At 66.1% G+C, this 56,082-nt stretch carries 53 protein-coding genes (2 of these 53 running past the window's edge); 24 read left to right on the top strand and 29 right to left on the bottom strand.

Going from position 1 to position 56,082, the window contains the following annotated elements:
* The 3 genes from LG047_RS14990 to LG047_RS14980 all read left to right on the top strand — a co-directional run.
* Positions 1 to 16, top strand: partial view of a metal ABC transporter permease gene (locus tag LG047_RS14990; protein ID WP_036287817.1) — the 3' end only. 854 nt of this gene lie to the left of the window's left edge; 16 of the gene's 870 nt are visible here — the last part of the coding sequence; its start codon lies beyond the left edge, outside the window; its stop codon occupies positions 14 to 16.
* A gap of 5 nt (positions 17 to 21) precedes the next feature.
* Positions 22 to 897 (top strand): metal ABC transporter substrate-binding protein, encoded by an 876-nt coding sequence (locus tag LG047_RS14985; RefSeq protein ID WP_227967551.1) that lies wholly within the window; start codon positions 22 to 24, stop codon positions 895 to 897.
* Positions 898 to 1,003: 106 nt separating this feature from the next.
* Complete coding sequence (locus LG047_RS14980; RefSeq protein WP_227967550.1) at positions 1,004 to 2,131, top strand: GTP-binding protein; 1,128 nt, start codon at positions 1,004 to 1,006, stop codon at positions 2,129 to 2,131.
* Positions 2,132 to 2,137: 6 nt separating this feature from the next.
* Here the strand turns inward: LG047_RS14980 and LG047_RS14975 are convergent, their stop codons facing one another.
* Positions 2,138 to 2,662, bottom strand: a complete 525-nt coding sequence (locus tag LG047_RS14975; protein ID WP_227967549.1) for a DUF6101 family protein — start codon at positions 2,660 to 2,662, stop codon at positions 2,138 to 2,140.
* A 221-nt stretch (positions 2,663 to 2,883) separates the two neighbouring features.
* Between LG047_RS14975 and LG047_RS14970 the strand changes: the two genes are divergently transcribed.
* The 4 genes from LG047_RS14970 (at position 2,884) to lpxK (ending at position 6,374) form a co-directional block, all read left to right on the top strand.
* Positions 2,884 to 3,702 (top strand): 3'(2'),5'-bisphosphate nucleotidase CysQ, encoded by an 819-nt coding sequence (locus tag LG047_RS14970; RefSeq protein ID WP_036283056.1) that lies wholly within the window; start codon positions 2,884 to 2,886, stop codon positions 3,700 to 3,702.
* A gap of 2 nt (positions 3,703 to 3,704) precedes the next feature.
* The gene (locus tag LG047_RS14965; protein WP_036283058.1) at positions 3,705 to 3,959 is read left to right on the top strand and encodes a DUF4170 domain-containing protein; all 255 of its coding nucleotides are present in this window, start codon (positions 3,705 to 3,707) and stop codon (positions 3,957 to 3,959) included.
* 133 nt (positions 3,960 to 4,092) lie between these two features.
* Positions 4,093 to 5,370 (top strand): 3-deoxy-D-manno-octulosonic acid transferase, encoded by a 1,278-nt coding sequence (locus LG047_RS14960; protein WP_227967548.1) that lies wholly within the window; start codon positions 4,093 to 4,095, stop codon positions 5,368 to 5,370.
* Positions 5,371 to 5,375: 5 nt separating this feature from the next.
* Positions 5,376 to 6,374, top strand: coding sequence for a tetraacyldisaccharide 4'-kinase (lpxK, locus tag LG047_RS14955; RefSeq protein ID WP_227967547.1), 999 nt, complete (start codon positions 5,376 to 5,378; stop codon positions 6,372 to 6,374).
* On the opposite strand, the gene LG047_RS14950 is transcribed toward lpxK, so the two are convergent.
* The gene (locus LG047_RS14950) at positions 6,358 to 6,579 is read right to left on the bottom strand and encodes a DUF2093 domain-containing protein (protein WP_036287823.1); all 222 of its coding nucleotides are present in this window, start codon (positions 6,577 to 6,579) and stop codon (positions 6,358 to 6,360) included. The genes lpxK and LG047_RS14950 overlap by 17 nt on opposite strands.
* 295 nt (positions 6,580 to 6,874) lie before the next feature.
* Here LG047_RS14950 and LG047_RS14945 point away from each other — a divergent pair, with 295 nt between their 5' ends.
* Positions 6,875 to 7,951, top strand: coding sequence for a DGQHR domain-containing protein (locus LG047_RS14945; protein ID WP_036283064.1), 1,077 nt, complete (start codon positions 6,875 to 6,877; stop codon positions 7,949 to 7,951).
* Here the strand turns inward: LG047_RS14945 and LG047_RS14940 are convergent.
* Positions 7,910 to 9,913: a glycosyltransferase gene (locus LG047_RS14940; RefSeq protein WP_227967546.1), complete on the bottom strand. Its 2,004-nt coding sequence runs from the start codon at positions 9,911 to 9,913 to the stop codon at positions 7,910 to 7,912. The two genes, LG047_RS14945 and LG047_RS14940, sit on opposite strands and share 42 nt — an antisense overlap.
* 114 nt (positions 9,914 to 10,027) lie before the next feature.
* Here LG047_RS14940 and LG047_RS14935 point away from each other — a divergent pair, with 114 nt between their 5' ends.
* The 4 genes from LG047_RS14935 (at position 10,028) to LG047_RS14920 (ending at position 13,990) form a co-directional block, all read left to right on the top strand.
* Complete coding sequence (locus tag LG047_RS14935) at positions 10,028 to 10,909, top strand: transporter substrate-binding domain-containing protein (RefSeq protein ID WP_227967545.1); 882 nt, start codon at positions 10,028 to 10,030, stop codon at positions 10,907 to 10,909.
* A gap of 145 nt (positions 10,910 to 11,054) precedes the next feature.
* Entirely contained in the window at positions 11,055 to 12,002 is a 948-nt protein-coding gene (locus LG047_RS14930) for a right-handed parallel beta-helix repeat-containing protein (RefSeq protein ID WP_227967544.1), read from the top strand.
* Positions 12,003 to 12,051: 49 nt separating this feature from the next.
* The gene (locus LG047_RS14925) at positions 12,052 to 12,987 is read left to right on the top strand and encodes a hypothetical protein (protein ID WP_227967543.1); all 936 of its coding nucleotides are present in this window, start codon (positions 12,052 to 12,054) and stop codon (positions 12,985 to 12,987) included.
* Between the two features lie 82 nt (positions 12,988 to 13,069).
* Positions 13,070 to 13,990, top strand: a complete 921-nt coding sequence (locus LG047_RS14920; RefSeq protein WP_227967542.1) for a hypothetical protein — start codon at positions 13,070 to 13,072, stop codon at positions 13,988 to 13,990.
* Positions 13,991 to 14,005: 15 nt separating this feature from the next.
* Here the strand turns inward: LG047_RS14920 and LG047_RS14915 are convergent, their stop codons facing one another.
* The gene (locus LG047_RS14915; RefSeq protein ID WP_227967541.1) at positions 14,006 to 14,425 is read right to left on the bottom strand and encodes an Hpt domain-containing protein; all 420 of its coding nucleotides are present in this window, start codon (positions 14,423 to 14,425) and stop codon (positions 14,006 to 14,008) included.
* A 282-nt stretch (positions 14,426 to 14,707) separates the two neighbouring features.
* Here LG047_RS14915 and LG047_RS14910 point away from each other — a divergent pair, with 282 nt between their 5' ends.
* Positions 14,708 to 22,240, top strand: coding sequence for an apolipoprotein acyltransferase (locus LG047_RS14910; protein ID WP_227967540.1), 7,533 nt, complete (start codon positions 14,708 to 14,710; stop codon positions 22,238 to 22,240).
* 84 nt (positions 22,241 to 22,324) lie between these two features.
* Here the strand turns inward: LG047_RS14910 and LG047_RS14905 are convergent, their stop codons facing one another.
* Entirely contained in the window at positions 22,325 to 23,854 is a 1,530-nt protein-coding gene (locus LG047_RS14905) for an FAD-dependent oxidoreductase (RefSeq protein ID WP_227967539.1), read from the bottom strand.
* Between the two features lie 346 nt (positions 23,855 to 24,200).
* On the opposite strand from LG047_RS14905, the gene LG047_RS14900 reads away from it, so the two are divergent.
* On the top strand, positions 24,201 to 25,727 hold the full coding sequence (locus LG047_RS14900) for an outer membrane beta-barrel protein (RefSeq protein ID WP_227967538.1): 1,527 nt from the start codon (positions 24,201 to 24,203) through the stop codon (positions 25,725 to 25,727).
* A 97-nt stretch (positions 25,728 to 25,824) separates the two neighbouring features.
* On the opposite strand, the gene LG047_RS14895 is transcribed toward LG047_RS14900, so the two are convergent.
* The 3 genes from LG047_RS14895 to LG047_RS14885 all read right to left on the bottom strand — a co-directional run bounded on the left by LG047_RS14895 (position 25,825) and on the right by LG047_RS14885 (position 28,085).
* Positions 25,825 to 26,094, bottom strand: a complete 270-nt coding sequence (locus LG047_RS14895; protein WP_227967537.1) for a hypothetical protein — start codon at positions 26,092 to 26,094, stop codon at positions 25,825 to 25,827.
* Positions 26,095 to 26,353: 259 nt separating this feature from the next.
* Positions 26,354 to 27,337 carry a hypothetical protein gene (locus tag LG047_RS14890; RefSeq protein ID WP_227967536.1) on the bottom strand — a complete coding sequence of 328 codons (984 nt, stop codon included), beginning with the start codon at positions 27,335 to 27,337 and terminating at the stop codon, positions 26,354 to 26,356.
* 43 nt (positions 27,338 to 27,380) lie between these two features.
* Entirely contained in the window at positions 27,381 to 28,085 is a 705-nt protein-coding gene (locus LG047_RS14885; protein ID WP_227967535.1) for an aldolase/citrate lyase family protein, read from the bottom strand.
* 98 nt (positions 28,086 to 28,183) lie between these two features.
* On the opposite strand from LG047_RS14885, the gene LG047_RS14880 reads away from it, so the two are divergent.
* Positions 28,184 to 29,476: a DUF2336 domain-containing protein gene (locus LG047_RS14880; RefSeq protein WP_227967534.1), complete on the top strand. Its 1,293-nt coding sequence runs from the start codon at positions 28,184 to 28,186 to the stop codon at positions 29,474 to 29,476.
* Between the two features lie 39 nt (positions 29,477 to 29,515).
* Here the strand turns inward: LG047_RS14880 and LG047_RS14875 are convergent, their stop codons facing one another.
* Together LG047_RS14875 and LG047_RS14870 are read right to left on the bottom strand one after the other, a co-directional pair.
* The gene (locus tag LG047_RS14875; protein ID WP_227967533.1) at positions 29,516 to 29,803 is read right to left on the bottom strand and encodes a ferredoxin; all 288 of its coding nucleotides are present in this window, start codon (positions 29,801 to 29,803) and stop codon (positions 29,516 to 29,518) included.
* A 20-nt stretch (positions 29,804 to 29,823) separates the two neighbouring features.
* Positions 29,824 to 30,615 (bottom strand): NAD kinase, encoded by a 792-nt coding sequence (locus LG047_RS14870; RefSeq protein WP_036283087.1) that lies wholly within the window; start codon positions 30,613 to 30,615, stop codon positions 29,824 to 29,826.
* Between the two features lie 212 nt (positions 30,616 to 30,827).
* Between LG047_RS14870 and LG047_RS14865 the strand changes: the two genes are divergently transcribed.
* Complete coding sequence (locus LG047_RS14865; protein ID WP_158497293.1) at positions 30,828 to 30,995, top strand: hypothetical protein; 168 nt, start codon at positions 30,828 to 30,830, stop codon at positions 30,993 to 30,995.
* On the opposite strand, the gene LG047_RS14860 is transcribed toward LG047_RS14865, so the two are convergent.
* From LG047_RS14860 to LG047_RS14825, 8 genes are all read right to left on the bottom strand, one after another.
* Entirely contained in the window at positions 30,989 to 31,909 is a 921-nt protein-coding gene (locus LG047_RS14860; protein ID WP_227967532.1) for an ROK family protein, read from the bottom strand. The two genes, LG047_RS14865 and LG047_RS14860, sit on opposite strands and share 7 nt — an antisense overlap.
* Positions 31,906 to 32,619, bottom strand: coding sequence for a pentapeptide repeat-containing protein (locus tag LG047_RS14855; RefSeq protein ID WP_227968508.1), 714 nt, complete (start codon positions 32,617 to 32,619; stop codon positions 31,906 to 31,908). The genes LG047_RS14860 and LG047_RS14855 overlap by 4 nt, the downstream gene beginning before the upstream one ends.
* Before the next feature lie 93 nt (positions 32,620 to 32,712).
* Positions 32,713 to 33,438, bottom strand: coding sequence for a hypothetical protein (locus LG047_RS14850; RefSeq protein ID WP_227967531.1), 726 nt, complete (start codon positions 33,436 to 33,438; stop codon positions 32,713 to 32,715).
* 22 nt (positions 33,439 to 33,460) lie between these two features.
* Positions 33,461 to 34,108: an OmpA family protein gene (locus LG047_RS14845; RefSeq protein WP_227967530.1), complete on the bottom strand. Its 648-nt coding sequence runs from the start codon at positions 34,106 to 34,108 to the stop codon at positions 33,461 to 33,463.
* Between the two features lie 984 nt (positions 34,109 to 35,092).
* Positions 35,093 to 35,551, bottom strand: coding sequence for a ribonuclease HI (gene rnhA, locus LG047_RS14840; protein WP_036283096.1), 459 nt, complete (start codon positions 35,549 to 35,551; stop codon positions 35,093 to 35,095).
* Positions 35,548 to 36,513, bottom strand: a complete 966-nt coding sequence (thrB, locus tag LG047_RS14835; protein ID WP_227967529.1) for a homoserine kinase — start codon at positions 36,511 to 36,513, stop codon at positions 35,548 to 35,550. The genes rnhA and thrB overlap by 4 nt, the downstream gene beginning before the upstream one ends.
* A gap of 25 nt (positions 36,514 to 36,538) precedes the next feature.
* Positions 36,539 to 37,507 carry a 4-hydroxy-3-methylbut-2-enyl diphosphate reductase gene (gene ispH / locus LG047_RS14830; RefSeq protein ID WP_036283099.1) on the bottom strand — a complete coding sequence of 323 codons (969 nt, stop codon included), beginning with the start codon at positions 37,505 to 37,507 and terminating at the stop codon, positions 36,539 to 36,541.
* A gap of 155 nt (positions 37,508 to 37,662) precedes the next feature.
* Entirely contained in the window at positions 37,663 to 39,627 is a 1,965-nt protein-coding gene (locus LG047_RS14825; protein ID WP_227967528.1) for a bifunctional diguanylate cyclase/phosphodiesterase, read from the bottom strand.
* Positions 39,628 to 39,855: 228 nt separating this feature from the next.
* Here LG047_RS14825 and LG047_RS14820 point away from each other — a divergent pair, with 228 nt between their 5' ends.
* Positions 39,856 to 40,809, top strand: a complete 954-nt coding sequence (locus tag LG047_RS14820) for a DUF937 domain-containing protein (RefSeq protein WP_227967527.1) — start codon at positions 39,856 to 39,858, stop codon at positions 40,807 to 40,809.
* A gap of 9 nt (positions 40,810 to 40,818) precedes the next feature.
* Here LG047_RS14820 and LG047_RS14815 read toward each other — a convergent pair whose 3' ends face one another.
* Complete coding sequence (locus LG047_RS14815) at positions 40,819 to 40,983, bottom strand: Flp family type IVb pilin (protein ID WP_084679029.1); 165 nt, start codon at positions 40,981 to 40,983, stop codon at positions 40,819 to 40,821.
* A 304-nt stretch (positions 40,984 to 41,287) separates the two neighbouring features.
* Here LG047_RS14815 and LG047_RS14810 point away from each other — a divergent pair, with 304 nt between their 5' ends.
* Positions 41,288 to 42,676 (top strand): glutamate--cysteine ligase, encoded by a 1,389-nt coding sequence (locus LG047_RS14810; protein ID WP_227967526.1) that lies wholly within the window; start codon positions 41,288 to 41,290, stop codon positions 42,674 to 42,676.
* Positions 42,677 to 42,769: 93 nt separating this feature from the next.
* Here LG047_RS14810 and LG047_RS14805 read toward each other — a convergent pair whose 3' ends face one another.
* Together LG047_RS14805 and LG047_RS14800 are read right to left on the bottom strand one after the other, a co-directional pair.
* The gene (locus LG047_RS14805; RefSeq protein WP_227967525.1) at positions 42,770 to 43,096 is read right to left on the bottom strand and encodes a porin; all 327 of its coding nucleotides are present in this window, start codon (positions 43,094 to 43,096) and stop codon (positions 42,770 to 42,772) included.
* Positions 43,097 to 43,367: 271 nt separating this feature from the next.
* Positions 43,368 to 44,108, bottom strand: a complete 741-nt coding sequence (locus tag LG047_RS14800) for a 16S rRNA (uracil(1498)-N(3))-methyltransferase (RefSeq protein WP_227967524.1) — start codon at positions 44,106 to 44,108, stop codon at positions 43,368 to 43,370.
* A gap of 142 nt (positions 44,109 to 44,250) precedes the next feature.
* On the opposite strand from LG047_RS14800, the gene LG047_RS14795 reads away from it, so the two are divergent.
* Both LG047_RS14795 and ubiA read left to right on the top strand, forming a co-directional pair.
* Positions 44,251 to 44,703 carry a hypothetical protein gene (locus LG047_RS14795; RefSeq protein WP_036283111.1) on the top strand — a complete coding sequence of 151 codons (453 nt, stop codon included), beginning with the start codon at positions 44,251 to 44,253 and terminating at the stop codon, positions 44,701 to 44,703.
* Positions 44,700 to 45,650 (top strand): 4-hydroxybenzoate octaprenyltransferase, encoded by a 951-nt coding sequence (gene ubiA, locus LG047_RS14790; RefSeq protein ID WP_227967523.1) that lies wholly within the window; start codon positions 44,700 to 44,702, stop codon positions 45,648 to 45,650. Before LG047_RS14795 ends, ubiA begins: the two co-directional genes overlap by 4 nt.
* A 4-nt stretch (positions 45,651 to 45,654) precedes the next feature.
* Here the strand turns inward: ubiA and LG047_RS14785 are convergent, their stop codons facing one another.
* From LG047_RS14785 to LG047_RS14765, 5 genes are read right to left on the bottom strand one after another with little or no spacing between them, the layout of a single operon-like run.
* Positions 45,655 to 46,089 (bottom strand): hypothetical protein, encoded by a 435-nt coding sequence (locus LG047_RS14785; protein WP_227967522.1) that lies wholly within the window; start codon positions 46,087 to 46,089, stop codon positions 45,655 to 45,657.
* A 28-nt stretch (positions 46,090 to 46,117) separates the two neighbouring features.
* Positions 46,118 to 46,321, bottom strand: coding sequence for a hypothetical protein (locus LG047_RS14780; protein WP_036283115.1), 204 nt, complete (start codon positions 46,319 to 46,321; stop codon positions 46,118 to 46,120).
* A gap of 51 nt (positions 46,322 to 46,372) precedes the next feature.
* Positions 46,373 to 47,557 (bottom strand): ABC transporter permease, encoded by a 1,185-nt coding sequence (locus tag LG047_RS14775; RefSeq protein WP_227967521.1) that lies wholly within the window; start codon positions 47,555 to 47,557, stop codon positions 46,373 to 46,375.
* Positions 47,554 to 48,489, bottom strand: a complete 936-nt coding sequence (locus tag LG047_RS14770) for an ABC transporter ATP-binding protein (protein ID WP_227967520.1) — start codon at positions 48,487 to 48,489, stop codon at positions 47,554 to 47,556. The genes LG047_RS14775 and LG047_RS14770 overlap by 4 nt, the downstream gene beginning before the upstream one ends.
* A complete protein-coding gene (locus LG047_RS14765; protein ID WP_036283120.1) occupies positions 48,486 to 49,481 on the bottom strand; it encodes an HlyD family secretion protein in 996 nt (331 codons plus the stop codon). Before LG047_RS14765 ends, LG047_RS14770 begins: the two co-directional genes overlap by 4 nt.
* A gap of 132 nt (positions 49,482 to 49,613) precedes the next feature.
* On the opposite strand from LG047_RS14765, the gene LG047_RS14760 reads away from it, so the two are divergent.
* Together LG047_RS14760 and LG047_RS14755 are read left to right on the top strand one after the other, a co-directional pair.
* Positions 49,614 to 51,293: an electron transfer flavoprotein-ubiquinone oxidoreductase gene (locus tag LG047_RS14760; RefSeq protein WP_227967519.1), complete on the top strand. Its 1,680-nt coding sequence runs from the start codon at positions 49,614 to 49,616 to the stop codon at positions 51,291 to 51,293.
* Between the two features lie 136 nt (positions 51,294 to 51,429).
* A complete protein-coding gene (locus tag LG047_RS14755; RefSeq protein ID WP_227967518.1) occupies positions 51,430 to 52,221 on the top strand; it encodes a YdcF family protein in 792 nt (263 codons plus the stop codon).
* Positions 52,222 to 52,253: 32 nt separating this feature from the next.
* Here LG047_RS14755 and LG047_RS14750 read toward each other — a convergent pair whose 3' ends face one another.
* Positions 52,254 to 52,991 carry a response regulator transcription factor gene (locus LG047_RS14750; protein ID WP_227967517.1) on the bottom strand — a complete coding sequence of 246 codons (738 nt, stop codon included), beginning with the start codon at positions 52,989 to 52,991 and terminating at the stop codon, positions 52,254 to 52,256.
* A 900-nt stretch (positions 52,992 to 53,891) separates the two neighbouring features.
* Between LG047_RS14750 and LG047_RS14745 the strand changes: the two genes are divergently transcribed.
* Positions 53,892 to 54,293, top strand: coding sequence for a DUF1190 domain-containing protein (locus LG047_RS14745; RefSeq protein ID WP_227967516.1), 402 nt, complete (start codon positions 53,892 to 53,894; stop codon positions 54,291 to 54,293).
* Between the two features lie 9 nt (positions 54,294 to 54,302).
* Here LG047_RS14745 and LG047_RS14740 read toward each other — a convergent pair whose 3' ends face one another.
* Together LG047_RS14740 and LG047_RS14735 are read right to left on the bottom strand one after the other, a co-directional pair.
* Complete coding sequence (locus tag LG047_RS14740; RefSeq protein WP_227968507.1) at positions 54,303 to 55,112, bottom strand: DUF3108 domain-containing protein; 810 nt, start codon at positions 55,110 to 55,112, stop codon at positions 54,303 to 54,305.
* An 83-nt stretch (positions 55,113 to 55,195) separates the two neighbouring features.
* Complete coding sequence (locus LG047_RS14735) at positions 55,196 to 55,612, bottom strand: hypothetical protein (protein WP_227967515.1); 417 nt, start codon at positions 55,610 to 55,612, stop codon at positions 55,196 to 55,198.
* 98 nt (positions 55,613 to 55,710) lie between these two features.
* Between LG047_RS14735 and sseA the strand changes: the two genes are divergently transcribed.
* Positions 55,711 to 56,082: the beginning of a 3-mercaptopyruvate sulfurtransferase gene (gene sseA / locus LG047_RS14730; RefSeq protein WP_227967514.1), read on the top strand. Its footprint extends 483 nt past the window's final position; the window shows 372 of its 855 coding nt (coding positions 1-372); its start codon is at positions 55,711 to 55,713; the stop codon falls past the right edge of the window.

Raw genomic sequence — 56,082 nt, 5'->3', positions numbered from 1 at the left:
GCATCTCGAAGGGTGACGCTCATGCTGACACGCCGTGCCGCTCTCGCGCTTTCCCTCGCCGCGCTCGCCGCGCCGGCCCTCGCCGAGTCGCCGAAAATCCCGGTCGTCGCAAGCTTTTCGATCATCGGCGATTTCCTCCGCGAGGTCGGCGGCGATCGCGTTTCAGTGACGACGATCGTCGGGCCGGACGGCGACGCCCATGTCTACCAGCCGAGCCCCGCCGACGGCCGCCGCATCGCGCAGGCGAAGGTGATTTTCGTCAATGGACTCGGGTTCGAGGGCTGGCTGGAGCGGCTGATTTCCGTCGCGAAAACCAAGGGAACCGTCGTCACTCTGGGCAAGGGCGTCGCCGCCCGCAAGGACGAGGAAGGGGCCGATCCCCACGCCTGGCAGGATGTGGCGAATGCGAAGATTTACGTAAACGAAATCCGCGACGCGCTCGTCGCCGCCGATCCGGAAGGCGCCGAAAGCTACAGGGCCAATGCGGCCGCCTATCTCGCGAAGCTCGACGCGCTCGACGCGGAGATCGTGAAAACGCTCGACGCGATCCCCACGGACCGCCGCCGCGTCGTCTCCACCCACGACGCTTTCGGCTATTTTTCTGCCCGCTACGGGGTCGAATTCATCGCGCCGCAGGGCGTCTCGACCGAATCCGAGGCCAGCGCCCGCGACATCGCCCGCATCATCGACGCGGTGAAGCAGCACAAGGTCGGCGCGGTGTTTCTCGAAAATGTCGCAGACCCGCGCCTCGCCAAGCGCATCGCGGCGGAGACGGGCGCTCGTGTCGGCGGCATGCTTTATTCGGACGCCTTGTCCGATGCAAAAGGCGACGGGGCGAATTATATCGACATGATGCGCCACAATGTTAGAGAATTGGCGAAAGCCTTGACGCCTTGAGGGCGATTGTCTCGGCACGCCCGACCGCCCGATCCCTGGAGCCGCGCCACCAGCGCGCCGTCTCTCGGGATACGGGCGTGAGGGCTCGTGAAACCAAGGAATGATCGTGACCGATAAAATTCCCGTCACCGTCATCACCGGCTATCTTGGCGCCGGCAAGACGACGCTTCTCAACCGCATCCTCACCGAGCAGCACGGACGCCGCTACGCCGTGATCGTCAACGAGTTCGGCGAGATCGGCATCGACAACGATCTCGTCGTCGGCGCGGACGAGGAAGTCTTCGAGATGAACAACGGCTGCATCTGCTGCACCGTGCGCGGCGATCTCATTCGCATCATCGAGGGGCTCATGCGCCGGCGCGGCAAGTTCGACGCCATCATCGTCGAGACGACCGGCCTCGCCGACCCCGCGCCCGTCGCGCAGACCTTCTTCGTCGACGCCGACGTGAAGGACGCCGCGCGCCTCGACGCGGTGGTGACGATGGCCGACGCCAAATGGCTGAGCGAGCGGCTGAAGGACGCGCCGGAAGCGAAAACGCAGATCGCTTTCGCGGACGTCGTCATCCTCAACAAGACCGACCTCGTTACGCCGGAAGAACTGGAAGAAGTCGAGGCGCGCATTCGCGGCATCAATCCATACGCGGCGCTGCATCGCGCGGTGAAGGCGGATGTTCCGCTGAAGGCGGTGCTGGAGCGCAACGCCTTCGATCTCGATCGCATCCTGAAAATCGAGCCGAATTTCCTGTCGGCCGAGGAACACGACCACGACCATCATGATCATGATCATGATCATCATCATCATGATCATCACCACGGGCATGATCACGAGCACGGTCATGAGTGCGGCCCGGACTGCGGCCACCATCATCATCATGAAAAGCACGAACATCACCACCACGACGACCACGGTCATCTGAAGGCGATTCACGACTCGGAGATGCAATCTATCTCCATTCGCCACGACGGCGAGGTCGATCCCGAGCGCTTCGTGCCCTGGCTGAACGAACTCGTTCAGCGCGACGGGCCGGACATTCTGCGCTGCAAGGGCATCATCGCCTTCAAGAACGAGCCGCGCCGCTTCGTCTTTCAGGGCGTGCACATGATCCTGGACGGCGATCTGCAACGCGAATGGAAGGACAATGAGAAGCGCGAGTCGCGCCTCGTCTTCATCGGCCGCAAGCTTAAGGAGGATGAAATCCGCTCCGGCTTCGCGCAGGTTGTCGGCTCGGCCTGAGCCGGCTCATTCGTAGCAGATGATTTCGCGCTCGTCGGCGAAGACCGCCTCCATGCGGGCGGCGTCGCCGGCCTTGCGGCGCGACAGGAAGCGCGGACGGCGCTTGAGCACGTTCACGTCGCGGCGGCGCTGCACGCTCGCCTGAGCAGGCGTCGCGGCGTCGACCGGGGCGAATTCGCCATCCTCCAGCGCCAGACGCGGCAGGCCCAGAAAGGCCGCCCAATATTTCCACTCCGCCGCAGCCTCGCCGCCGTCCTGCGTCTCCGCCAGCACGATGTCCAGATCGGCGTCGCGATGGGCGAGCGACAGACGGTAGCAAGGCGCCCCGTCGCGGCCCTCGCGCACGTCGAGGGCGACGCCGTGATAGGCGGGGACCGGCACCGCGATCATCATGTCGACGCCGCCGAAGCGACGGGCGATGAGAATGTCGCTGCGCGTGACGCGGACGCGGCGGGCGCCGCCGTCGGCCCGGCGGTCCCGCTGAACGAGAAACGCTTCCTCGACCTTGCGCGCATTGCCGGCTTCGAACATGGGCCCCTCCTCAAGGCGTGATCTCTTTGTCCCGGTCATCTTGCCGCGCCATGCCCGCCGGAGTCCCTAAAAACACTGGTGAACGGCGCGTAAATCACTGCTTTTACACTGCAATTGAGCGATGAGGGTGAAGCCGCGGGAAACGGAATAGATCAAATTGTCGATATTTCGCCCATGCGGGCGTCTTGCGGCCCGGCGGCGCGTCGCCTACTGATTTTGCAATGCACATTTCCCGAAACGACCTCGCTGCTTTCCTCCCGCGCCTCGAAGCCGTGACGCGGAAAGCCGGCGACATCGCCATGTCCTATTTCCGGCCCGGACAGCGCACCGCCGCCGCGGTCACCTACAAGGGCGGCGGCTCGCCGGTGACGGAAGCGGATTTCGCCGTCGACCGGTTCCTCTTCGAGGAAATGCGCCGCCTCGCGCCGGAGGCGGGCTGGCTCTCCGAGGAAACCGCCGACAGCGAAGCGCGGCTCTCGCGCGAGCAGCTCGTCGTGGTCGACCCGATCGACGGCACCAAAGCTTTTTCCAACGGCGACGCGCGCTGGGCGGTCTCGATCGCGCTCGTCGAGAAAGGACGCCCGACCGTCGGCGTCATCCATGCGCCCGCGCTGGGCGAGACCTTCACCGGAGCGGCGGGGCTGGGGGCCTTTCTCAACGGCGCGCCGCTCCTGACGCCGCCGCGGGCCGGAATGACCGGCGCGGCGATCATCGCGCCGCGGTTCCTGCATCCCGAACTCGCCAAGCTGCCGCAAAAGCTCGTCATCGCGCCGCGCACGCCGTCGCTGGCCTTGCGGCTCGTCGACATCGCAACCGGCCGCCATGACATCGTCATCGCCGCGCCCGACGCGCGCGACTGGGACATCGCCGCCGCCGACATCATCCTCCATGAAGCCGGCGCCGCGCTCAGCGAAGCGGAAGGCGCGCCGTTGATCTATAATCGCCGCTCTCTGGCGCGCGGCATGCTGGTCGCGGCGCCGAAGCCGCTACTCGACGAAACCCTCACGATCGCACGGACCGTTGCGGAAGGAGCCTATTAGAAATGACGAAGCAGGCGACGAAGGCAAAGAAGGACAAGCAGCTTCTGCATCTCGTGTTCGGCGGCGAACTCGAGTCGCTTGACGGCGTCACATTCCGCGACCCCTCGAAACTCGACATCGTCGGCATTTATCCCGACAATGACAGCGCTCTCGCGGCCTGGAAGGCGAAAGCCCATTCAACGGTCGACAATGCGCACATGCGCTATTTTGTCGTGCATCTTTATCGTCTGCTCGACCCCGATCACGAGGAACTGTAAACGGCAGGCTTTCCAAAATTCGCCGGTTTTGCGAAGAATATAGATGTTTCTCGCCGCGAGGCGGAGCGGTTGCGATGACCACGCGCCGCGCCTGTTCGCGACACGCGCGTGCGTTTCATAAGACCAAGGAAACATGCCGCTATTAACGCTCTATCGGGCAGCGACCATTCTCGCGACGCCTTTCGCCGGCGTCGTTCTCAGGCGGCGCGCGGGTCAGGGCAAGGAAGACCTTGCCCGCCTCGACGAACGCTTGGGCCTCGCCAGCCGCCCGCGGCCCGAGGGACGACTCGTCTGGCTCCATGGCGCCAGTCTCGGCGAAAGCCTGTCGCTGCTGCCATTGATCGAGCGCTTCATCCAGCGCGGCGCGGAAGTGCTGGTGACGAGCGGGACAGTCTCCTCCGCGCGCGTTCTCGCAGCGCGCCTGCCGGCCGGCGCCTTTCATCAATACGCCCCGCTCGACGCGCCGAAATTCGTCGAACGTTTTCTCGATCACTGGCGCCCCGACATCGCGGTCTTCGCCGAGTCGGAACTCTGGCCCAACATGGTCGCCGCCGTACGCGCCCGCAACGTCCCGCTGGTGCTCGCCAACGCCCGCATCTCGCGCAAGTCGGCGGAACGCTGGCGCAATTTGCCCGGCGCGGCGCGCATCGTCTTCGGCGCCGTCGATCTCTGCCTCGCGCAGGATTCCGACAACGCAGCCCGTTTCCTCGCGTTGGGCGCGCCCTGCGTGCGCATCACCGGCAATCTGAAATTCGACGTGCCGCCGCCGCCGGTCGACGCGGCGAGGCTCGCGGAATTCAACGGCGCCGTCGGCGCACGCCCCGTCTGGGCGGCGGTCTCCACCCATCCGGGCGAGGAGTCGATCATCCTTGAAGCCCATGCGGAACTGGCGCAACAGATCCCCTCGCTGCTGACGGTGATTGTGCCGCGCCATCGCGAGCGCGGACCCGAGATCGCGCAGATGGCGCGCGACAGGGGCTATATGACGGCGCTCCGCTCGCAGGACGGCGAGCCGCGGCGCGACGTCGACGTCTATGTCGCCGACACGACGGGCGAACTCGGGCTTATCTTCCGCAGCGTCGGCGTCGTGTTCATGGGCAAGTCGCTCGTTCCCGGCGGCGGGCAGAACCCGATCGAGCCCGCGAAGCTCGGTTGCGCGGTGCTATACGGCCCGAATGTCGAGAATTTCAGCGAGGTGTATAGCGAACTCGCCGCCGCCAAGGCCGCCGCCCGCGTCACCGACGCGGCCGCTCTGGCTCGCGCGGCGCATTATCTGCTCTCGGAGCCCGCTCGCATGCGGCGCATGGGCCGCGCGGGCGCCGAGACCGTCGAGAAACTCGGCGGCGCCTCGCGCGGGATCATGACGGCGGTCGAACCGTTCCTGGCGCAACTCGCCGTCGCGGAAAGGTGATCCCGATGCGCGCGCCGAACTTCTGGCGCGCGGATGGCTTGTCCGCCCGTCTCCTGGCTCCCGCCGGAGCCGTTTATGGCGCCGTCGCAAAGACGCGGCTCGTCCGCAGGGCGCCGCGCGCCGCCCTGCCAACCATCGTCGTCGGCGGACTGACGACCGGCGGCGACGGCAAGACGCCGCTCGCGCTGGCGCTGGCGGAGAGCCTGTTGGCGCTCGGGGAGCAGCCCGCGATCCTGACGCGCGGCTATGGGCGAAAGCTCGGGCGCCGCGAGCCCTTCGTCGTCGACTCCAGCCATGTGGCCGAGGATGCCGGCGACGAAGCGATTCTGCTCGCGCGCGTGGCGCCGACGATCGTCGGCGCCGACCGCGTCGCGGGCGCGGCCATGGCGCGGGAGCTCGGCGCCAGCGTCATTCTGCTCGACGACGGCTTCCACAGCCGTCGGCTCGCGAGTGACCTCGCCCTGCTCGCCGTCGATTCGGAATATGGCGCCGGCAACGCCCGCTGCCTGCCGGCCGGGCCCCTGCGCGCGCCGCTCGACGCGCAGCTTTCAGCAGCGGATGCGCTGGTCGTGATCGGCGATGGCGCGCAAGGCGCGAAGCTTGCGCGGCGATCGGGGAAATCCGTTTTCACGGCCCGCATCGTTCCCGATCCGAAGTCGGCGGGCGCTCTGGCGGGCGCGCGGGTCGTCGCATTCGCAGGGATTGCGCGGCCCGACAAATTCCTGCGCACGCTCTCGGAAACCGGAGCGGAAATCGTCGCGACGAAATTCTTCGGCGACCATCATCGCTTCTCGCGGAGCGATTACGCCGCGCTTTCGAGCTTGCGGCGCCAATTCGACGCACGCCTCGTGACGACGGAAAAGGACGCGCCGCGCATCGACGCGTCAGCCGCGGGACTTCGCATTGAAACCCTGCCCGTCACGCTCGCTTTCGACGATCCCGCCGCAATCGAGGCGAGGCTTTCCGCCGCGCTCGCACGGGCGCGGATCAGTCGGGCTTCTTGACCCCGAGCCGCATCAGCTTGGCGTGCGGGCCGCTGTAGGGCTCCTGCAGATCGACGTTCCAGTAGCGCAAATCCTCGAGCGGGATCGGCTCGCCCGTCACGGCGCAGCGCACATAGGCGCCCGGCTTGCGAACGCGATATTCGCCGTCGAGAAATTCAACAACGGCCTCGTCGGCCGGCTGAGGGGTGCGTTCGTAGCGGTTCATGCGGAATCTTCTGTTAAAGCGCCGCGAGAGCGGTTGCCCCGTCAGACGCTGCAGCGCCGAGATGATCGACCTCATGGGCGACATTCGAATTAGATCGGCCACCACGGCCGCGGGGCAACCCTACATCCGCGCGCGCGCCAACGGAAGAAAATTCGCGCCCTTTCCGACCCATTGCGGGGCTTTGCGTCTTGTTCTCGTCGTTATTCGAGCCTACCCTTTCGGGGAGTACCGGTTTTGATTCGTCGAGTCAGCTTTTGCGAACGCTGTCAAGTTCGCGCTTTCGAGGGATCACCAGATGGATCGGGACACGATAGGCGACCTTGCCGATTCCGCCCCGCTTTCGGGCGACGATTCAAACTTCTCCAGCGCAGAGACTTCGCATTCCTTCGACGGCAAGTTCGTCACCGACAAGGCGCTCGTCGTCGAACAGGGAAAGCATCGCTTCTATTCGCTGGTGCTGCCGAGCGATCTCCTCGGAGAGACCTGCATGGTCGAGCCGCGCAACGAAAATCCGATCGACGGCTTCCAGAGATTGCTCGACGAACGCCGCGCGAAATCCATCGCCCGCTATATCGACGCCGGCTTCGGCACGGTGCCGGGAGCCGTCGTGCTTTCGGCCCAGAGCCGCGCGCATCTGCGCTACGACCGCGCGACGGGGGCGCTGACTTTCCGCAAGGACCCACGCTCTTTCCTCATCATCGACGGCCAGCATCGCGTCTATGGCTTCAAGCTCGCGAAAAACGCCGTCAGCGTTCCCGTGGTGATCTACAACAGGCTCACCCGCGCGCAGGAATGCCGGCTGTTCATGGACATCAACACCAAGCAGCGCCCGGTGCCCAATGAATTGCTGCTCGACATCCGTCGCCTCTCGGAGGTGGAGACGGAAGCCGAAGCGCTGATGCACAATGTCTTCGACCTCTTTCACACGCGCGAGGACAGCGCGCTCGCCGGCTATCTGAGCCCCGCGGAACGCAGGAAGGGCCGGATTTCCCGCGTGACGTTCAACGCCGCGCTGCGCTCGATCAGGAGCGCCTTCGTCGGCGCGCCGGCCGAGGAAGTCTACGCGGTTCTCAACGCCTATATGCGCGCCTGCCGCCACGGGCTCGGACTGCATGGCGTCGATGAGAACATCGCCAATCCGGTGCTGTTCAAGACGCTGATGCTGCTCTTCGTCAATGTCGCGGAGCGCGTCGCGGACCGCCATGGCGGCAATTACACGGTGCGCAATTTCGAGGATGTGCTGATCCCCTTTTTCCGCCGCCTCAAGAAGAGCGACCTTCCGCGCGCCGGCATGGGCCATCTCGCGCTGCACGAGCATTTCAGCAAGGCGCTAAGCGCGGGGTTCCTGCTCAAGCAATGGCTCTTCGCCTGAGCCGAAGGGCGCGGGGTGGAGAGCGCCGCGCATGGTGAGCCCATGCTCGGTCTTCTCCCAGTGAAACGGGCGGCTCCAGAGTTCGAAAAGCGCGCGCCAGGCCGCGATGCTGAGCATCGCCAGCCATAGGGGCAGGCAAAGCAGCGCGCGCCACTGCGCGGTGAGCTTGCGCCGATACATGCCCAAAATCAGCGGCCACAGCATCGCGACGGCGCCTGAAATCGCCAGAAAGCACCATAGCGTGCTGCAAATGATCTCGAACCCCGTTTGCGGCTCGAAAAGCGCTCCGAAGGCCGCGTCGTAAAACAGCCGCGCCGCAAGCAGCGGACCGAGGAGCGGCCCGAGGAATCCGCCGACGAACATGGCGCAAACCGCGCCGGCGCGGCGCGGGCCGAGGTCGGCGAGAAGCCGCAGCGGATGGCGGCAATGGACGATCGCCGTCTGCATCCAGCCCTTGAACCAGCGCGTGCGCTGCTTCACCAGCGCGCGGAAAACCGCCGGCGCTTCCTCATAGGTGTCGGAGGAAAAGGTGCGCACCCCGTAGCCCGCGCGCGTGAGCCGCAGGCCGAGATCGGCGTCCTCGGTGACGTTGAACGCGTCCCAGTAGCCGATCTCGCGTAACGCCTCCATACGGAAATGATTGGACGTGCCGCCGAGAAAAAGCGGCAGCCCGAGCGCGGCGAGGCCCTTGTTGAAGACGTCGAACAGCGCGGCGTATTCCATCGCGAAAAGCGACGTCATCCAGTTCAGCGCGCCATTGTCGATGACGAGGCTCGCCTGCAGGCAGGCGACATCGCTCGGCAGATGCGCGAACAGCGCCGCCGCGCGACGAAGCTGGCGCGCGTCGGGGAGATCCTCCGCGTCGAAAACACAAACAAGCGAACCGCGCGCGAGCGGCATGGCGATATTGAGCGCGCGCGGCTTGGTGCGCGGCTCGCCCTCGGGGCAGACAACAATCTCATGCGGCGCGCGCGGCGCATGAGCGCGCAAGGCGGCGGCGGTCGCCTCGTCATCCTGCTCGATGACGAATTTGACGTCGAGCTTGGCGCGCGGATAGTCGAAACGGTCGATGGCGCGCGCAAGCTGCCGCGCCACGGACGCCTCCTTGTAGAGCGCGATCACGACCGTATAGACCGGCAGCTGCGCGTCGCGGATCGAGCTCACGCGATCGTGGATGTCGCCTCGCGCCGCGCAGGCGGCGAGGCGCAGGAAGACGCTGGAGAGAAAGGCGACCGCAAGCAGCAGCGCGGCGGCGAGCGCGACCGCCTTCACCGGCGCGAAAAGGCTCGCAATCAGCGCCGCCAGGGCGCCTGTGGCGAGCGCGAGCGGCGCGCGACGCAGCGAGCCGCGCACGCAGAGCGCCCGGTCGACGAACTCGGCGGAATGGGCCGCGACATGCGCAACGTCTTTCGGCGCGGCGCGGCGCACCGCCTCGATGAAGCGCGTGCGCGTCGTGACGGCGAAAAGCGGACGCCCCCCGGCGTTGCGCGCCGCGCTCATCAGCCGGAAGATTTCGGCGCCCACCGGCGCGAAGAGCCACTGCACGCCGCATGCGGCGTCGCGAAGTCGGGCGTAGCCGAGACGGGCCGTCACGACGCTCGCCGGCGCAACCTCCACCGGCTCGTCGACGAAGGCGACGTTGAGATGATCGGCGAGCGAACGGTAGTAGACGTCCTCGCGAACGAGCCCCTCGGCGAGCAGCGCCGCGTCGGCGGACACGCCCTGACGGCGCGCCGTTTCGGCGGCGTATCGCAACACTTCCTCCGGCACGCCATCGGCGATGAGAAAGCTGATTTCGACCGGAAGCGCGCGCGGCGCAGGGACTTTCGCGCTCGCCGGCCGCCTCTGGACGGAAGCCGGAAGCTCCGTGGAGAGCGCGCGCCGGCGGTCGACAGGGCGCGTATCTTCTCTGTTGAGAGAAGGAGAGGCGGACGAAAAACTGTCGACCGACGCCATGCTCATGAACTACAAACTCAAATAAGACGCTGCGGTAGCAGTCTGTAGACGACTATCCTCCGCGAGCTTTGCCTTGGCAATGAATTTATACGGATTATCAACAGGGGGCCGGGAGCGGGCGTGAAAGGACTTCCCATGAGCGTCGTCGCCGCGTGGCGAGGGCTTCGCCGCCCTGCATTATTCGGAGGGCTGGCGCTTCTTCCCTTTCTGGCGGGCGCGACGGCCGGGGAGACGCCGGCCACCGCGCCCCCGTCCTTCTGGGACTCCAATCGCACCCTCGAAAAGCCGGATCTCTCCGGCGTTCGCCAGATCCGGTTTCTGACGGAAGACGACTTCCCGCCCTTCAACTTCCTGTCGGCCGACGGCCAGGTGGCGGGCTTCAACGTGGACCTTGCGCGCGCGATCTGCGCGGAGCTCGACGTCCCCTGCACCATCCAGCGGCGCAGCTGGGAGCTGTTGATCCCGTCGCTCGATGACAACAGCGGCGATGCGATCATCGCCTCGCTCGCCATCAATTATGAGACGCGCAAGCAGGTCGACTTCACCGCCCCCTATTTTCTCACGCCCGGGCGCTTCGCCATGCGCACGGACACGACGCTGAAATCGGCCTCCCCCGACGCGATCGGCGACCGGCCGGTGGCGGTCGTCGGCGGCTCGCGTCATGAAGCTTTCCTCAAGGCCTTCTACCCGAAAGCGACGCTCGTTCCCTTCGAGACGCCCGCGCTGGCGCGCAACGCGCTGAAGGCCGGACGCGTGCAGGCGCATTTCGGCGACGCCGTCACCCTCTCCTACTGGCTCAATGGCGCGGAGGCTGGCGGCTGCTGCGAATTCCGGGACGGGCCCTTCACAGATCCCCGCTTTTTCGGGGAGGGCGTCGGCATCGCGGTGAAGAAGGGAAACAATCAGTTGCGCCGCGCGCTGGACTATGCGCTGGCGAAGCTCGCCCGGCGCGGCGTTTTCGGCGAAATTTATCTAAAGTATTTCCCGGTCGGGCCTTTCTGACGCCGCGCGGGACGGCGGCGTCGCCCGGCGTTAAGCAAATGTAAAAACTCCGCCATCGAATGTGTTTCAAATTGTAGCGCTCAAGCCTGATGCGGCGTAAATTCGTCGCATCAGGCTTATGCAAACGCATTTTCAGGAGCGCGCTATGATATTCCGCCCCGCTTTCGTCGCCCTCGCCGCCATCTCCAGCCTGGGCGTCGCCGCCACGCCGGCCCTTGCGCTGTCGCCGCGCGTTTTCGTCTCAGGCAAGGGCGCCAACGCAGCCGGATGCGGGACGACGGCGCCCTGCCGCACTTTCCAATACGCCCTTGCGATGGTGTCGGCCGGCGGCGAGATCGTCGTGATGGACTCCGGCGATTACGGCCCCGTGCGGATCACCAAATCGGTGAGCATCGTCAATGACAGCGGCGGCGTCGCTGGGATCACGCAGACGGGCGCGGGCGCGGCGATCGACGTCGCGGCGGGCGTCGCCGACAAGATCGTCCTGCGCGGCCTCACAGTCGACGGCGCCGGCGCCGCCGCCTATGGCCTACGTGTGACGAGCGCGGCGAGCGTCGATGTGACGGACTGCGCTTTCAGAAACTTCCGCGCCGATGGAATCCACGTCAACGTCACCGGCGGGCCCTTGTCCTTCTCGCTGTCGAAGGTCGACGCCTCCGACAACCGCGCGAGCGGCATGTTCGTCACCGGCGCCTACAAGATCACCGGCAGGATTGCCGACAGCAACTTCGATCGCAACGGGATCAACGGCTTTTACGCGCTGAACTATCAGGCCGCCGCCGTCGCCGGGCTGATGACGCAGGTGGCGATCTCGGGCGGCGAAGCCCATGGCAACGCCTTCGGCTACCGCGCGGAAAGCACGGTTTCGACGAGCCCCGTGCATCTCACGCTCGACGACGTCACCGCCTCGAAAAATTCCACCGCCGGCGTCTCCAGCGTCGGCAATATTCTCGAAACGCGAATTATGAAATCGGTCATCGCCTACAACCGGGTCGGCGCGAGGGGCGTAAAGCTTACCTCCGCGAAAAACAACGTCTTCTCGGGAAATACGACCGATCTGGCCGGCGCCCTCGGCGCCGCGCCGGCGTTCTGACTCGCCCCGCGCCGCGATAACGATCGAACCGATTTTCACGAGGTCTCACATGCGTTTCCAACGCCTGGCCGCGCTCGCGGCCGTCTCGACGCTCGCCGCATCTCCCGCCTTCGCTCTCTCGCCACAGGTCTTCGTGTCCGGAAAGGGCGCCGACGGCGCCGGCTGTGGAACGACCGCCGCGCCCTGCCGCACCTTTCAATACGCCCACGACTCGGCGGTGACGCCGGGCGGCATGATTGCGGTGATGGATTCCGGCGACTATGGGCCGGTGCGGATCACCAAATCGGTGAGCATCGTCAACAACGGCGCCGGCGTCGCGGCGATCGGCCCCAACGCGCAACTTTCGTCGATCGAAGTCGCCGCCGGCGCGGACGGCAAGGTTGTTTTGCGCGGCCTGACCGTGGACGGCGGAAAGACCGGATTTCTGGGATTGCGTATCGTCAGCGCCCGGGCGCTGGACGTGTCGAAATGCGGTTTCCGGAATTTTCTCGGATCGGGCATGGCGTATGAGGGAGGGTCGGACATGTCCTTCCGCATCGCGGACTCGGAGTTTTCCGATAACGTCAACAGCGGGATACAGTTCGCCTCGATGAACGAGCCGAACATCGACGGCGTGATCCGGAACAGCCGCTTCAACCGCAATGGCGCCGGCTTCCTGGGCGCCGTCTTTTATTCGCCCTTCGGCAGCAACCGGACTTTCCGCGTCGTGGTGAAAGACGTCGAAGTCAATGGCGGACGAGCGGGTTTCGAACTGACCAACCCGTCGCCAAACACATCGCTCACTCTCACGGGCGCAACCATCGGCGGGGCCTCGCGCGCGGCGCTCATGGCCAGTTTCTCCGCGCCCCAGATACGTCTTTCGCGCTCTGTCCTGATCAATAATCTCAACCCTTGGGAAGGCGGCGAAGGCGTCACATCGTCCGGCGACAATCAGGTGATGCTGAGCGCGACGACGCTCCCCGCGCCGATCATTCCGATGAAATAGGGCGGCCCCGCCCGCTCCTGCTTCGAGGCGGCGCGCGGCCCCCTCCACAATCGATATTCATGAATTTTCTGGAGGTCACGACATGAAGTTCCGCTCGTTTCTGACCACTGTGGCGACTTTCTCCGCCCTCGCGGCGAATCCTGCCTTCGCATTGTCGCCGCAGGTCTTCGTCTCCGGAAAGGGCGCCGATCGCGCCGGCTGCGGAACAACAACGGCGCCCTGTCGCAGCTTTCAATACGCGCACGACGCGGCGGTGACGGCCGGCGGCATGATCGCAGTCATGGATTCGGGCGACTACGGCCCGGTGAAAATCACCAAATCCGTCAGCATCATCAACAACGGCGCCGGCGTCGCGGCGATCAGCGCCGCTTCCGCGAGGACCGCGATCGAGATCGACATTCCCTCATCGGGCCGGGTCGTGCTGCGCGGCCTGACGGTCGACGGCGGCAAGACACAGGACTGGGGCCTGCGGGTTCCAAACGCCGCCACGCTCGAAATATCGAAATGCGTTTTCCGGAACTTCAATCAGTCCGGCATCGCCCTCGCCGGATTCACGCCGCTGTCTTTTACCATCGCCGACACGGAGTCCTCCGACAATCTCCGGTACGGGCTCGAAGCCACCGGTCCGGTCTCCATCGACGGCGTGATCAGGAACAGCCGCTTCAACCGAAACGGTACGGGAATTTCCGCGGGGCCGAGCTACCGCTCCATCGATCCGGGCGTGCGGCTTGTCGTCAAAGGCGTCGAAGTTAACGGCGCCAATACGGGTTTCGCCATGTGGGGTTATGACCCGACCCGTGATGTCTCGACGCTCGCGGGCGTCAGCATCTCCAATACCTCGACCGCGCTTTTAGCCTCCCTGTCCGGCGCGCTCAGCGTCTCACGGTCGACCTTCGTAAACAACAATGAGGTCGGCGGCTTCGGGCTGGTAACGTCTTCGGGCGACAATCAGGCGTCCTTGTACAGTGTCGGGCCGACCATGACTGTGGTTCCGATGAAATAGCGCCGGGAGCGGCGCTCACGCCTTCTCGAAAAGCGCCGCAATCTCGGCACGCACGGTCCCTATCGCCGCCGCGAGCCGCTCCTGCAACGCGTCCGCGCAGGGGTCTCCGCTGCGCAGCGACGACTCATAGGCCTCGGCCGCCGCGCCCAGGCCGAAGGCGCCGACGGCCCGGGCCGAGCCCTTCAGCGTATGGGCGAGATCGGCGCGCCAGCCGCTTTCCCCGGCGCCGCAAGGCGCGGCGAGACGGGCGGCGAACTGCTCCGCCTGACGGTCGAAAAGCGTCAGCAACTCGGTCTCCAGCGCATGGTCGCCGAAGGTCTGACGGGAGAGATGGACGAGGTCGAGAACCGGCTCCTCCGCCGCGGGAGCGCTCCCGGACAGGCGCTCGGGCGCCGGTCCACAGGAAAAAGACTCGGCCAAAGCGGAATTAACCATAATGCGGCTCCCTTTGTTGTCGCGCCAAGCCTGCTGTCTGGAAAATCGTTGCGCTTACAAGGCTATAGATAGACAGAGCCTTATTCGCGGGCAAGGCTGGCGAGGCGCCATTGCGAAGCCTCGCGCGCATTTCTGAAGGCCGCGTTAACGAAGTTTCGGATTACGCCAGAGCCACATGTTTCAATTACATGTGATGGGCTGTAAACTTTGGTTAATCTTTTGTGTGCGCGCCCCCGCGGCGCGATGCGGAGCGGCGCATGTTTTCCGCTCGGAGTATTGAAGATGGCGAAATCGGGCAAGATCCAGGATGCGGCGTCGGCCGCTCTGTCGGCGATCGAGGAGGCGCTCGATCTCGGCGCTCCTCCCGCCGCGGAGGGCCAGAGCGCCGAGCCCGAAACGAAACCGGCCGACCCGCCGCCAGCCGCCGGCGCAGCGAAGCCAGCGCCCGAAAATCCAGGTCCGAAGCCACAGCAGCCGCTCGTCGCTCCGTCGGTCGCGCCGGCGAACGACGACCGTCGCACCGTCGGCGAATTGCGGGCGGCGCTCCAGATTCCGCCCAACCGCACGATCATGGCGATGACCTTCGCCTCGATCGCGCTCTGGGCCGTCTGCTGGACGCTTTACGTCTATTTCCATCAGGGCGAGATTCTCGACGCCGACGGCTCGCTCCTCGCGCCGAAGCCCGTTCTGACGCTCGCGGCGCTCGTCGCGCCGATCGTCTTCCTTTTCATCACCGGCCTCATGGCGCGCCGCGCGCATGAGATGCGGCTCATCGCCAATTCGATGACCGAGGTGGCGATCCGGCTCATCGAGCCGGAGACAATCGCGACCGAGCAGGTCGTGTCGCTCTCGCAGGCCATCCGGCGCGAGGCGGCGTCGATGGGCGACGGCATCGAGCGCGCGCTGGCGCGCGCCGGCGAACTCGAAGTGATCGTCCGCACGGAGGTGACGAATCTCGAGCGCTCCTACACCGAAAACGAGCGCCGCATCCGTCTTCTCATCGACGAACTCACGCGCGAGCGCGAGGCGATCGTGGTCAACGCCGACAACGCCCGCACCGCGCTTTTCGGCGCGCGCGACGCGCTGTCCCAGGAGCTCGCCGCGACCTCGGTCCATCTCGCCGAGACAGTGAGCGAGGCCGGCGCGCGCGTCACCTCGTCGCTGGGCTCGAAGGGCGAAGAGATCAAGCTCGCCCTCGAAAAGGCGGGCGACACATTCGAGGCGACGCTCTCCTCCCATGGCGAAAAAGTCATCGGCGTCCTGTCGCAGACCGGCGACGCAGTCGCGCAGAAGATCGCCGGCGCCAGCGACGACGTGACCCGCCGCTTCACCGAGGGCGTGCAGGAGGTCGGCAGCAAGCTGCAAACCGCCGGCGAGGCGCTGTCGGTGGATTTCGGCGTGCGCGGCGCGGGCATTCTCGAGCGTTTCGAGGAGCTCGGTTCGAGCTTCGCCCAGTCCATCGGCGACCAGGGCGATCGTCTCGTCGTTCGGCTCGCCGAGACGGGCGGCGTCATCCACGAAACCATCGCGACGCATGGCGGCGCTCTGGACAGATCTCTCGCGGAAACGACGGAGCGACTCGCAGCCCGTGTCGGCGAGCAGATCGAGAACGCCAAAGCGACATTCGAGAGCGCCGAGACGCGCATCACGGGTCTCATGGAGACCACGCATCGCAAGGCGCACGACGAATTCGAGCTGCGCGGGCAAGCGCTGCAGGACGCGCTGACGCGCAGCCTGAACCAGACATCCGCCGCGCTGGTCGAGCAGGTCGACGCGATGCAGGACCGTTTCGTCTCCGTGGCGAGCGAAGCCGTGTCGGCGATCGGCACGCACAGCGACCGCGTCAACGAGACGCTCGCCGACCGTCTGCAAAATTTCGAACGGCTGGTGCTCAATCGCGGCGAGGAAATCGCCGAGCGCGTCACCGAACGCGGCGGCCAGATCGAGGCGACGCTGTCCGAGCGCCTCGCCGCTTTCGAGGACGCCGTCGTGCGCAACAGCGCCGACGCCGCCATGCGCGTCGCCGAACATGGCGACCGCATTACCACCGCCCTGACCGAAGGCCTCGCCGCCTTCGAGGAGACCTTCGTCCGTCAGGGGGAGGAAGTCGCCGCCCGCGTCGTCGAGCATGGCGACCGCGCCGCGACCACCCTGTCCGAGCGCCTCGCCGCTTTCGAGGACGTCTTCACGCGCAAGAGCGAAGCCGTCGCATCGAGCGTCGCCGAACATGGCGACCGCGCAGCGGCGACAGTTTCGGCCCGTCTGGCGGACTTCGAGGAAACCATGGCGCGCCGCGGCGAGGAAGTCGCCGCCCGCGTCGTCGAGCATGGGGATCGCGCAGCGACGAAGGTGACTGAGCAGCTCGCCGCCTTCGAAAACACGGTGGCTGCGCATGGCGACGAACTCGCCGCGCGCGTCGTCGAGCATGGCGACCGCGCCGCCGCCTTCCTGACCGAGCATCTCGTCGCCTTCGAAGACTCCGTCACGCGCCAGACCGAGGAGGTCGCGACCCGCGTCGCGCAGCACGGCGAGCGGGCGACATCCGAATTGTCACGCCAGATTGCGGCCTTCGAGACGACCGTCGCGCGTCATGGCGACGACATCGCCGCCAAGGTCGCCGAACAGGGCGAGCGCGTGACGACCGTCCTGACGGATCGGCTCTCGGTTTTCGAGGACATTTTCACGCAGCGCGGACACGAAGTCGCCTCACGCGTTTCCGAACACGGCGATCGCGCCGCGACGAAGGTGGCGGAGCAGCTCGCCGCCTTTGAACAGACCGTCGCCGAACATGGCGACGAACTCGCCGCGCGGGTCTCCGAGCACAGCGAGCGCGCGACGACGGCCCTGAGCGAACAACTCGCCGCCTTCGAGCAGACCGTCGCGGCGCACAGCGACGAACTCGCCGCCCGCGTCTCCGAACATGGCGAACGCGCAACGACGACCCTGACCGAGCAACTCGCGGCCTTCGGGCAGTCCGTCGCCTCGCACGGCGACGAACTCGCCACGCGCCTCTCCGAACAGGGGGATCGCGCGGCGGCGGCGGTGACGGAAAAGCTCGCGGCGTTCGAACAGACGGTCGCGCAACGCAGCGACGAACTTGCCGCGCGCGTCAGCGAGCAGAGTGAACGCGCAACGACGACGCTGACGGAAAAGCTCGCCGCATTCGAACAGACGGTCACGCAGCGAAGCAATCAGGTCGCGGCCCGCGTCGCGCAGCAGGGCGAACGCGCGGCGACGACGCTGGGCGAAAAGCTCGCCGCGTTCGAGCAGACGGTCGTCGAGCGCAGCGACGCGATCGTGGCGCGCAGCGACGAGATTGCGACGCGCGTGAACGAGCATGGCGAGCGCGCGGCCACGACCATCACGGAGCAGCTCGCGGCCTTCGAGCAGCGGGTCGCAGCGCACAGCGACGAACTCGCCGCCCGCGTCGTCGAACATGGCGAGCGCGCAACGGCGACGCTTTCCGAGGGACTCGCCCTTTTCGAGGACTCGATTCTCGGCAAGAGCGAGGAAGTCGCAACGCGCGTCGCGCAGCAGGGCGAACAGGCCGCGACGACGCTTTCGCAGCGCATCGCGGCCTTCACGCAGGCGGTCGCGCGCCACAGCGGCGACGCCGCCAAACTGATTTCGACCAAGGGCGAGGAGGTCAACGCCGCCTTCGCACAGGGCCTCGCCGCCTTCGAGGACACTTTCGTCCGGCAGGGTGACGAAATCAGCAAGCGCGTCGTTGACCAAACGACCGTCACGGGCGAGGAGCTCACCGCGCGGCTCGCCGCCTTCGAGAGCGCCGTGCAGCGCGCCAATGAGGAAACGGCGGCCCGCGTGTCGGAGGAAGGCCGTCGCATGGCCGAGGCGCTGTCCAGCGGCGTCGGCTCCTTCGAGGACGCCGTGAAACGCCACAGCGAGAGCGTTTCCGCCGTCGTCTCCGAACATGCGAAGCGCGTCGACGATCTGCTCGACGAGCGCATGACCGCGCTGGAGACGGCCGGCATGCAAGTAGCCAAGACGATGGAGACGACGCGCGAGCGCGCGCTCCAGGAGTTCGAGGCGCATGGCGAGGCGCTGCGCGCCAATCTGCAGGAGAGCGTCGCGGCCGCAGCGGCGGCGCTCGCGGAAAATTCCGAGACGATGCACGATCGCTTCACGACGACGGCGACCGACGCCGTGCTCGCGATCGCCACTCAGGGCGAACGCCTCACGGAATTCCTCGGCGAGCGGCTCGCCGCCTTCGAGAACTCCATGCTCGAACAGGGCAAGGACGTCGTCGTGTCGCTGGCGGATCACGGCGAGCGCATCGCCACGACGCTCGGCCAGCAGCTGGGGCAGTTCGAGCGCGCGCTGCTGCGCGACGGCGGCGCCATCGCCGACCGCGTCGCGCAGCACGCGGCGCGACTGAGCGAGGATGTGGCCGAACGCCTCACGGTCGTCGAGGACGTGATCGGCGGCCACGGCGAGGAGCTCGTCCAGCGCATCGCCGCGCAGACACAGGACGCCGACGCGCGCATCAGCGCTCAGGCGCAGAAATTCGTGGCCTCGGTCGACGATCGCCTGAACGCGATCGACCAGACGCTGACGACGCAGGGCGGCGAGCTCGTCGGAAAACTTTCGGCGCAGGTCGATTATTTCTCGTCGCGCATCGGCGACAATTCCAAGCATTTCGCCGAGGAAATCGACGCCCGTCTCAGCGCGCTCGACGAGACGATGACGACGAAGGGCGGCGCGCTCGTCGACCGGATCTCCGCGCAGGCCGATCTCTACGCCTCGCGCATCGGCGACAACTCCAAACATTTCGCCGACGAAATCGATGCGCGCCTCAACGCGCTCGACGAGGTCATGACGAAACATGGCGGCGCGATCGTCGAACGGCTCGCGGCGCAAGCCAGCGACTACGCCGCTCGCGTCGGCCAGAGCTCGAAGCAGCTCGCGGCCGAAATCGAGGAGAAGGTCGGCGCGCTCGATCAGGCGATGACGACCCAGAGCGGCGCCCTCGTCGAAAAGCTCACGGCGCAGGCCGACGACTACGCCGCGCGCATTGGCGAAACGTCGAAACAGCTCGCGGAGCAAATCGACTCGAAGATGGGCGCCATCGATCAGGCCGTGACCACGCAGGGCGGCGCTCTCGTCAACCGGCTCGCCCAGCAGGTCAATCAGTTCGCGGCGCGCATCGGCGCGACCTCCAAGCAGCTCACCGAAGAGATCGACACGCGCCTCGGCGCCATCGATCAGGCGATGAGCACGCAGGGCGGCGCCCTCGTCGACCGGATCGCGACGCAGGTCGATCAGGTCGTCGGCCGCATCGGCGACAACTCCAAGCATTTCGCCAGCGAGATCGACGCGAAGCTCGAAACGATCGACCAGGCGATCTCGGTGCGCGGCGGCAAGCTCGTCAGCGAACTCGACGCGACCACCGTCGCGGCCTTCTCGCGACTGGGCGAGCAGGCTGAGAAGCTCTCGAGCGACGTCAGCGCCAAGCTCGACGCGATCGACCGGACGATTGGCGCGAAGGGCGGCGAGCTCGTCGAAAAACTCGGCGCCCGCGCGGCGGACATCGCCGCAACCATGTCGAGCAAGATCGAGACCTTCGAGAGCGTCAGCGAGACGCGCACGAAGGAGGCGGCCGATCGCATCGAGGCGCTCGTGAAGCACATGGACGCGGGGCTCGGCGCCGGCGGCCAGAAGCTGCAGGAGTCGCTCGCGAAGCATGCGCTGGACGTCGCCCGCGTGATGGGCGACGGCGGCCGCGAGATCGTCGGCTCGCTCGACGCGAAACTGAAGGACGTCGACTCCGTTCTTCTCTCGCGCTCCAGTGAACTGGCGCAGACGCTCGCCGCCAAGGCGACCGAAATCAACGACACGCTCGGCGGCCGCGCGAAGGAGCTGGAGAACACGCTCGACGGCCGCATCGAACTCTTCGAGAAGAACGTCGTCGACCGTCTCGGCGCGGTCTCGACGGAGATCGACCAGCGCGGCCGTCAGGTCATCGAGACGATCGGCGCGCGGCTCGAGGACATCAACCAGACGCTTGCCGGCGCCCGCCGCGAACTCGATGCGACGCTCCATGCGCGCACCGGCGATCTGGGCAAGACCCTCACCGAACGCGTCATGGAAATCAGCGGCGCGCTCGACGAGCGCCTCACGCAGATCCAGGGCGCGCTCGACGAGAGGCTGGAAAACATCAAGAGCACCCTCGGCGAACGCGGCGGCGACGTGACGCGCGAACTGACGAGCGTCGGCGAACTCGTCGCCAAGGCGATCGAAAGCCGCGGCGCGGCGATCGTCCGCCACCTTGGCGACAAGCGCGAAGAGCTGACGCAGGCGCTCGACCAGTCGCGCGAGGCGCTCTCGCAAACGCTCGACGCCGGCGCCCAGTCGTCGATCAGCGCGCTCATCGCGATGAACGACAAGATCCGTTCGGAGCTGCCGCCGGTGCTCGACAAGCTCGGCCAGACGAACACCTCGCTGCAGGCCATCATCGACAAGACCGGCGGCAATCTCGTCAATCTGGAGCGCGAACTCGGCAAGCGTCTGTCGGAGTTCAACGAGGCGATCAACGACGTCTCGGGACAGGTGCAGCAGCTCAGCGCCGTATCCGGCGGCACGATGCGCGACGCCCATGTCATCGTCGACGCGCTGGAGGAGCGCCAGCAGGCGCTGACCCAGAGCGCGCAGAAGCTCGCCGAGAGCCAGAAGGCGCTCGACGCAGCCTTCGACGAGCGCCAGCGTTCGCTGGGGGAGCTGGTCTCCATGCTCGACGGCAAGCGCGCGGAATTCGAGCGCGGCATGTCGGGTTTCTCGGAGATGATGGAGGAAGCCTTCCACGCCATCGAGGCGCGCTCGCGCGACATTGGCGGCGTGCTGACCGAGACGACGCAGCAAACCGCCCATATCGTCGAGGAGCGCTTCGCGCAGGTCCGCGAGGCGGCGGAGGGCGAGCGCCAGCAGACCGCCGAAGCGATGCAGGCCGCTTTCGCGCAGGCCAATTCGGAGATGTCGCGCCTCTTCAGCGAGGCGACGGCGAAATTCCAGGCCGCGGCCTCGGAAATCCGTGGCCTGTCGCGTGAAATCCATCGCGAGATCGAGGAGACCCGCGAGGAAGTGCGCCGCGGCGCGACCGAGCTGCCGCGCGAGACAGCCGAACAGGCCGCCGCGCTGCGCCGCGTCGTCGGCGATCAGGTGAAGGCGCTCAACGAACTCACCGACATCGTCGCGCGTTCGGGCCGCGTCTACGACATCGCCGAGCAGGCGCCGCCCGTCGCCCCGCGCCGCACCTTCGAGGCCGCGCCGCGCGTGGAGCCGCCGAAGCCGCGCGTCGCGCCGCCGCCATCGCCCGCGCCGGTTCAGCGCGCGAGCGAGCCGCAGCGCGACGCGCAGGGCGGCTGGCTGAGCGACCTGCTGGCGCGCGCCTCGCGCGAGGAGGCGCCGGCCTCTCAGGCCGCCCCGCAAGCGCCGGCCCGGCCCGCGCGCCAGCCCAACGCGGGCGCGCTCGACGATCTGACGCTCGACATCGCCCGCATGGTCGACGGCCCCGCCGTCACGGAGCTGTGGCGGCGCTACCAGCGCGGCGAAAAGGGCGGACTCTTCGGCCGCCGCCTTTACACCGCGCAAGGTCATCAGACCTTCGAGGAAATCCGCCGCCGCTATCGCGTCGACCCGGAATTCCGCGCCACGGTCGATCACTACATCCGGCATTTCGAGGATCTGCTCGTCGAGACGAGCCGCGGCGACCGCGACGGGACGAAGGCGCTGGATCTGCTGACGGGAGACGCCGGCAAGGTGTTCACCATGCTCGGCCACGCCGCGGGCCGTTTCGACTGAGCCTGACGCCCGGTGTCGACAAAAAACGGAAGAGGCCGTCTCGATCGAGACGGCCTCTGCGATTCGCAGGCGAAAGAAACCGGCTTACTTCGCAAGCGCGCCGATCGCCTGCTCAAAGGCGACTTCGGCGCGCAGGCTTTCGAGATCGCGACCCAGCGTCGCCACCGCAAGCTTGCGGTCGCCATTGTAATAGACGACCGCGCAATCGCCCGCCGCCGGGTCGCCGGAGACTTCGGCGCGATCCCATGTCGGCGCATGGCCGACATAGGAAATGACCTGATCGTAGTGCTGGCTCCAGAAGAAGGGGGCGGCGTCGAAGCGCTCCTTCCCGCCAAGCATGTTGCGCGCGGCCGTCTGGCCCTGTCGCCCGGCGACGGCCCAATGCTCGACGCGGATGTTTTCGCCGGTGATCTTGTCCGGCCAGCGGGCGATGTCGCCGGCGGCGTATATGTCGGGCGCGCTGGTCTGGAGATATTCGTCGACAAGCACGCCCTTGTCGACGGAGAGCCCTGCGCTTTCGGCCAGCGCCACATTGGGCAGCACCCCCACGCCGATGACGACGAGGTCGGCGTCGACCGTTCCCCCGCTTTTCAGCGTCAGCGCGCGCTCGCCGATTTCCGTCGCCGTGTCCTCGAGATGGAACATGACGCCGTGATCCTCATGAAGCTTCTTCACATGGGCGCCGAGCTCCGGCCCCAGAATGCGCGCCATGGGCACGGACTCGGGGGCGATGACATGGACGTCGAGACCGCGCGTTCGCAGCGCCGCGGCGACCTCGAGCCCAATGAAGCTCGCGCCGATCACCGCGACGCGCCGGGCGCCGCCGCTCCCGGCGATCAGCCGGTCGGCGTCGGCGAGCGAGCGCAGGTAAAACACATGGGGCCGATCGGCGCCGGGGGTCGGAAGGCGCACCGGATCGGCGCCGGTCGCGAGCAGCAAAGCCCCGAAAGCGACGTCGGCTCCATCATCGAGGGTGAGGCGCTTCGCCGAAACATCGAGCGCCTCGACGCGGCGGCCGAGACGAAGCAACACGCCATGATCGCGATACCAGGCGGGATCGCGCAGCGGCAGCCATTCCGGCTGCGCGGTCCCGGCCAGATAATCCTTTGAGAGATTCGGCCGGTCGTAGGGCTCGGCCGGATCGGCGGCGATCATTTCGACGAGGCCGTCATAACCTTCTGTCCGCAAGGCATGCGCGGCGGCGAAGCCGGCGGCCCCTGCCCCGACGATCACGACCGAGCGCGGCGCGGCGCCTTCATGCCTGCGCTCGGGCGCCGGGAGCTTCTCGCGAGCGAAATATTTGCCGTCGGCGCTCTCGACCCGCCAGCGCTTGAGCGCGTCGAAGGCCGGCGCCCGCAGGGCCTGCCCGCTGCGCAGGCTGAAACAGGCGTGATGCCAGGGGCAGCGAATCGTGTCGCCGACAACGAGGCCGTCCTCGAGAGGGGCGTGGTAATGCGTGCAGGCGGCGCCCACGACGAAGACCTCATCGCCCCGGCGCACCATGATCGCGTCCTTGCCACCGACATGTCCGCGCAGCGGCGCGCCTTCTGAGAGGGACGCCGCGTCGATCCCGAGAGCGAAATCGGGTCCCGAAACCTCATTGCCACCGCCCATTTGCGCCTCCCCGGTCCTGTTGCGCCGTCACGACGCTTTTCATTGCAGGATGGCGCAAAACCGCCGGCGAACAAGCTCCACAATGCAGCGAATCACCCTCATCGGGCTGATGGGAAGATCGTCGCGGGAAAAGCGGCCGCCCTCGCGTGAAAGTTAACAAACTCAAAATATGGATGGTTTCGGGCATTGTCTGAATGTGACATTCTCGCCACATCCAGCGACACAAATTTTCTGCAAAGCCAATTTTGCCCACTATATAGGCAAATGCGTTCCAGTTGAGCTTGAACGGACCCGGACCTGAGAGTGAAATCAGACCAGTTCTTCTCCTCCCCTTGGAGTTCCTGGCATGAAGTGGACCTATCTATCGACCGTCGCCGCCATCTCGCTGGCCGCAGGCATGTCCGGCGTCGCGCACGCCCAGACCAAGCTGCTCGACGTCGACCCGACGCTCATCGAGGAGAACCAGGCCGCCCCGGCGCCTGCCGCAAAGCCCGTCAAGAAGAAGGTCGCCATTACCAAGGGTCCCGCCCCGGTCGCTCCTCCGCCGGCCTGGATCGATACGCTGACGGTTGACGGCTACATCGAAGGCGGCGTGGCGTTCAACTTCGGCCAGCCCTTCAACAAGCTCAACTTCGGACATCTGTACACAGACCGCGCGAACTGGCCGACCTTCAACGGCGCCGTTCTGACGGCGCAACGTCCGCTCGACCCGAAGGCGACCGGCTATGACTTCGGTTTCAAGGTCCAGGTCGGCGTCGGCGAGGACATGCGGTACAACCACTATCTCGGCGAGCTCGATTACGCGATTCCCTCGCGCACACAGATCGCGCCGATCGAAGCCCATGCGCTCGCGCATCTTCCCTGGGTCAGCCCGATCAGCGAAGGCGGCATCGACGTCAAGGTCGGTCAGTTCGTGACCTATAACGGCGCCGAGCTCATCTACGCCAAGGACAACCTCTTCTACAGCCACTCCTACATCTTCAACTTCGGGCCGTTCTTCCACACCGGCGTCATGGTTACGACCCACGCCAAGCCCTGGCTCGACATCTACACGGGCGTCACGACCGGCGTGAACACCAGCATCGGCTGGCCGGGCGACAACAACGCCTCGGCGTCGTTCCATGGCGGTTTCGGCCTCAACCTGCTCGACGGCGCTCTGACCGTAATGGGCATCGTCCACCACGGCCCGGAGAACCCCAAGCAGACCGGCGACTGGCTGACCCAGACGGCGGCGTTCTGGCCCAATACGGCGCTGGGCTGCGCCTGCAACCCGAACACGGCCAACCGGACTTACGTCAATCTGACGACGACCTGGAAGGCGACCGAGAACCTCACGCTCATCACCGACATGGCGTATAACCGCGAGAGCGGCTGGAACACGATTTCCCAGACGGGCCTGCCGGCGCAGACGCTTGCGGACATCGACGCCGCCTTCGGCACCAACTTCGCCGGATATCCGCTGAAGCCGCAGGGCGCCGACGCCTACGCGGTCGCGCAATACGCGTCCTACAAGGTCAACGATCTGTTCAAGGTGAACGGCCGCATCGAATATTACCGCGACAACAAGAACTTCTTCGTCGCGGGCTTCCCGGGCTACTTCGACGCGGTCAACCTCGCCCACGGCTTCGCCTGTCCGTCGTGCATCTTCGCCGGGCCGGGCAATGTCGGCACGAGCTATCTCGCGCTCACTGCGGGCGTGACCATTACGCCGGAGATTCCAAAGCTGCCGATCATCACCGGCCTGATCCTGCGTCCGGAGTTCCGCTGGGACACGGCGGTCAACGGCGCGACCCCGTTCTTCGGACCCAATGGCCGCAAGAGCACGCAGGGCATGTTCAACATGGACGTGATCATTCCCTTCTCGCTGCTCTGACGGCAAAGCCGCTTCCGTCTCCAGGCAAATCGAAAAGAAGCTGGCGCCTCTCGGGGCGCCAGCTTTTCTTTTGCCCGCCGTTCAGCGACGCGCTGGATCAGCAGCCGCCGCTCCAGTGGCGGATGCCTTTCGCGGCTTCGGCCGGGGAGTTCGTGGTGAAACAGCCGCCATGGCTCGGCGCAGTCGCCGCCCGCTCCGTGGGCTCGGCGCCGCCCGCATAGGCGTAGAAATCGGAGTGGTGGACAGGAACCCGAACGCCATGGTCGCGAGCCGCCGCCGCGCCAGTGGCCCCGGCGACCGCGCCGGCGCACAGGCCGGCCAGGATGAGAACGCGGGCGCTGAGGCCAGCAAATTTCGACTGCGTCATCTTAACATCTCCTGACTGGCCTGATTATTTCGCAGCCGATCGGCTGAAATTTTGAGCGATATCCGCACAAATCTTGATCACATTGTTCAATTTATAATCAAATGGCGCCAGTCAGAAAGGGCCACCCCGAGCCATTATGTACAACCACAGTGGTTCCAGTTGTACAATCGAAAGCTGGGCCACGGCGAGCCATTCGCGCCAGCCACGATAGAGCCAGAAAGCCTTTTGGAATCAGGACCATAGGAGGTAGTCAGCCGCGCTACTGAGCCGGCTCGACCTCGGGTCCGGCGTCCTTCGCGATCACTTCCACATCCGCGTCTTTCGTGGACTGGACCCGGAAGGTGTTCTGGAAGGTCTTGCCCTCGTGACGAGCGATGGCGACATATTCGCCTTCGGCGAGCACGAGCGACGGGAAGGCGCCGATCAATTCGCGAATCACGTCGCCGCCGGGGGTCAGCACCGAGAAGGTCGTATTGGCGAGAGCCTCGCCGCCCGGCGCCTTGACGAGCTTCAGGGTCATGGTGGCGGCGTGGTGCTTCAGCGTCGCCTCGATGAGCTTGCCGGCCGGGACTTTCAGATCCGCCGTCACGACGGAGTTCGTGGCGTTGTTGCCGCCCTGCGCGCCCTGCGTCGTGTCGAGAAGCGTCGAGACGATATGGTAGGATCCCTCTGGCAGGGAGATGATTTCATCCCCCCTTGCGTTGGCAAGGACGAGCTTGGCTTCGGAATTGCCGCGCTCCGGGACGTAAATCGAGATCGACAGGCGTTGCGGCGGGATTTTCGTCTCGCCCAGCATGTCGACGATCTTCAGCCCGCCGGCGTTCAGCGGCACGCGCTCGGAAATATTGCGCCCTTCGACGACGATTCGGCGGGTGACGCCCGCAAGACCATAGGACGCATGCACGACATAGGCGCCGTCAGGCAGCGGCAGGGTCGGCGCGGCCTCTTCGGATTGCGCGACGAGCTTGTGGGAGCCGTCGGGCTGCGCGCGCTCCTCGAAGATGCGCCAGACGACGCCCGACCGAACGGGCTGGGCGTCATTGGACGCGAGGGTCGCCGTGAGATGAAGGGTCGAAAGGCCCTCCGTGCTGGCCGGGGCGGCGGGCGCGGGCTCCGGCGACGGCCGGACCTGCGCCGGCGGCGCGTGTCCGCGCCGATGCGTCGGCGCGGCGGCCGCCACGCTCGGGACGGCGAGCGCGACGAACAGCAGTCGCCCCGCCTTCTTCAAAATGTCCTGCTTCATGTCCGCCGATCTATGGCGCCGATCATGGCTATTTGTCGATTCGTTACGCCGCGTCGAAGGCGGCCTTGATGACCTCGATCTGGTCCAGCGCCTGCGCCAGCATCCCGGAGAAGCCCTCGCGCCGCGCCGCCGCGCAGGCCGTTTCGAGCTTCGCGCAATCCTTCGGCGCGCAATCGAGCGCAGGCACGCCCGCGGCCGCCGCCGCGAAGACGAGCAGCGCGCGCGCCGTCGACAGCGGCGCCGCTCCTTCCGCGATTGCGCCGGACATCGCGTCGAGCAGCGACGCCTCGTCATAGGCCAGCGCCGTCAGCCGCGGCGAGGCGCCGGCGTATGTTCCCAGCTGGAAGATCGCCGCCGGGGTCTGCGCGGCGAGAGCGACGACGTTCGTCGATCCTTCGGCTACCCCCGCGGCCGCCTCGCGCACGGCGAGCTTGACGGAAAGCTGCTGCAGGTCGGCACGGCCCGCGCAAGCTTCGAGAAAGACCCCGCCCGGCAGCGCCCCGGCCAGCGCGTCGAGATCCGCCTCGACGACAGCGCTTCGCGCCGGCGCGACCTGCACGAAGATGCGCGGGGCGGCGGGACGGCAGCGGGCCTCAGTAATTATAAGGCGCGCGCGTTCTCTGGCGCGGCGGCGCGCCTCGTTTTCGACCGGGGGCCCCAGCCGCAGGAGCAGCGCCGCCGCGCCGCATCCGAGCGCGGGGGCGAGCGCCTGCTCAGCGTCCGCTGGAAGGATCAGACAGGAGCGCATGCGACCCCGTTACTGCCGACCTTAAGCCAGCATTTACCATAAATCGCCATGATCCCTACCAGTTAACCGCCTGCGGGCTGGAGAGGATCGGGCTGCCAATGATCGTGCGTAATTTCCTGTCATGGGCGCAAACGGCTCCTGCGGCGCAACGCGCCGAGGGAGCAGGCGCGCTGGCGCGGGCCTATCTTTACTCCGATCTCGACGCTCATGCGCGTCGCGAGACGGAAATCGCGCTGATGTCGCTCCTCGACGATCCGTCGCCGCTGGTGCGCAAAGCGCTCGCCGACAATTTCGCGAGCGCGGCCGACGCCCCGCACGCCATCGTCTCGGCGCTCGCGAGCGACCAGTCCGACATCGCCTCGCCGGTGCTGTCGCGCTCGCCGCTGCTGACGGAGGCCGAACTCATCGACTGCGCCGCAATCGGCGACGCCTTCGCGCAAAGCGCCATCGCCCTGCGCGCCTACGTGCCGGCCGGCGTCTGCGCGGCGCTGGCCGAAGTCGGCGCGCGCGAGGCGGCGATCTCGCTTGCGGTCAATCCCGGCGCGGACCTTCCCGAATTCTCCATGCGCCGCATGGTCGAGCGCTTCGGCGACGACGGCGAAATGCGAGAGGCCCTGCTCTCGCGCCCCTGGCTGCCGGCGACAGTGCGCAACGATCTCGTCAACGCGACCGCGGCCAGCCTCACGGCTTTCGTCGTCGATTGCGGCTGGCTGACGGGCGAGCGCGCCAAGCGCCTCACGCGGGAGGCGCGGGACAAGGCCAATGTCATCATTGTCGCGGAGGCCGCCGAGCGTGACGGCCGGCAAGGCGTGCGCGACCTCGTGGCGCATCTGCGGGCGTCGAACCAGCTCACCGCGACCCTCGTGCTGCGCGCGCTGCTGTCGGGCAATCGCGACCTGTTCGAGGCCGCGCTCGCGGAGCTCTCGGGCCTGCGCGAGGAGAGGGTCGCGGGGCTCGTGCGCGATTTCCGCGGCGCCGGCTTCGCCGCGCTTTACGCTCGCGCCGGGTTGCTCGAGAAATATCTGCCCGCCTTCCGCGCGGCGCTCGAGGCGCAGCGCGAATACGCCGACGTGAATGGCGGCGAAGCGAAGCTCAGCCTCGTGATGATCGAACGGGTGCTGACCGCCTGCGAGGAAATCAACGGCGGCGAACTCGACAAGCTGATGGCGCTGCTGCGCCGTTTCGAGATGGAGGCGGCGCTGGAGGAAGCGCGGATCGAGGCCGCGCGTTTTGCAGCGGAAGCGGAAGCCGCGCGGATCATCGCGACCGCGCAGGCTCCGGAGATCGTCGCGCCGGCGGCTTTCAACGATTCCTTCTCCTCCGCCCCTGCTTTCGAGATCGCAATCGACATGGCGTCGATCGAGGCGGAACTCATGCCGGAAGCGGCATAGCGTCGGCCGGGAGCGGCGCGCCGCCCTGCCGGCCGCCGATCAGTCGAACGAGCTGGCTTCCTCCGTCACGAAACGCGCGAGCTCCTCGGCGGAGGCGAAGCTGATCCATTTGCCCGCCGGGTAGGCCACCGCGACCGGCCCGTGCTGGCAGCGCCCGAGGCAGCCGGCGGCCGACACGCGGACGCCTTCGCGATCGGCGGCGGGCAGCGCGTTTACCGCCGCTTTCGCGATTGCGAGCGCCTCCTTCGCGCCGTGATCCTCACAAGCGGGCCGCCCTTCGCGCTTGTTCGTGCAGACGAAGAAATGTCGCCGAAAAGGTTCGATCAAGCAAAAGCCTCCCTCATCGCTCAATAGCCGAACTGCTCCCGCAGGATTCGCTCTTCCAGCGAATGGCCCGGGTCATGCAGCAGTACGAGATTGGTGCCATGGTCCATCTCGATGTCGACGAAGGCGAGGTCGCGGAATTCGTCGTGATCGGCGACGACCGAGACCGGCCGCTTGGCCGAGTCGAGCACCTCGATCCGCACCCTGGCGGCGTCGGGCAGCAACGCGCCGCGCCAGCGTCGCGGACGAAAGGCGGAAATCGGCGTCAGCGCCATCAGCGGCGCGTCGAGCGGCAGGATCGGGCCGTTGGCGGAGAGATTATAGGCGGTCGAGCCCGCAGGCGTCGAAACCAGCACGCCGTCGGTGATGAGCTCCGGCAGGCGCTCCTGCCCATTGACCAGAATGCGGAGCTTGGCGATTTGCGACGTCTGCCGCAACAGCGAGACCTCGTTGATCGCATGGGCGGAAAACTCGTCGCCCTGCACGTTCACCGCGTGCATCAGCAGCGGGTGGATGATCGACGGCTTGGCCTCGCTGATGCGCTTGCGAAGGCCGCTCTCGCGATACTGGTTCATCAGGAAACCGACCGAGCCCCGGTTCATGCCATAGATCGGCTTGCCGGAGTCCATGTAGCGATGGAGCGTGCGCAGCATGAGGCCGTCGCCGCCGAGCGCGACGATGCAGTCGGCGTCCTCCGGCGGGACGTCGCCGTATTTCTCGACCAGCCGCTTGCGCGCCTCCTCGGCCTCCGGCGTCCCGGACGCGAGAAAAGCGAGCTTCTTTGCCGTTGTCGGCGTGTCGCCGGAGGCGCCCATTTCTCATCCCTTGTTCAGGACGCCCGAACAGCGCCGCGACAGACCTTCGCATACACCGGCCCGCAAGGACGGAAAATGGCCGCCCCGGCATTTCCCGCCGACCTTCGCAATTTTAAGTAAATCTGAAATCCTTGCTCAAAAACCGGCGTTTACAGATAGGCGTGTACAAAATCGGCATAAACCCCGGGTGAGGGTTGGAGTCCCTTGAAATCATGTCGAAGCTGGCGTTCCTCGCGAGCTTTCTCGCGGCGTTCATCACGATGGACGAACAATTCTTTGGCGGCGAAACGACGCGGGCGGTCTGGTATGGCGTCAGCGATGCAGCCCATGCGGCGGAAAAACAGATCCACCGCTGGACCCATCCTGTCGGCCGTCACTGAGCCTCGTCTAGCCACAGCCAGGCGGCCCCGCGCACGCCGCCGGAATCGCCGTGGACGTTGCGCAATATTTTCGTGTCCAGCGCGTCCGTAAAGGCGTGGCGCGCGACACGCGCGGTCAGCCCCTCGTAGATTCGGGCGATGTTGGAGACGCCGCCGCCGAGCGCGATCACGTCCGGATCGAGAATGTCGATCAGCATGGCGAGCGCGCGCGAGAGACGGTCCTGATAGGCGTCGAAAGTGGCGAGCGCAGCCTCTTCGCCTTCATCGGCCCGCGCGACGATATCGAGACCCTTCACGGCCTCCCCCGTGCGGACGAAATAATCATGCGCGAGCGCCGGGCCGGAAAGAAAAGTCTCGATGCAACCGTCGTGGCCGCAGAAGCAGCGCCGGCCCGGATATTCCTGCGGCGTCATCCACGGCAGCGGCGTATGGCCCCATTCGCCGGCGATGCGATTGCGGCCCGCATGCGTCTTTCCGTCGATGACGACGCCGCCGCCGACGCCGGTGCCGAGAATCACGCCGAAGACGACGCGCGCGCCCCGCCCGGCGCCGTCCACCGCCTCGGAGAGCGCGAAACAATTTGCGTCATTCTCGACGCGCACGGGACGCTGAAGCGCCCGCGAAAGATCGGCGACGAGCGGCTTGCCATTGACGACGGCGGTGTTGGAGCCTTTCACAAGGCCAGTGTGGGTCGAGATCGATCCCGGACCGCCGACGCCGACCGTTCCACGGCGGTCGGTTTCGAGTTCGAGATCGTGAACGAGCGCGACGATGGCCCGCACGATCTCTCCATAGTCATGCGCGGGCGTCTCAACGCGGCGGCGGGCGAGGATCTCGCCGGAGAGATCGAGCGCGATCGCCTCGATCTTGGTGCCGCCGAGATCGACGCCGATGCGGATCGATTCATGACTCATTTTCGGCGGGCGCGATCGAGATGCTGGGCGTTCTGGAGCGCGCTTTCGGCCGATGCGTCGATCTGCGCGGAGTCGAGATCGAGGTCCTTGGCGTTCGCCCCGGTCAGGATGACGCCGGCGAGATCGGCGCCGGAAGCGTCGGCGTTCATGAGATTGGCGCCGGTGAAATCCGCGCCGGCCGCATGGGCGAAACGCAGATCGGCGCTCATCAGATTGGCCTTTTGGAATTGCGCGCCCTCGAGCACGGCCGAACGCAGCACCGCGCGCATCAGGCCCATCGACTGGTTCTTCATGTCGGCGGAAAGATCGGCGCCGTTGAACTTCGCGCCGCGCAACGACGCGCCGGTGAGATCACCCGCGACGCGGGCGCCGGAGAAATCGGACCCGTCGGCCCGCATGCGCTGCATCTGCGCGGCGAAGGCGTGCGCGCCTTTCAGCGAAGCGCCTGTGAGGTCGGCCTCCATCATCCAGGCCTGATCGAGAATGGCCCAGTCGAGATTGGCGCCGGAAAGCCGCGCCTTGTTCAGCCGCGCGGCGCGAAAATTTACGCCGGAAAGATCGAGGCCGGAGAGGTCGAGGCCATTGAGGCTCTTGCCCGAAAAATCCACTTTAACGCCCGCCTTGCGGTTCTTCAGAGCGGTTTCGACATCGGCGCGCGAGAGTTCGGCCTGAGAATAGGCGGGCTGCGAGAGATCGACGCCCTGCAGCATGTCCTGCGCGTGAAGCGGCGCAGGCGCGACGAGGAGCGCACAGAAAAGCGCGCGCGCAAATGGACGCAAATTCGACACGTCGCCCCTTCCCTCTCAGGCGCGCTCCACTGCTTCATCGGCCTCGATGAGCGCGCGCGCCTGCTGAATCCACTTACTGCGTTCGACGCGACCGGGGGCGCCGATGGCCGCGCCGATCCATCTGGCGTTGTCCAGATTCCACGCGGCGATCTGATCATAATGGAAAACGCCGAGCGCGTGCAGCTTTTCGACGCTCTTGGGGCCGAGCCCCTTTATGCGGGCGAGATCGTCGGGCGCGCCGCCGCGCGGCGCGGCGAGCCTGGCGGGCGGCAGGCCGGGCAGCGATTTCTTCGCGGGCGGCGCCTCCACCGCAATGGCGGGCGCAACATCGGCGGACGCGGGCGCTTCAGGGGATGCGACGGTCTCCTGCGGAACGATGATCGGCTCCGGCGCCGCGACGATCGGCCCCTCGCGACGCGTGACGACGACAGGCGCGACTTTCGGACGCTTCGGCTCGGGCGCGCCGCCGAGGGATTTCAGCGCGCCGCCGACCGGCAGGCCGACCGCATAGGCGAGGCCTGCGAGAAGCGCGATGTCGAAAGTCGCCGCCGTGCGCCCGCTCAGCATTTCGAGCCAGGAAACCGCGCCGCCTATGGCGAGCGCGAGGACGCCCGCGACGATGATCCAGCCGCCCGAAAATGTCGCGCTCTTCGCCGTATTGAAAGTAACGAAGCCGACGAGCGCGCCGAGGGCGAGGGCGCCGGCGAACCATGGCCAACCGAGCGCAACCAAATACAGCATAAGCCTTCTCCGTTGCTCGCAGTTATCGCACGACGAATTCGATGCGCCGATTGCGCGCCCGATTTTCGTCGCTGTCGTTTGGCGCGACGGGACGCTCGCTTCCGTAACCGGCGGCCGAAACCCTGGACGAATCAGCGCCAGCCTTGATGAGGCGGTCGACCAGGACCTGCGCCCGCCGCTTCGTTCGGCTGCGATTGATTTCCTCGATGCCGAAATTGTCGGTATGCGCAGCGACCTCGATTGTCGCGCCCTGACAACGGAGCACGGTCGCCGTCAGCGCGTCGACGAGCGGCGCCGAGTCCGCGGCGACAGCCGAATCATCCGTTTCGAAGATGATCGGCGTCCGCGCGAGGTCCGTAAGCGCCGTCCGGCAGGCGGCGGCGTCGAGCGGCGATCCGGCGGCGCGCGCGCCAAGGCGCCCGTCGTTCCTGAAACTCTTCGGCAGCGCCGCCGCGAAAGCGGCTTCGACCTCGGCGCGAGCTTCGTCGTAATGCGCGGCGCCGGTGAGCGTGACATTTGCGCCGCGGATCGAAAGCCTGCCCTCGGCAAGCCGCGAGAGCGCGGCGAGCGAGGCGTCGACGGCTTCGATGAAATTCGGCGGCGCGCCTGTGGCGATGGACAACCGGTCGGCGACCGTCGCGCCGAAGAAGCGGCGCCGCGCGGCCTCCACGATGCGCTTGCGCGCCCCCTCGTCGGGCGCGAAGCCGGTAAGCGTCGCCTCCGCGCCCTCGCGCGTCGCGCCGAAGACATAGGCGACACGGGGCCGGCCGCGACGTCGGCCCGGGCGAGTTCGAAGCCCTGCGGCAGTCGCGCCTTCGCCTCCGCTTCGATGGTCTCGGCCCGCACATTCTCGCGGCCCTGTCCCTCGACCGAGACCTTTCCGCCGGCGATAGCGACCCTGCCCTGCGACAGGCGCCCCAGCGCCTCGAGCGCGAAGCCGACCGCGGCGGCGTAGTCTCCCGTTGGCGCGGCGGCGTCGATCCGCGTCGCGTCGCTGACAGCCGCGCCCGCGCCGAGCGCCGCGATCTGCGCGACGACGGTCTTGCGCAGCTCTTCGCTCGGCAACTGACCGGAAAGCGTGATCATGCCCTCGCCGATCGCGGCCGAAAACGCATAGGGGTTCCCGCCGGGCGCGTCACGCGGCGGCGGCGGAGCGGAGTCGACGGGTTTCGCGATCGCGACGACGGTCGAGGCGCTGGCGGCGAGTTTTCGCAGTCCCGGCGCCATCCGCAGGTCGTCGAGCGCGTCGGCGGCAAGGCTGACGCCCAAAATCGTCACATCGCGGCCGGAGACGGATATTTGCGGCGAGCCGCCGCCCTCCGGCGTCCGCGCGAGCAGCGACGCCGCGCGGGATTGCAGATCGGCTTCGATCCGCGGCGTCAGATTCGCCGCGGCGAAATAAACAAGACCGGCGAGGATCGGCAGGCCGATCCACCATTTTCTGGGCTGGTGCATGGACGTCCCGTCTCCGTGCGGAGAGAATCAGCAAAGACGCGCATACTCTTGACTGCATGGTTGCTTGGCGCCCGCAGGTGTCAAGATGATGGCCGCAGAAAGAAGGGCGCGGCTCGCGCCACGCCCTTTCAGGTTTGAAGAAGAGAGTCCTGGGTATTGATAAGTCAAATAGGCGCGCCCGCGCGCTGTGCAAGGGGGCTCAGGCCGACGCCGACCGGCGCGGGAGAAAGGGCGCGAGGCCGGCGCGCGCGAGCGCGTCTGCGCGGTCGTTCATCTCATGGCCGGAATGGCCCTTCACCCAGTGCCAGTGGACGTCATGCCGCTCCTCGGCGGCCTCCAGGCGCTGCCAGAGCTCGACGTTTTTCACCGGCTTCCTGTCCGCCGTGCGCCAGCCGCGGGCTTTCCAGCCCTTGATCCAGGAGGTGACGCCGCCGCGCAAATATTGCGAGTCGGTGTAGAGATCGATCACGCAAGGCCGCGTCAGCGCCTCCAGCGCCATGATGGCGGCCATCAGCTCCATGCGGTTGTTGGTGGTCAGCGGCTCGCCGCCGCTTATTTCCTTTTCGTGTTCGCCGAACCGCAGGATCGCGCCCCAGCCGCCGGGGCCCGGATTGCCGGAACAGGCCCCGTCGGTCCAAATGGAGACGCGTTTCGTCATGGGGCCAGGCCGTATCCGCTCACGCCCTCCGCGGCGCGGTGGAAACGCAGTTTGGCGGCGTATTCGAGCGGGTCTTTCGGTCGCACGAGCGCGCCCTTGGGCACGTTCAGCCAATCCACGAAACGCGTGAGCAGGAAGCGCAGCGCCGCCCCGCGCGCAAGGAGCGGGAAGGCGGCGATCTCCTGCGCGGTCAGCGGCCGCAGCCGGCGATAGGCGTTAAGCAGCGCCACGCCCTTCTCCGGCTGGTAAACGTGATTCTCGTCGAAGCACCAGGCGTTGAGGCAGATCGCGAGGTCGTAGGCGTAGGCGTCGGTGCAGGCGAAATAGAAGTCGATCAGGCCCGAAATCCGGTCGCCGAGGAAGAAGACATTGTCGGGAAAAAGGTCGGCGTGGATGACGCCCCCGGGAAGTCCCTTCGGCCAGTTGCGCTCGAGATGGTCGAGCTCGGTTTCGACCAGTTCGCGCAGACCTTCCGCCACCTCGTCGGCGCGCGCGGCGGAGGGCGAAAACAGCGGGCGCCAGCCCTGAACCGACAGCGCATTGGCGCGCGTGAGCGGAAAGCCCGCGCCGGCGACATGGAGCCGCGCAAGCGCCTCGCCGAGCGCGGCGCAATGGACGGGCTCGGGATGATGGATCGAGTATCCGTCGAGAAAGGTGACGATGACCGCCGGCCGGCCCGCAAGCCGGCCGAGCGAAGCCCCCGCACGGTTTTTCACCGGCTGCGGGCAGGTGACGCCCTGCGTCGCGAGATGCTCCATCAGCCCCAGGAAAAAGGGCAGATCGGCCTCCGCCACGCGCTTTTCGTAAAGCGTGAGGATGAAGCTGCCGGCGCTCGTGTGAAGATAATAGTTCGAGTTCTCGACGCCCTCCGCAATTCCCTTGCAGGAGAGGAGTTCGCCGAGATCATAGGTCGCGAGAAAAGCGATCAGCTCCGCGTCGTCGACCTGCGTATAGACTGCCATGGCGTCGTCCCTGAGAGCGGCGCCCTCAGGCGATCGCGCGCAGCTCCTTGGGCAGGGGGAAGGACACGCTCTCGTCGGCGGTGGAGACGGTTTCGACCGTTATCTCATAGCGCTCGGCGAAAGCGTCCATGATCTCCTCGACCAGCACTTCCGGAGCCGAGGCGCCGGCGGTGATTCCGAGCGAGGAGATATTGCCGAAGATCTCCCAGTCGATCTCTCCGCGGCCCTGAACGAGCTGCGCGGGCGCGCCGGCGCGCTCTGCCACCTCCCGCAGGCGCTGCGAATTGGAGGAGTTGGGCGATCCCACGACGATCACGGCGTCGACATGCGGAGCCACTTCCTTCACCGCCGCCTGCCGGTTGGTGGTGGCGTAGCAGATGTCTTCCTTGTGCGGCCCGACGATCTGCGGAAAACGGCGCATCAGCGCATTGACGATCTCCTGCGAGTCGTCGAGCGACAGCGTGGTCTGCGTCACATAGGCGAGGTTCGACTCGTCGTCGAGCTTCAGACCGGCGATGTCGTCGACCGACTCCACCAGCACCACCGCGCCATCCGGCAGCTGCCCCATTGTGCCGACGACTTCCGGATGGCCGGAATGGCCGACGAGCAGGACCCGGCGGCCGCGCTTCCAGTGGATTTCGGCCTCGCGGTGCACCTTGGTGACGAGCGGGCAGGTCGCGTCGATCGCGAGCAGATTGCGCTCCGCCGCCTCGGCGGAAACGGATTTCGCGACGCCATGGGCGGAGAAGATCACCGGCGCGTCGGTGCTCGGGATTTCCTCGAGCTCCTCGACGAAAATCGCGCCTTTTGCCTTCAGGGATTCGACGACGTAGCGGTTGTGCACGATCTCGTGGCGCACATAGACCGGCGGGCCGAATTTGGCCAGCGCGCGCTCGACGGCGTCGATGGCGCGGACCACGCCGGCGCAGAATCCGCGCGGCGAGCACAGAAGGATTTTGAGCGGCGGCTTCATACCGCGAGGCTGAACGTTCATATTGGCGCCTTCGGCAATTGGCGGGTGGCGGCGCCCGGGGCCCGCGTTCCGCCCGTGGAGGCCGCCCCCGGGGGGCCGGCCGCCCGCTTGTTGCGGCAGTTGGCGCAACTGATGTCGCGCCGGCGGGGGTCTGTCAAGCCGCGCGGGGGGCGAGGCTATTCCGCCGCGCGACGATAGCCGGGCTCGCGCTCGCCGGCCAGGAGATAGGCGGCGACCTCCGGCTCGGCGATCGGTCTCGAGAAATAATAGCCCTGCGCGATGTTGCAACCGATGCTCGCGAGCGCCAGCACCTGTTCGGGACGCTCCACCCCCTCGGCCACGCAGGTGACGCCGATGTCGGCGCTCAGCGACTGCAACGCCTTCACGACATTGTAGCTGATCTCGTTCGTGGTGATGTCGACGACGAAGCTGCGGTCGATCTTGATCTTGTCGAGCGGCAGATTGCGCACATGGCTGAGGCTCGAATAGCCCGCGCCGAAATCGTCGAGCGAAATGCCCACGCCCAGCGCCTTGAGCGCCCGGATCGTCTCGCATGCCTGGTCGAAATCATGAGCGATCGTCGTCTCGGTGATCTCGAAATCGATGCGCCGCGGATCGACGCCGCTGCGGTGGATGATGTCGATGATCTGCAACACGCCATCGGCGGCGGAAATGTCGTGCGCGGAAAGGTTGAAGGAGAGCCGCACCTGCTCCGGCCAGTCGTTGGCGGCGGCCAAAGCCTTGCGCAACAGCACCTTGGTGAGGCGGCGGATGAAGCCAGAGCGCTCGGCGACGGGTATGAAATTGGCGGGCGACACCTCGCCGAGCGAGGGGCTCGTCCAGCGGGCCAGCGCCTCCAGCGCCAGCGTGCGGCCGGTGCGCGCGTCGACGATGGGCTGGAACACCATGGAGAGTTCGCTCTCCAGATCGGCGCTGTTCAACGCCAGTTCGATCACGCCATATTTGCGGATCTGCTCCTCATGCTCCTGCGAGAACAGGATCGCCTCGCCGCGCTTGTGGCGTTTGGCGTAATAGAGCGCATAATCGGCGCGCTCATAGAGCCGCGGCGGCGTGTCGGCGCTGTCGGGAAAAACCGCGAAGCCGACCGACGAGCCGATGCGCACATCGAGTTCGCCGAGGTAGAAGGGCGCACGAATCACCGCGATGAGCCTGCGCCCGAAGTCGATGATTGCGCGGTCGGACGGGTCTCCCGCGACGATCAGCGCGAATTCGTCGCCGCCGAGCCGATAAAGCCTCGCGACTCCTTCGCAGCAGAGCTCCATGCGCCGCGCCGCCTCGACGAGCAACCTGTCGCCGACAAGGTGGCCATGCGTGTCATTGACGGGCTTGAAGCCGTCGAGATCGACGACGCCGATCGCGAGACGCCGGCGCGACAGCTTCGCGGCCGTGAAAGCCTCGTCGAGCGCGCCGAAAAAATTGCGCCGGTTGGCGAGTTCGGTCAGGCTGTCGAGATTGGCGAGACGAAGATTTTCGTCGCTCAGCCGCTGCGTCTCATCCTGTTTCTGCATCAGTGATTTGCGGGATTCCACGAGATTGGAGAAATCCCGGTAATAGGCGAACAGCACCGCCAGCATCGCGACGGTGACGAGGGCGATGTTGACCGCCATCGCGCGCAGGTTCGCCTGATCCTCGAGCAGGAAATAGAGGATGAAAGGCACGTTGACGACCAGCGCGACCAGCAGCGCCGCGGATCGCACATGCATCAGACAGAAGATGCAGCCGATGACCGTTATCGCGATATAGAAGGCGACCTGACCGCGCGCATATGCGTCGCCGTAATGATAAAGCGACAGGGCCCAGGCCGTGAAGAGGAATGAGAGCACGATCGCCAGCCGGTTGGCCTGCTGCAGCAGCCGCAAGGCGCGTTCGTCGCCAACGCATTCCGCATCGTGGGAAATCCAGAAGACGAAACGCGCCGCGCAAAAGAGACAAAGGGCGCCGGGAAGATAGAGCGAAAGATAGTTCGGCGCGACGCCATGGAAGGCGTAGCAGATCGCCAGCGAGTTGGTGATCAGGATGAAATAGAGCAGCGGGATCTGTTTGGAGAACGCCGCATATTGCGCTCTGACAAGCTCCACATTGTCGCCCGAAACCGTGAAAAGCTTTCTTGCAAGAGACATTTTGAACGTCCTTGGGTCGCAATCATTGCGACATGAACGATTGTAGACACGCTTGCGTCTGCCAAAGGTTAAATGAAGGGATCGAAGCCGAAAGACGCGAAATCATGATGAACGCTTTGACAGCGAGGAAATGAAATCGTCTCGCGTTTTGGCGATAATCGGATACCATGATTGCAATCAGGGAAGCGTCAGAAATTCCCCGGCGCGAAAATCTGGAGGGAGAGAAGCATGGCGGGCCTCGACGAAATTCTGTACTCGGCGCAGGGTGGACAGCTTGTCGCCAATCTCGCGCAGCGTTTCGGCCTGAGCGAGGAGCAGATGGAAAGCGCGATCAAGGCGCTCACTCCCGCGCTCGCCATCGGCCTCAGCAACGCGGCCGAGGAGCCCGCCGCATTCGGCAAGGTCGTCGGCGCGCTCTCGGCCACCGAGCGCTATTCCTTCTTCGACGAGCCCGAGGCGTCGCAGTCCGACGACTCGGTCGCGATGGGGCGCGATCTCCTCACCGACCTCTTCGGTTCGCCCGATGCGGCGGGTCAGGTCGTGCAGGTAGCCGCGCGCGAGTCGGGCGTCAGGCCGGACATTCTCAGCCAGCTTTTGCCGGTGCTCGCCTCGATCCTCATCAGCGGCCTCGGAAAAGCGATCAGCAACCAGGGCCTTGGCGGCGTTCTCGGGCAACTCGTCAATTCCGGCGCGCTCAATGACATCCTCGGCCAGGTGCTCGGCGGCGGCCAGGCGCCCCGGCAAGGCGGCGAAGCGGGTCGGGCGCCGGGCGGCGGACTCGGCGATATTCTCGGACAGGTGCTCGGCGGCGGGCGCGCGCCGCAGCCGGGTCCATCCCCCACGCCGCCAGGGGGCGGGATGGCCCGCGCTCCCGGCGGCCTCGGAGACCTTCTGGGCGGGCTGCTCGGCGGGCTTCTGCGCGGCCGGCGGCCGCCGCCCGGCATGGATCGCGGCCCCGCCGACGCAGGCGGCGGCTTCAATCGCGGCGGGCCGCTCGACGTCGATTCCGGAATGGGCCGCCCGGGGCCGTCGGGACTGCCGGAGGGCATCGACGAGGCCTCGCTGCAGCAGGCGATCGAGCAGATCCAGAAGACGCTGAAGGTCGGGAAAAGCGCCCCAGCGAACACGGGCGGTCAATCCGATCTGGAGAGCCTGCTCGGACAGTTGCTGGGAAAACGCTAGAGTCGGAAATCAGAAATTGCCGATGAGCTTGCCGTAATAGAGCGTCGACAGCTTGGTGCCGATGGTCGTCGAGCCCGCAATAATGATGATCGACACCATAAAGGCGATCGTCACATATTCGAGGGCCGTCGCGCCTCGCGTGTCGACAAGAAAATTGCGCAATGACCGTAGCATCGTGCCTCCATGGCCGGTGAAGCTAAAGCAGGATTCTGTCAAAAACCTTAATTACTTCGCGGGCGTTTAATCAGACCACGGAGGGTCGGCCCGCCGGATCCGGAGGCGCGCGCCTCTCCCCTTCGGCGGCCTTCGCTCATGGACTTGCGCGCGGAGCGCTTTTCCGGCAATCCATCCGCCGGGGGCGCCGGACGACCGTGGCCGGGCGGCGCCCGAATCCTCCCCGGAAAGCGGCGCCCGCCGCCTTCCCCCAGCGCCTTCGTCGATCGCATCGACCCCTCTACTATGGAAAATCTTCTCTGAAATGGCCCGCGACGTATCAGACACGACGCCGATCACGTCGCAAAATGCGCTCGTCGAATCGCTGGAAGCCGGTTGCAAGGGCGTCGACGCCGTGCTGCGCATCGGCACGGAACACGAGAAGATTCCCTTCTACGCCGACAGGCTTGCGCCCGTGCCCTACGAGGGCGACGGCAAGCGCGGCGGCGTGCGCAGCCTTCTCGAAGGCCTGCGGGAGCGTATCGGCTGGGAGCCGATTCTCGACCAGGACAATCTGATCGGCCTCGCCGATCCGCGCGGCGGCGGCGCCATATCGCTCGAACCGGGGGGGCAATTCGAGCTCTCCGGGGCGCCGCTCGTCGACGTTCACGCCACCCAGGCGGAACTCGACGCCCACCTCAGCGAACTCGGCGCCGTGGCGCGCCCGCTCGGCGTCAAATTTCTCGATCTCGGCTGCAGCCCGAAATGGTCGCGCGCGGAAACGCCCGCGATGCCCAAGCAGCGCTACGCCATCATGTCGGCCTATATGCCGAAGGTCGGCTCGCGCGGTCTCGACATGATGTTCCGCACCGCAACGGTGCAGGTGAATCTCGACTTCGTCAGCGAGGCCGACATGGTCGAGAAGATGCGCGTCGGCATTGCGCTGCAGCCCGTCGTCACCGCGCTTTTCGCCAATTCTCCGTTCCTCGACGGCAGGCCGACAGGGCAGTTGTCGCAGCGCTCCTGGATCTGGCGCGACACCGATCCGGATCGCACCGGCATGCTGCCCTTCGTCTTCGAGGAGGGTTTCGGTTTCGAGCGCTACGTCGAATATGCGCTCGACGTGCCGATGTATTTCGTCAAGCGCGGGGACGTCTATCACGACGTCGCCGGAGCGAGTTTCCGCGATCTTCTGGCCGGCCGCCTGCCGCAATTGCCGGGCGAGCGCGCGACGATGTCGGACTGGGCCAACCACCTCTCCACCATCTTTCCCGAGGTGCGGCTCAAGACCTATCTCGAAATGCGCGGCGCCGATGGCGGGCCGCGGGCGCATATGACCGCGCTGCCGGCCCTTTTCGCCGGGCTCTATTACGATCGCGTCGCGCTCGATCAGGCGCTTCAGATGACAAAGGGATGGAGCGCCGCCGCGCGCGAGACCCTGCGCGCCGAAGTTCCGACGAGGGCGCTGGCGGCCGGGATCGAGGGGCGCAGCGTGCGGGACATCGCGCGCGACATGCTGGAGATAGCGGCGGCGGGCCTCGAGCGCCGCGCGCGCCTTGATGCGCAAGGGCGCGATGAGAGAATCTATCTCGCGCCGCTGGAACGGATTGTGGAAGAAGGCCGGACGCTGGCGGAACGCCGGCTGGAAAGCTACCGCGGCGCCTGGAGCGAATCAGTCGACGGCGCTTTCACGGACTGCGTCATCCCGATGTAAAAAAACCTTTCCGGCCAGATCGAACCGGAAAGGCTTCTGATCTCATTGGCGTAACGCCACGCCTTCACGCGAGAAAGTCCGCCCGGCGTCTCCTCAGCGCGGGAACAGGTCGTTGAGCCCGAAGGGCGCGACCGGCTGAAGGTTGGCGGCGCGAGCGGCGGCGTGATGCACGCCGTCCTGCATGGCGGCATAGCCCATCGGCGCGATCGGGGTGCGGGCGATGTCGACACGCACATGGCCGCCGATCCGAACGCATCCGTTCGATCCCGCAACCGCGACGTAGTCCGAACCATAGCGCGCGCAATGGCTGACGGTCTCCGCGCCGGCCGGCGCGACGGCAAAGGTCGCAAGCATGGCTCCGAGCACGCTGGCGCTCGCGAAACCGGAAGATGCGAGGGGGCGTAAAGCGGCGAACATCATGGGTTGGTCAGCCTCGGTTCCGATTGTCGCGCGCCGCCGGGCGACGCGTCGGCCAATCTGGCCCAGTCAATTTTTTGCGGTCGGGTTTGCCACTGAGCCGCCTTCCGCGACCTTGCGACGACGCCCTCCCGTCACCCGATCAATAGAGCCGAACATCGTGGCAGGATCGTGTCGCAATTGGCCAGGTCGTCCGTCTCATTTGGGATAGGAGCAATTTTCACTTTATTTTTCGTATAGTCGAAAGGTTAACGGTTGATGGCCGCACGAGCCCTCAGCGCCAGTCGCCGATCGTCGCCTGCACGACGGCGAGCGCGGCGACGGCGGCGGTGTCGGCGCGCAGCACGCGCGGCCCGAGCGACAGACGGACGACATTGGGGAGACGCGCGATCGATTCGCGCTCGACGTCGTCGAAGCCGCCCTCCGGCCCGACGAGCAGACTGATTCCCCCGCCTTCCCTCCCAGCGAGCGCCGCGACGGGATTGGCGATCGGCGCGTCCTCGTCGCAGAAGACGAGAAGCCGCCCCGCGGGAAAGCCCGCCAGGAACTCGGGCAAATCCGCGGCCTCCCCCACCTCCGGCACGGCGAGAACGCCGCATTGCTCGGCGGCCTCGACGGCGTTGGCGCGCAGCCGCGATGTATTGACGCGGCGGACCTGGGTGCGGCGGGTGACGACCGGAAGGAGCCGGCCGGCGCCCATTTCGGTCGCCTTCTGGGCCATATAGTCGAGCCGCGCCTGCTTGAGCGGGGCGAAGCAATAGTCGAGGTCGGCGCGCGGCGTCTGGGGACGAAGCTGCGCGCCTACCGCGAGCCGGGCCGAGCGGCGGGTCACCTCCCGCAATTCCGCCCGAAATTCGCCATCGCGGCCGTTGAAAAGAACGATCGGGTCGCCCTCGCGCAGCCGCAGGACGTTCAGCAGGTAGTTGAGCGCTTCGGCGGGCGGGAGAACGTCGGCCCCCGGCGCCAGCGCGCTTTCGACGAAGAGACGCTGAGCGGAGAAGTCATAATGTGACAAGATCGGATCCTGCTGTGCGGCGGCGCCTTGCGGGGACCTTGCCTTGAAGCGGCCGCTTTGTTTGCCGACAGGTTGGCGAAAACTTGCATGACCGGCAAGCCTGCTGGTAACACAAACAGCCCCTTAAAGCGGATAGAACGTCATGATCATCGGCGCCTTCTCCTACCCGCGCATGGTCGCAGGCCTCTCGCTGCTGGCGCTTCTCGCCGGCGCGAGCGGCGCGTCCGCGCAGTCCTGCCAGGAGGACTTCCAGAAGCTGACGGAACGGCGCATGGGCCAGATCCAAGTTCTGAACAATCTGGGCAAGGCCGGCAAGGGCAAGATGGACCCGAACGCCGCCTGCCCCGCCGCCAAGAAGCTCGTCGGCATCGAGACCGAGATGCTCAACTACATGACCAAGAACAAGGAATGGTGCAACATTCCGGACAATGTGCTCGACGGCTTCAAGCAGGCGCGCAGCAAGACCCAGAATTTCGCCTCGCAGGCCTGCACGGTCGCCGCGAAGATGAAAAAGATGATGGAGCAGCAGCGCGAGCAGGCCGCCAACGGCGGCGGCATGATGGCGCCGCCCAAACTGCCCTCCGGACCGCTGTGAGCCTGACGCGCGGCGACGACGCCGACACTCTACTTCCGGACGCTGTCGCAGATCATTGGCTCTGGCGCCATGCGCCGGCGAGGCTGCGCCCCTTCGTGCAGCTTGCGCGGCTCGATCGGCCCGTCGGCTGGTGGCTGCTGCTTCTGCCCTGCTGGGAAGGAAGCGCGCTCGCCTCCGCCTCGCTCCGTGAGGCGCCCAATCTCTGGCATCTGACGCTCTTCTTCATCGGCGCCGTCGTGATGCGCGGCGCCGGCTCCACCTACAACGACTATGTCGACCGCGAGATCGACGCGAAAGTGGAGCGCACGCGCGGGCGCCCGCTCGCGAGCGGCCGCGTCAGCCCCCGCGCCGCGATCTGGTTCATCGTCGCGCAATGCCTGATCGGCCTTTGGGTGCTTCTGTCCTTCAACGGCCTCACCATCGCGCTCGGCTTTGCGTCGCCGCTGATCGTCCTTCTCTATCCTTTCGCCAAGCGCTTCACCTCATGGCCGCAGGCGATCCTCGGAACGGCCTTCGCCTATGGCGCGCTGCTCGGCTGGACGGCGCGCACGGGCGCGCTCGAGGCGCCGGCGCTGCTGCTCTATCTCGCCGCGATTCTGTGGACGATCGGCTACGACACGATCTACGCGCTGCAGGATCTGCGCGACGACGCGATTGCGGGCGTGCGTTCGACGGCGCGGCTCTTCGGCGAGAATGTGCAACTGGCGGTCGGCGGGCTTTATGCGGGCTCCGTGATCAGCGCGGCGCTCGCGGTCCATCTCGCTGGCGGCGGCGTATTCGCTTGGCTCGGCGTCGTCGCCTATGCGGCGCATCTCGCCTGGCAGACGTCGCAGACTCGCGAAGACGTTGCTCCGCCGACGGCATTGAGGCTTTTCCGTTCGAACCGTGACGCAGGCCTGCTGCTTTTCGCCGGCTTTTTCCTGCAAAGCCTCGCGCGGCTGATGTGAAAATCTAAAACCGGCGCCCCGGCGGCGCGGGGTTGCATGTCAGAACGGCGATCTCGTCGCCATTGTCATATTTCATTTCGCCGCGATTGACGTCCAGCGTGTTGCGCACATGCTGGTCCGCGCATTTCTTCGCGCCGTCCTCCATGCAGAGGCGGTCCGAGCCGAAGGTGACGACGCTTTTGTCCATGTTCATCACATAGACGACTTTTTCCTTGCGCCCGTATTTGTCGGGGCCGGAGATATAGGAGTCGCCGTCCTTATATTCCTCCGCGACGCCTTCGCCCCACATGATCTGGAGGAAGTTGCGGTCGGTGTCGATGTCGACCATCGCCGTCTGGTTCGAACGCGCACAATCGAGATGAATTTCGGTCGCCGTCGCCGGAGTCGCAAACAGCGCGAGCGCGGCGACGAAAATCGGATGCGCCGGATTTTTCGTCATGTCTGCCGCTCGCATTTAAAAACCCGCGCTATTTGTCCAGTTCCTTCTTCGCATCCAGGCAGGAATCGAGCTGCGTGCGGCTCAGTTCCCAATAGGAGGCTCCGCACAGCGCCTGATAGCGGCTGCTGTTGAAGAAGGACCAGAGATTATAGGCGCCCAGAAGCAGCGCAATCACGGCGACGACTTTCAGGATGTTGTTGAATCTCGTGATCGGATCGGCGTCGGTCGTCATGCTGTCCTCCGCAGACAAATGTGAGGCGCGAAGCCCCGGCCGTCAACGGCCTCAGTCGAGCGTCTGGCGGAAGCGCATCACGGCGAGGCTCATTGCTGCAAGCGCGAAAATCGCCAGAGCGCCGGCGTCGACGGCCAGATCGGCGAAGCCGGAGCCTTTCAGCATCACCGAGCGCACGATGCGCAGGAAATGGGTGAGCGGCAAAATCTCGCCGAGATATTGCGCCCAGAGCGGCATGCCATGGAAGGGGAAAAGAAATCCCGACAGAAGCATGCTCGGCAGAAAGAAGAAGAAACTCATCTGCATCGCCTGCAGCTGGTTCGTCGCGACTGTGGAGAAGCTGTAACCGACAGACAGATTGGCGACAATGAAGAGCAGCGCGAGCGGCGCGAGCACGAATAGCGAACCCACGACGGGCACGCCGAAAAGGAGATAGGCGACGATGAGGATCGTCGCCATCTGCACGCCGCCGACGACGATATAGGGCGCAATCTTGCCGAGCATGATCTCGACGGGGCGGATCGGCATGGCGAGAAGCGCCTCCATCGTGCCGCGCTCGATTTCGCGCGTGACCGACATCGCCGTATAGATCAGCATGGTCATGGTGAGGATGGTGCCGATCAGCCCCGGCACGATGTTGCGGCGCGTTTCGCCGGCGGGATTGTAGCGCCGCTGTATGTCGACGACGAAAGGCGGAGCGGGTTGCGCGAGCGAGGCGAGCGGTCCGGTGAGTTCGCGGTCGAGCGCCTGACCTGCCGCGCCCAGCACCGCCGCGACGACGCCCGACGTCGCGACGGGATCGGACGCGTCAGCGACGAGAAGCAGTGACGGCTTTTCACCGCGCACGAGACGACTCGAAAAATCCGGCGGGATCTGCACGACGAATTGCGCCTTGTTGGAAAGGATCAGCCGGTCGGCGTCCGCCTCGCCCTTCGCCTCATATTTGATGTTCAGATAGTCGGTCGCGCGCAGGGCTCCGACCAGCGCGCGCGTGATGGGGCTGTCGTCGCTGGTCAGCAGCGCGGTCGGCAGGTGCTTGGGATCGGTGTTGATCGCAAAGCCGAAGAGCATGAGCTGGATCAGCGGAATGCCGACGATCATCGCGAAGGTCGGCCGGTCGCGCCGCAGCTGGATGAACTCCTTGGCGAACATGGCGACGAATCGCTGCCACGACTGCGCGACGGGGCCGCGCCGCGCGGGGCGGTTGGCGCCCCATATGCGTCGCGGCGCGGTCATTGCTCCACCCGCTTGCGGGTCATGAGGTCAATGAAGACGTCCTCCAGCGTCGCCGCGTCGCGCGACCAGCGATGCGCCGGATCGGCGTAGCGGCGCACGACCGCCTCCATCGCCGCCGCATCGCGCCCGCCGACATGCAGGGCGGCGCCGAAGCGCGCCACCATGTCCACGCCGGGCGTGATTTTCAGCCGGGCTTCGAGCGCGTCGAGCCCTTCGCCCGTGACGACCCAGGTGGAGAGGCCCGCCTCTGCGATGATCTCCTCGCTGGTTCCGGTGGCGAGCAGCCGCCCTTCGGCGATATAGGCGATCTCGTGACAGCGCTCGGCCTCGTCCATGTAATGGGTGGAGACGAGGACGGTCAGGCCCTGGGTGGCGAGCTGATGGATTTCATCCCAGAAGTCGCGCCGCGCCTTGGGATCGACGCCGGCCGTCGGCTCGTCGAGCAGGAGCAGCGAGGGCGAGGGCAGGACGCAGGCGCCGAGCGACAGCCGCTGCTTCCAGCCGCCGGAGAGCTCCCCCGCAAGCTGGTCGGCGCGGGAGGTCAGCCCCAGCCGCTCCAGCGCCGCCCGCGTCGCGCCCTCGGGGTCTTCGAGGCCGTAAATGCGCGCAACGAACAGCAGATTCTCGCGGATGGTGAGATCGCGATAGAGCGAGAAGCCCTGCGTCATGTAGCCGACGCGGCGCTTGATCTCCTCCTGCTGGGTGCGGATGTCGTAGCCGAGACAGCGCCCCTCGCCAGCATCCGGCGTCAGCAGGCCGCAGAGCATTCGGATCGTGGTCGTCTTGCCGCTGCCGTTGGGGCCGAGGAAACCCTGAATATGGCCGCGCTCGACGCGCATGCTCAGATTGTCCACGACCTTTTTGGCGCCGAAGAATTTCGTGAGGCCGGAGGCCTCGATGGCGATATTGCTTTCGGCGCCGGCTTCGGTCATTTGGCCGCCCCGCCCGCTTCGGGCCAGATCGTCACCGACGCGGGCAGGCCGAGCGGCAATTCCCGCGCGCGGCCCTCCAGCCGCGCCTCGGCCTTGAAGACGAGCTTCGCCCGCTCCTGGTCGCTGAAGATCACGGGGGGCGTGTATTCCTGACGGCCGGAGATGAAGGAGATGCGGCCGTAAAGGTCGTCGGGGCAGCCGTCGCATTCGATCTTCACGCGTTCGCCGAGCTTCACGCGCGCAAGCTGCGGCTCCCCGACATAGAAGCGCACTTTCCGGTTTTCCGGCGGCAGGAGGGCCACGACTGGCTGGCCCGCCTTCACCACCTCGCCGGGGCGGAAAAACACGTCCTGGATGACGCCGTCCGCCGGCGCGGTCACACTTTGGCGCCTGATGCGAATGTCCAGCGCCTGCTGTTGCGCGCGCGCCTGCTTGATGGCGGCCTCCGCCGCCTCGATCTCCTGCGAGCGGCTGGCCATTTGCGCGACCTCGACCTGCCGGCGCGCCTCCTTGACGCTCGCCTCGTCGCGCGAGCGGGCCATCACGGCGCGATCCAGCGCCGCCTTGGCGACATGCCCCTCGGCGAAGAGCTTGCGCTGACGCTGGTAATCCTCTTGCGAGAGTTTCAGCGACGCCTCCGCGCGCTCCAGCGCCGCCTGCAGCACGGCGATCTGCTGCGGACGATTCATCGCGGCCTGCAGATTTTCCACCTGCGCCTCGAATTGCGCGATTCGCGCCCCCGCCTCGGCGCGGGCGCGTTCGAGCAGCGTGGTGGTCATGACGAAGAGAAGGTCCCCGGCCTTGACCTGCGCGCCCGCCGCGACAGCGAGTCTCGCCAGACGCTCCTCCTCATTGGGGCCGATGTAGAGAGTCTCCCCCTCGACATAGCCGAGGAAGCGCGGAGACCCTTCGGCGCCGTCGCCCATTATCCGCCAGACGGCGAATCCCGCCAGGGCCAGAAGAATCCCCGCCAGCACGACGCTCGTTTTCATGTAGCCCTGTCTCTTCCGGCTCTACCGCGTCGCATGGATAGCCGATCCGCCCCATCCGCCGAGAATCTCCTTTTGGCGCGTCGCGCACAAAAAGGCTAGAATGTCTCCAACAAGGCCGAAAAGGGATCGAAAATGGCTGAAGAAGTTACGGAACTGCCGGCGCGCGAAGGGATGGACTACGACGTGGTGGTGGTCGGCGCCGGCCCGGCGGGACTCGCGGCGGCGATTCGGCTGAAGCAGGTTGCTCCCGATCTTTCCGTCGTCGTCATTGAAAAGGGCTCCGAGCCCGGCGCCCATATTCTCTCGGGCGCGGTAATCGACCCTATCGGCCTCGACCGTCTTCTGCCCGACTGGCGCACGCGCGACGACGCGCCGTTGAAGACGCAGGTTCATGACGATCAGTTCCTTCTGCTCTCCGAGAAGGGCGGCTTCCGCATCCCCAATTTCCTGATGCCGAAGCTGATGAACAATCATGGCAATTTCATCGGCTCGCTCGGCAATGTCGTGCGCATCCTGGCGAGCGAAGCCGAAAACCTCGGCGTCGAGATCTATCCCGGCTTCGCGGGCGCCGAAATTCTCTACGGCGAAAAGGGCGAAGTCGTCGGCGTGGCGACGGGCGACATGGGCGTCGACCGCGACGGAACGCCCAAGGACAGCTTCACCCGCGGCATGGAGCTGCGCGGCAAATACACGCTCTTCGCCGAGGGCGCGCGCGGTTCGCTGTCGAAGCAGCTCATCGCGAGATATGAGCTGGCGAAGAACAGCGACGTGCAGAAGTTCGGCATCGGCTTCAAGGAGCTCTGGCGAATCCCGAAGGAGAAGCACAAAGCCGGCCTCGTGCAGCATTCCTTCGGCTGGCCGTTGCAGTCCGACACGGGCGGCGGCTCCTTCCTCTACCATTTCGACGACGATCTCGTTTCGATCGGCTTCGTCGTGCATCTCAACTATTCGAATCCGACGCTCTCGCCCTTCGACGAGTTCCAGCGATTCAAGTGCCATCCGATGATCGCCCCGACGCTGGAAGGCGGCGAGCGCCTCGCCTATGGCGCCCGCGCGCTGACGGAAGGCGGCTGGCAGAGCGTGCCGAAGCTGACTTTCCCCGGCGGCGCGCTGATCGGCTGCGGCGCGGGCTTCATGAACGTGCCGCGCATCAAGGGTTCGCACAACGCCGTGCTATCCGGAATCATGGCCGCCGAACATGTCGCCGCCGCGATTGCCGAAGGCCGCGCGCATGACGAGGTCAGCGCCTATGACGCCTCGTGGCGCACGTCGGACATCGGCCGCGACCTCAAGCCCGTGCGCAACGTCAAGCCGCTGTGGTCGAAATACGGCACCTATGTCGGCGCCTCGCTCGGCGGGCTCGACATGTGGACCAATTCCCTTTTCGGCTTCTCCTTCTTCGGCACGCAATCGCATGGCAAGCCGGACCACGCCTGCCTGAAGCCGCTCTCGGAAGTGACGCCGATCGTTTATCAGAAGCTCACGCAGAAACCGGCCTTCGACAAGCTGTCGTCCGTCTTCGTGTCGAACACCAATCACGAGGAAGACCAGCCGGTGCATCTCAAGCTTGCCGACCCGTCGATCCCGATCAGGCAGAACCTGCCGATCTATGGCGAGCCGGCGCGGCTCTATTGCCCGGCGGGCGTCTATGAAGTCGTCTACGGCGACGAAGAGACGAAGTCCGATCCGCGCTTCGTGATCAACGCGCAGAACTGCGTGCACTGCAAGACCTGCGACATCAAGGACCCTGCGCAGAACATCACCTGGGTTCCGCCGGAAGGCGGCGGCGGGCCGAACTATCCGAACATGTGATGGCGTAAAGACGCAACGACGTCATTGCGAGGAATGGAAGGTGATGAAGCAATCCGCTAGCCGCGCGCGCGGCGGGATCGCTTCGCTTCGCTCGCAATGACGGCAGGCTTCCACAATCATCGAGCACGGCGGCGCCATGTTCTTCATCGCCTCGAAGATTTTCGAGTTCTTCTTCGCGCCTGCGCATTTCTTCATCTTTCTCGCAGCGCTCGGCGCCGCGCTGCTTTACACGCGCTTCGCACGCTGGGGCCGCCGCTTCGCGGCCCTGAGCGCGGCGGCGCTGGCGCTCATGGCCTTCGGGCCCGTGGGACAGTTTCTCGGCGCGCCGCTCGAATCGCGTTTTCCGCGGCCCGCGGATGACATGCCGGCGCCCGACGGCGTCATCGTGCTTGGCGGCACGGTCGATGAAAAGCTGAGCGCGGAGCTCGGTCATACGGCGATGATCGACGCTGCGGAGCGCCTCACCGCTCCCATCGCGCTCAAGCGCCGTTATCCCAATGCGCGCATCGTCTTCACCGGCGGCACGGCGGCGCTGCGCGGCTCGCCCTTTACCGAGGCCGAGGGCGTCAAGCGCTTCTGGCGCGACGTCGGGCTGGACGCCGGCGACATTCTTTACGAAGACCGTTCGCGCAACACATTCGAGAACGCCATTTTCACGCGCGAACTCGTGCAGCCGAAGCCCGGCGAGCGCTGGCTTCTCGTGACTTCGGCGATGCACATGCCGCGCTCCATCGGCATTTTCCGCAAGGCGAATTTTCCGGTGATCGCCTATCCGGTCGATTACCGCACCAATGGCAAGTTCAGCTTCATCCTGCCGCGCTTCGCGGTAAAGGCGATCGGCGTCGTCGAATTCGCCGCGCATGAATGGATGGGGCTCGTCGCCTATCGGCTGACCGGCAAGACCGACGCGCTTTTCCCCGCGCCGTAGACGATTTCCCGGCGGGAGGGACGCCGGCCGGATTACTCCGGCCGCCCGTGCCCCCTGCGCCCGCGCGCGCCGGCGGGGCCTTCGAGATTGCGGCCGCCCGACGCGCCGCCGGGCCAGGCGCCATGCTTCATCTCCAGAAACAGCGCGATCGCCTGGGCGCGATTGCGCACTTCGAGCTTCTCGAAAAGATTGCGCAGGTGGAACTTGATCGTGTTGATCGAGACGCCGAAATCCTTGGCGAGCTGGCTGTTGGTGTGGCCGGAGCCGAGCGCCGACAGCAGGCTGCGCTCGCGCAGCGTCAGATTCTCGAGCGGATCGCTGCGCATCTTGCGGATGTCGACAAAGGGAAACACCATGTCGCCCGCCGCCACCGCCGCCAGCACGTCGAGGAGGCGCTCCGGCGGAGCGCGCTTGGAGACGAAGCCGGCGCCGCCGAGTTGCAGCGTCTCGGCCGGCGCGGCCGGATCATTGGTGCCGCTGTAGACGACGATCTTCGGCGCGGCGACCTGGCGCGAGAGCGCGCGCAGCACGTCGCGGGCGTGCAGCGTCGGCAGTTGCCAGCCGATGACGGCGATGGCGAATTTCTGCTGGCGCGCGGCCTCGAGGAATTCCTCGCCGTCGGTGACCTTGAGAACGAGGTTGAAGCGCTTGTCGTCGGAGAGAAGCTTGTCGAGCCCGGCAAGTATGAGCGGACTCTTGTCGGCGATGGCGACGTCGATGCGCTCGCCTTGCGACATGGTTTCGCGACCGTCGTTTTCGGGGCGGGCCACGCGTGGCCGCGCCGCTTCTTCGCCGCTGGCGCGAAGACCCTCCGCCGCGGAGTCCGCGGGCCTGATCGAAGAGGTAGGGACCATCATCTCCTCCAGGCCCGGGCGAAGCGCGCCCGCGAGCCGATTATCGCCGCTGAAGATCGTCGTCGATTCTCTCAACTTATTGTAATTTATGAGATCGGGACAAAGCGCACGCCTACCCGTTCGAGTTGGCGCACGGCGATAGAATACTCGCCGCCATTGGGGAAGCAAGTCCTGCCCGCAGGGCTGGACGGATGGGAGCGCGAGACAAAAATAAGGCGCGGCGCATCGACCCAAAGCCGACGCGCCGCGCCTGAAAACGCTGCTTCGAGCGGTCGCCTTAGTCGGTGAAGACCCAGCGGGCGGCGAAATAAGCAACCGCGCCGATGACGATGATCGCGATCATGCCCATCGGGGTCGCCGCATAGCTGGTCAGTTCGAGAATAGCGCCCATAAGTTCCTCCTTCTGTCACACAGTTTGCCGGTTCTTAACCACAAGCCGACATGTCACAATACAACACTGCCGCAAGCGGCGCCGTCATTTTTGTAATCGCGGTCACGTGGATCTCACCGCGGACCCGTTCCCCTGCGTGTATGACTATACGTCAAGTTCACATAGGGGGGAACATGTCTGCATCGCTCGTTCGGCCCTGTCCGCGTCGGTGAGCCATATTGCTCCACAGCGCATCGCTGCGGTTCCGAAATGCGGTGGTGCGACCAACTATTGTAGTCGCCGATCCTTGTCAAGCGACCGCCCGGGACAGCATTGCGACGAGTCGTCGCGTCTCAGCCGGACAAGAGCACAGTTTACGCTTGCCGCACGATGCGGCGGGCGACTAATCTCGCTTCGAACAGCAAAATAAGAACAAGTGGAAACGCATGGCGACCAGGGGTTTGACAATAGTCGTGATCGGAGTCGCGCTTGCCGCGGCCGGCTTTTCGGCCTTTTATGCGATGCGGGGCCGCACCCCCGCGTGCGCCGGCGGCGGAAAATACATGTCCACGCTCAACGACTGCAAGGCATGGGGAATCGCGGCGGACGTCTGCGCGCAAGCAGTGGAAAAGGCGCGCGCCGTCGCCGCCCGCGCCGCGCCGAAAACCGAGACCATGTTCCAATGCGAAGTGCGTTTCTCGGAATGTTTCGAGAATCCGGCGGGCGGCTTCACGCCGCGCCCGTCCTTCTGCCTGAACCCCGGCGGCGACCCGACGGAAGTCCGCTATCTCGAATATGAATCCGACCGCCGCAACCGGAAAACGACGAAGGAAGTGCGTATCGACTGATGCGACAGGTCAGCGGCCGGAATCCGCGCGTCGCTGACCGACCTGGAATTCCGAGGCGTCGATGACGAGCTTGCCGGCGGCCGTGCGGATGTCGATGTGGATCGGCACGACGACATGGGCCTCCGGGAGCGGCGCGAGCCAGACGTTCATGTCGTGGTTCTCCGCCATGTAGCGCGTCGAGGTGCTGTCGGGACGGTGTCCGGCGATCGGCGTATAGCGCGCCGAGCAGACGGCCACCGGGCCGGAGTAGCCCTTCGTATGCGCCTCATGCGCGCCGGCGTAGGACAGCGCGACGTCGAAACGCGTCACGCCGTCGAAGACGGAGATCGTGCGATCGCAGGCTGCGGGGCCCGCCAGATCCTGCCCCGACGGCACGCTCATGATCAGCGCGCTCACTGGATCGACGACGCGCCTTTTCGCGCTCTCGGTGACGGGGATGCGCGCGGCGGCGTCCCAGGGCGCCGGTTTAACCTCCACGGCCTGCACGGAATTGCCGCCGAGCGCCATGCGAACGGTGCGCGTTTCGTCGCTGTTGGCAGTCGTATTGGCGTAGGTCGCGGGCGACGGCCCGCCCGGACCCAGACCGCCCGTCGCGGAGGCCGCGCCCTTCGTGCTGTTGACGAGATTGGCGAGCCCCGTCGTCTTCATCGAAATGTCGATGCGATAGGTCTGCGGCTCGACGACGCCTGAGGCGAAGGCGCTGCCTATGGAAAGGCCCATCAGGCTCAGCGCGTAATGCGCCTTGATCGTTTCGGCGCTGGCCGGAGCGGCGGCCGCGAGCCCCCCGCAAAGGAGAGCGGCGACGCGCGCCTTGCGCATGATGACGATGGAAAGCGTGTCGATCGGGCTCATGATCCGCACATTCGGAAGAAGGACGCCGCAAACATCATGAAAGGACGGCATCAGGCCGACTCCTGCCAATGTCCGTCGGCATAGATGCGCCACGCGCGCAACCCCGCCTTCGCGACGACCATCCTGCCCGCCTTGGCTTCGGCGACGAGATGCCTGAATACGAGAGGATTGCGCCAGGAAAACGGCTTTTCCGGGTCGCAGACGGCGTGATACTCGTCGCTGTCGGGGTCGTCCATCAGCAGCGTTCCGACGCGATCGGGCCGCATGGTGGCGGGAAGGCCGCGGTCCTCCTTCCACTGACAATAATAGTCGCGGCAGACTTCCGGGCGCGTGTCATAGACGCCGCAGCCGCCGGTCAGCGCGCAATGCGCGCACAGCGTCCCGGCCTTCTTCTTCATTTCCTCGATTTCGAGCACCTTGCAGCAGAAGTAACAAGGGCCGCAGGCTTTGCCGGGGATGTCGAGCATGAGGATCGGGGCCACGAGACAGTGAGAATCGAATCGGCGTATTGTGACCGCGAAAGCGCCGGATGCAAGCTGGCCCGGACCGCAACCTGAGCGAGACAATGCCGCGAAAGATCGACCTGGAAAATCTGTTCGTCTCCACGCAATGGCTCGCCGACAATCTTTCTTCACCCGACATTCTCGTCTTCGACGCCTCCTGGCACATGCCGGCGGCCGGTCGCGACCCCCGCGCGGAATATCTCGCGGGCCAAATTCCCGGCGCTGTCTTTTTCGACATTGACGGCGTCGCCGATCATTCGACCGACCTCCCGCACATGCTCCCGTCTCCCGAGGTCTTCGAGGCGGAGATGCGGCGACTCGGTTTCGGCGACGGCATGCGCGCGGTCGTATACGACAGCGTCGGCCTCTTTTCGGCGCCGCGTCTTTGGTGGACGCTCAATGTGTTCGGCGTTGACAAGGTTTCGATCCTCGCG

Source organism: Methylocystis sp. WRRC1, from assembly GCF_020733155.1.
Lineage (GTDB): Bacteria > Pseudomonadota > Alphaproteobacteria > Rhizobiales > Beijerinckiaceae > Methylocystis.
This window is presented reverse-complemented; position numbering and strand designations above follow the sequence as displayed.

Coding starts and splice junctions, on each gene's coding strand:
- LG047_RS14905 (WP_227967539.1), bottom strand. CDS start 23,854: ATGGGCGGTGGCAATGAGGTTTCGGGACCCGATTTCGCTCTCGGGATC.
- LG047_RS14930 (WP_227967544.1), top strand. CDS start 11,055: ATGATATTCCGCCCCGCTTTCGTCGCCCTCGCCGCCATCTCCAGCCTG.
- LG047_RS14985 (WP_227967551.1), top strand. CDS start 22: ATGCTGACACGCCGTGCCGCTCTCGCGCTTTCCCTCGCCGCGCTCGCC.
- LG047_RS14870 (WP_036283087.1), bottom strand. CDS start 30,615: ATGGGCGCCTCCGGCGACACGCCGACAACGGCAAAGAAGCTCGCTTTT.
- LG047_RS14920 (WP_227967542.1), top strand. CDS start 13,070: ATGAAGTTCCGCTCGTTTCTGACCACTGTGGCGACTTTCTCCGCCCTC.
- LG047_RS14755 (WP_227967518.1), top strand. CDS start 51,430: ATGTTCTTCATCGCCTCGAAGATTTTCGAGTTCTTCTTCGCGCCTGCG.
- LG047_RS14855 (WP_227968508.1), bottom strand. CDS start 32,619: ATGCTGCAGGGCGTCGATCTCTCGCAGCCCGCCTATTCTCAGGCCGAA.
- LG047_RS14975 (WP_227967549.1), bottom strand. CDS start 2,662: ATGTTCGAAGCCGGCAATGCGCGCAAGGTCGAGGAAGCGTTTCTCGTT.
- LG047_RS14945 (WP_036283064.1), top strand. CDS start 6,875: ATGGATCGGGACACGATAGGCGACCTTGCCGATTCCGCCCCGCTTTCG.
- LG047_RS14950 (WP_036287823.1), bottom strand. CDS start 6,579: ATGAACCGCTACGAACGCACCCCTCAGCCGGCCGACGAGGCCGTTGTT.
- LG047_RS14915 (WP_227967541.1), bottom strand. CDS start 14,425: ATGGTTAATTCCGCTTTGGCCGAGTCTTTTTCCTGTGGACCGGCGCCC.
- LG047_RS14760 (WP_227967519.1), top strand. CDS start 49,614: ATGGCTGAAGAAGTTACGGAACTGCCGGCGCGCGAAGGGATGGACTAC.
- LG047_RS14780 (WP_036283115.1), bottom strand. CDS start 46,321: ATGACGACCGACGCCGATCCGATCACGAGATTCAACAACATCCTGAAA.
- LG047_RS14820 (WP_227967527.1), top strand. CDS start 39,856: ATGGCGGGCCTCGACGAAATTCTGTACTCGGCGCAGGGTGGACAGCTT.
- LG047_RS14925 (WP_227967543.1), top strand. CDS start 12,052: ATGCGTTTCCAACGCCTGGCCGCGCTCGCGGCCGTCTCGACGCTCGCC.
- LG047_RS14815 (WP_084679029.1), bottom strand. CDS start 40,983: ATGCTACGGTCATTGCGCAATTTTCTTGTCGACACGCGAGGCGCGACG.
- LG047_RS14900 (WP_227967538.1), top strand. CDS start 24,201: ATGAAGTGGACCTATCTATCGACCGTCGCCGCCATCTCGCTGGCCGCA.
- LG047_RS14965 (WP_036283058.1), top strand. CDS start 3,705: ATGACGAAGCAGGCGACGAAGGCAAAGAAGGACAAGCAGCTTCTGCAT.
- LG047_RS14795 (WP_036283111.1), top strand. CDS start 44,251: ATGATCATCGGCGCCTTCTCCTACCCGCGCATGGTCGCAGGCCTCTCG.
- LG047_RS14890 (WP_227967536.1), bottom strand. CDS start 27,337: ATGAAGCAGGACATTTTGAAGAAGGCGGGGCGACTGCTGTTCGTCGCG.
- LG047_RS14770 (WP_227967520.1), bottom strand. CDS start 48,489: ATGACCGAAGCCGGCGCCGAAAGCAATATCGCCATCGAGGCCTCCGGC.
- LG047_RS14775 (WP_227967521.1), bottom strand. CDS start 47,557: ATGACCGCGCCGCGACGCATATGGGGCGCCAACCGCCCCGCGCGGCGC.
- LG047_RS14885 (WP_227967535.1), bottom strand. CDS start 28,085: ATGCGCTCCTGTCTGATCCTTCCAGCGGACGCTGAGCAGGCGCTCGCC.
- LG047_RS14970 (WP_036283056.1), top strand. CDS start 2,884: ATGCACATTTCCCGAAACGACCTCGCTGCTTTCCTCCCGCGCCTCGAA.
- LG047_RS14860 (WP_227967532.1), bottom strand. CDS start 31,909: ATGAGTCATGAATCGATCCGCATCGGCGTCGATCTCGGCGGCACCAAG.
- LG047_RS14910 (WP_227967540.1), top strand. CDS start 14,708: ATGGCGAAATCGGGCAAGATCCAGGATGCGGCGTCGGCCGCTCTGTCG.
- LG047_RS14825 (WP_227967528.1), bottom strand. CDS start 39,627: ATGTCTCTTGCAAGAAAGCTTTTCACGGTTTCGGGCGACAATGTGGAG.
- LG047_RS14785 (WP_227967522.1), bottom strand. CDS start 46,089: ATGACGAAAAATCCGGCGCATCCGATTTTCGTCGCCGCGCTCGCGCTG.
- LG047_RS14960 (WP_227967548.1), top strand. CDS start 4,093: ATGCCGCTATTAACGCTCTATCGGGCAGCGACCATTCTCGCGACGCCT.
- LG047_RS14865 (WP_158497293.1), top strand. CDS start 30,828: ATGTCGAAGCTGGCGTTCCTCGCGAGCTTTCTCGCGGCGTTCATCACG.
- LG047_RS14850 (WP_227967531.1), bottom strand. CDS start 33,438: ATGCTGTATTTGGTTGCGCTCGGTTGGCCATGGTTCGCCGGCGCCCTC.
- LG047_RS14765 (WP_036283120.1), bottom strand. CDS start 49,481: ATGAAAACGAGCGTCGTGCTGGCGGGGATTCTTCTGGCCCTGGCGGGA.
- LG047_RS14805 (WP_227967525.1), bottom strand. CDS start 43,096: ATGATGTTCGCCGCTTTACGCCCCCTCGCATCTTCCGGTTTCGCGAGC.
- LG047_RS14745 (WP_227967516.1), top strand. CDS start 53,892: ATGGCGACCAGGGGTTTGACAATAGTCGTGATCGGAGTCGCGCTTGCC.
- rnhA (WP_036283096.1), bottom strand. CDS start 35,551: ATGACGAAACGCGTCTCCATTTGGACCGACGGGGCCTGTTCCGGCAAT.
- ispH (WP_036283099.1), bottom strand. CDS start 37,507: ATGAACGTTCAGCCTCGCGGTATGAAGCCGCCGCTCAAAATCCTTCTG.
- lpxK (WP_227967547.1), top strand. CDS start 5,376: ATGCGCGCGCCGAACTTCTGGCGCGCGGATGGCTTGTCCGCCCGTCTC.
- LG047_RS14740 (WP_227968507.1), bottom strand. CDS start 55,112: ATGCGCAAGGCGCGCGTCGCCGCTCTCCTTTGCGGGGGGCTCGCGGCC.
- LG047_RS14940 (WP_227967546.1), bottom strand. CDS start 9,913: ATGAGCATGGCGTCGGTCGACAGTTTTTCGTCCGCCTCTCCTTCTCTC.
- LG047_RS14895 (WP_227967537.1), bottom strand. CDS start 26,094: ATGACGCAGTCGAAATTTGCTGGCCTCAGCGCCCGCGTTCTCATCCTG.
- thrB (WP_227967529.1), bottom strand. CDS start 36,513: ATGGCAGTCTATACGCAGGTCGACGACGCGGAGCTGATCGCTTTTCTC.
- LG047_RS14735 (WP_227967515.1), bottom strand. CDS start 55,612: ATGCTCGACATCCCCGGCAAAGCCTGCGGCCCTTGTTACTTCTGCTGC.
- LG047_RS14810 (WP_227967526.1), top strand. CDS start 41,288: ATGGCCCGCGACGTATCAGACACGACGCCGATCACGTCGCAAAATGCG.
- LG047_RS14880 (WP_227967534.1), top strand. CDS start 28,184: ATGATCGTGCGTAATTTCCTGTCATGGGCGCAAACGGCTCCTGCGGCG.